49 protein-coding genes and 1 riboswitch (1 of these 50 running past the window's edge) are annotated in these 57,671 nt (G+C 59.7%); of the genes, 28 read left to right on the top strand and 21 right to left on the bottom strand.

Translation table 11 applies throughout. The features are described from left to right. The 3 genes in view from ACFQ95_RS14965 to ACFQ95_RS14955 are tightly spaced (at most 23 nt apart) and all read right to left on the bottom strand, a layout consistent with a single transcriptional unit that may run on beyond the window. A protein-coding gene (locus ACFQ95_RS14965) for a TniB family NTP-binding protein (protein WP_422832218.1) crosses the window boundary here: on the bottom strand, positions 1–254 show its 5' end (the start). 712 nt of this gene lie to the left of the window's left edge; 254 of the gene's 966 nt are visible here — the first part of the coding sequence; its start codon is at positions 252–254; the stop codon falls past the left edge of the window. A gap of 23 nt (positions 255–277) precedes the next feature. Then, a complete protein-coding gene (locus ACFQ95_RS14960) occupies positions 278–2,314 on the bottom strand; it encodes a transposase (RefSeq protein ID WP_422832216.1) in 2,037 nt (678 codons plus the stop codon). Next, positions 2,311–3,111 (bottom strand): hypothetical protein, encoded by an 801-nt coding sequence (locus tag ACFQ95_RS14955; protein ID WP_422832214.1) that lies wholly within the window; start codon positions 3,109–3,111, stop codon positions 2,311–2,313. The genes ACFQ95_RS14960 and ACFQ95_RS14955 overlap by 4 nt, the downstream gene beginning before the upstream one ends. Before the next feature lie 1,050 nt (positions 3,112–4,161). Here ACFQ95_RS14955 and ACFQ95_RS14950 point away from each other — a divergent pair. The 5 genes from ACFQ95_RS14950 to ACFQ95_RS14930 all read left to right on the top strand — a co-directional run bounded on the left by ACFQ95_RS14950 (position 4,162) and on the right by ACFQ95_RS14930 (position 15,022). Further along, on the top strand, positions 4,162–4,953 hold the full coding sequence (locus ACFQ95_RS14950) for a hypothetical protein (RefSeq protein ID WP_422832212.1): 792 nt from the start codon (positions 4,162–4,164) through the stop codon (positions 4,951–4,953). Between the two features lie 328 nt (positions 4,954–5,281). Next, positions 5,282–5,770: a hypothetical protein gene (locus tag ACFQ95_RS14945; RefSeq protein ID WP_422832210.1), complete on the top strand. Its 489-nt coding sequence runs from the start codon at positions 5,282–5,284 to the stop codon at positions 5,768–5,770. A gap of 137 nt (positions 5,771–5,907) precedes the next feature. Further along, complete coding sequence (locus tag ACFQ95_RS14940; protein ID WP_422832208.1) at positions 5,908–11,910, top strand: DUF3320 domain-containing protein; 6,003 nt, start codon at positions 5,908–5,910, stop codon at positions 11,908–11,910. 96 nt (positions 11,911–12,006) lie between these two features. Beyond that, the gene (locus tag ACFQ95_RS14935; RefSeq protein WP_422832206.1) at positions 12,007–14,637 is read left to right on the top strand and encodes an AAA family ATPase; all 2,631 of its coding nucleotides are present in this window, start codon (positions 12,007–12,009) and stop codon (positions 14,635–14,637) included. A 52-nt stretch (positions 14,638–14,689) separates the two neighbouring features. Continuing rightward, a complete protein-coding gene (locus ACFQ95_RS14930; protein WP_422832204.1) occupies positions 14,690–15,022 on the top strand; it encodes a hypothetical protein in 333 nt (110 codons plus the stop codon). A 98-nt stretch (positions 15,023–15,120) separates the two neighbouring features. On the opposite strand, the gene ACFQ95_RS14925 is transcribed toward ACFQ95_RS14930, so the two are convergent. The 4 genes from ACFQ95_RS14925 to dnaA form a co-directional block, all read right to left on the bottom strand. Next, positions 15,121–16,560, bottom strand: a complete 1,440-nt coding sequence (locus ACFQ95_RS14925) for a hypothetical protein (protein ID WP_422832202.1) — start codon at positions 16,558–16,560, stop codon at positions 15,121–15,123. A gap of 253 nt (positions 16,561–16,813) precedes the next feature. Beyond that, positions 16,814–19,429 carry a DNA topoisomerase (ATP-hydrolyzing) subunit B gene (gene gyrB / locus ACFQ95_RS14920; RefSeq protein ID WP_422832200.1) on the bottom strand — a complete coding sequence of 872 codons (2,616 nt, stop codon included), beginning with the start codon at positions 19,427–19,429 and terminating at the stop codon, positions 16,814–16,816. A 103-nt stretch (positions 19,430–19,532) separates the two neighbouring features. Continuing rightward, positions 19,533–20,639, bottom strand: a complete 1,107-nt coding sequence (dnaN, locus tag ACFQ95_RS14915; protein WP_422832198.1) for a DNA polymerase III subunit beta — start codon at positions 20,637–20,639, stop codon at positions 19,533–19,535. A gap of 121 nt (positions 20,640–20,760) precedes the next feature. Beyond that, positions 20,761–22,158 (bottom strand): chromosomal replication initiator protein DnaA, encoded by a 1,398-nt coding sequence (dnaA, locus tag ACFQ95_RS14910; RefSeq protein ID WP_422832196.1) that lies wholly within the window; start codon positions 22,156–22,158, stop codon positions 20,761–20,763. Between the two features lie 416 nt (positions 22,159–22,574). Here dnaA and rpmH point away from each other — a divergent pair, with 416 nt between their 5' ends. From rpmH to ACFQ95_RS14875, 7 genes are all read left to right on the top strand, one after another. Further along, positions 22,575–22,709: a 50S ribosomal protein L34 gene (gene rpmH, locus ACFQ95_RS14905; RefSeq protein WP_066096666.1), complete on the top strand. Its 135-nt coding sequence runs from the start codon at positions 22,575–22,577 to the stop codon at positions 22,707–22,709. A gap of 63 nt (positions 22,710–22,772) precedes the next feature. Continuing rightward, positions 22,773–23,225, top strand: a complete 453-nt coding sequence (locus ACFQ95_RS14900; protein ID WP_422832193.1) for a ribonuclease P protein component — start codon at positions 22,773–22,775, stop codon at positions 23,223–23,225. Then, positions 23,222–23,494, top strand: a complete 273-nt coding sequence (gene yidD / locus ACFQ95_RS14895; RefSeq protein WP_422832191.1) for a membrane protein insertion efficiency factor YidD — start codon at positions 23,222–23,224, stop codon at positions 23,492–23,494. Before ACFQ95_RS14900 ends, yidD begins: the two co-directional genes overlap by 4 nt. Further along, positions 23,491–25,182, top strand: a complete 1,692-nt coding sequence (yidC, locus tag ACFQ95_RS14890; protein ID WP_422832189.1) for a membrane protein insertase YidC — start codon at positions 23,491–23,493, stop codon at positions 25,180–25,182. The genes yidD and yidC overlap by 4 nt, the downstream gene beginning before the upstream one ends. Before the next feature lie 82 nt (positions 25,183–25,264). Further along, on the top strand, positions 25,265–26,638 hold the full coding sequence (gene mnmE, locus ACFQ95_RS14885) for a tRNA uridine-5-carboxymethylaminomethyl(34) synthesis GTPase MnmE (protein ID WP_422832187.1): 1,374 nt from the start codon (positions 25,265–25,267) through the stop codon (positions 26,636–26,638). Between the two features lie 197 nt (positions 26,639–26,835). Beyond that, complete coding sequence (locus ACFQ95_RS14880) at positions 26,836–27,279, top strand: cyclic nucleotide-binding domain-containing protein (RefSeq protein WP_422832185.1); 444 nt, start codon at positions 26,836–26,838, stop codon at positions 27,277–27,279. Positions 27,280–27,473: 194 nt separating this feature from the next. Beyond that, positions 27,474–28,100: a hypothetical protein gene (locus ACFQ95_RS14875; RefSeq protein WP_422832183.1), complete on the top strand. Its 627-nt coding sequence runs from the start codon at positions 27,474–27,476 to the stop codon at positions 28,098–28,100. A gap of 12 nt (positions 28,101–28,112) precedes the next feature. Here ACFQ95_RS14875 and ACFQ95_RS14870 read toward each other — a convergent pair whose 3' ends face one another. Continuing rightward, positions 28,113–28,667 (bottom strand): adenine phosphoribosyltransferase, encoded by a 555-nt coding sequence (locus ACFQ95_RS14870; protein WP_422832181.1) that lies wholly within the window; start codon positions 28,665–28,667, stop codon positions 28,113–28,115. 54 nt (positions 28,668–28,721) lie between these two features. After that, positions 28,722–30,707, bottom strand: a complete 1,986-nt coding sequence (locus ACFQ95_RS14865; protein WP_422832179.1) for a monovalent cation:proton antiporter-2 (CPA2) family protein — start codon at positions 30,705–30,707, stop codon at positions 28,722–28,724. Positions 30,708–30,790: 83 nt separating this feature from the next. Here ACFQ95_RS14865 and ACFQ95_RS14860 point away from each other — a divergent pair, with 83 nt between their 5' ends. The 4 genes from ACFQ95_RS14860 to ACFQ95_RS14845 all read left to right on the top strand — a co-directional run bounded on the left by ACFQ95_RS14860 (position 30,791) and on the right by ACFQ95_RS14845 (position 33,818). After that, on the top strand, positions 30,791–31,792 hold the full coding sequence (locus tag ACFQ95_RS14860) for a KpsF/GutQ family sugar-phosphate isomerase (RefSeq protein ID WP_422832177.1): 1,002 nt from the start codon (positions 30,791–30,793) through the stop codon (positions 31,790–31,792). Positions 31,793–31,866: 74 nt separating this feature from the next. Beyond that, entirely contained in the window at positions 31,867–32,412 is a 546-nt protein-coding gene (locus ACFQ95_RS14855) for a KdsC family phosphatase (protein WP_422832174.1), read from the top strand. Further along, positions 32,409–33,035, top strand: a complete 627-nt coding sequence (lptC, locus tag ACFQ95_RS14850; protein WP_422832172.1) for an LPS export ABC transporter periplasmic protein LptC — start codon at positions 32,409–32,411, stop codon at positions 33,033–33,035. Before ACFQ95_RS14855 ends, lptC begins: the two co-directional genes overlap by 4 nt. A gap of 6 nt (positions 33,036–33,041) precedes the next feature. Next, complete coding sequence (locus tag ACFQ95_RS14845) at positions 33,042–33,818, top strand: SDR family oxidoreductase (protein WP_422832170.1); 777 nt, start codon at positions 33,042–33,044, stop codon at positions 33,816–33,818. A 231-nt stretch (positions 33,819–34,049) separates the two neighbouring features. Here the strand turns inward: ACFQ95_RS14845 and ACFQ95_RS14840 are convergent, their stop codons facing one another. Together ACFQ95_RS14840 and ACFQ95_RS14835 are read right to left on the bottom strand one after the other, a co-directional pair. After that, a complete protein-coding gene (locus tag ACFQ95_RS14840; protein WP_422832168.1) occupies positions 34,050–34,535 on the bottom strand; it encodes an RNA recognition motif domain-containing protein in 486 nt (161 codons plus the stop codon). A 263-nt stretch (positions 34,536–34,798) separates the two neighbouring features. Continuing rightward, on the bottom strand, positions 34,799–35,170 hold the full coding sequence (locus tag ACFQ95_RS14835; RefSeq protein ID WP_422832166.1) for an RNA recognition motif domain-containing protein: 372 nt from the start codon (positions 35,168–35,170) through the stop codon (positions 34,799–34,801). Positions 35,171–35,714: 544 nt separating this feature from the next. Then, positions 35,715–35,932, top strand: a riboswitch (yybP-ykoY riboswitch). 3 nt (positions 35,933–35,935) lie between these two features. On the opposite strand from ACFQ95_RS14835, the gene ACFQ95_RS14830 reads away from it, so the two are divergent. The 3 genes from ACFQ95_RS14830 to metW all read left to right on the top strand — a co-directional run bounded on the left by ACFQ95_RS14830 (position 35,936) and on the right by metW (position 38,346). Continuing rightward, positions 35,936–36,508: a TMEM165/GDT1 family protein gene (locus ACFQ95_RS14830; RefSeq protein ID WP_422832164.1), complete on the top strand. Its 573-nt coding sequence runs from the start codon at positions 35,936–35,938 to the stop codon at positions 36,506–36,508. Between the two features lie 111 nt (positions 36,509–36,619). Further along, positions 36,620–37,765, top strand: a complete 1,146-nt coding sequence (gene metX / locus ACFQ95_RS14825; RefSeq protein ID WP_422832162.1) for a homoserine O-succinyltransferase MetX — start codon at positions 36,620–36,622, stop codon at positions 37,763–37,765. Further along, entirely contained in the window at positions 37,762–38,346 is a 585-nt protein-coding gene (gene metW / locus ACFQ95_RS14820; protein WP_422832160.1) for a methionine biosynthesis protein MetW, read from the top strand. The genes metX and metW overlap by 4 nt, the downstream gene beginning before the upstream one ends. Before the next feature lie 84 nt (positions 38,347–38,430). On the opposite strand, the gene ACFQ95_RS14815 is transcribed toward metW, so the two are convergent. From ACFQ95_RS14815 to ACFQ95_RS14785, 7 genes are all read right to left on the bottom strand, one after another. After that, entirely contained in the window at positions 38,431–39,495 is a 1,065-nt protein-coding gene (locus tag ACFQ95_RS14815; protein WP_422832158.1) for an ABC transporter ATP-binding protein, read from the bottom strand. A 78-nt stretch (positions 39,496–39,573) separates the two neighbouring features. Continuing rightward, on the bottom strand, positions 39,574–40,392 hold the full coding sequence (locus ACFQ95_RS14810) for a carbohydrate ABC transporter permease (RefSeq protein WP_422832156.1): 819 nt from the start codon (positions 40,390–40,392) through the stop codon (positions 39,574–39,576). 30 nt (positions 40,393–40,422) lie between these two features. Beyond that, a complete protein-coding gene (locus ACFQ95_RS14805; RefSeq protein ID WP_422832155.1) occupies positions 40,423–41,286 on the bottom strand; it encodes a carbohydrate ABC transporter permease in 864 nt (287 codons plus the stop codon). Positions 41,287–41,389: 103 nt separating this feature from the next. Beyond that, positions 41,390–42,709 (bottom strand): ABC transporter substrate-binding protein, encoded by a 1,320-nt coding sequence (locus ACFQ95_RS14800; protein WP_422832153.1) that lies wholly within the window; start codon positions 42,707–42,709, stop codon positions 41,390–41,392. Between the two features lie 20 nt (positions 42,710–42,729). Further along, a complete protein-coding gene (locus ACFQ95_RS14795; protein WP_422832151.1) occupies positions 42,730–43,644 on the bottom strand; it encodes a dihydrodipicolinate synthase family protein in 915 nt (304 codons plus the stop codon). Further along, entirely contained in the window at positions 43,641–44,471 is an 831-nt protein-coding gene (locus tag ACFQ95_RS14790; protein ID WP_422832150.1) for a GntR family transcriptional regulator, read from the bottom strand. The genes ACFQ95_RS14795 and ACFQ95_RS14790 overlap by 4 nt, the downstream gene beginning before the upstream one ends. Continuing rightward, positions 44,468–44,893 (bottom strand): RbsD/FucU family protein, encoded by a 426-nt coding sequence (locus ACFQ95_RS14785; protein ID WP_422832148.1) that lies wholly within the window; start codon positions 44,891–44,893, stop codon positions 44,468–44,470. The genes ACFQ95_RS14790 and ACFQ95_RS14785 overlap by 4 nt, the downstream gene beginning before the upstream one ends. 184 nt (positions 44,894–45,077) lie before the next feature. On the opposite strand from ACFQ95_RS14785, the gene ACFQ95_RS14780 reads away from it, so the two are divergent. The 3 genes from ACFQ95_RS14780 (at position 45,078) to ACFQ95_RS14770 (ending at position 48,524) form a co-directional block, all read left to right on the top strand. After that, positions 45,078–46,094 (top strand): aldo/keto reductase, encoded by a 1,017-nt coding sequence (locus ACFQ95_RS14780; protein ID WP_422832147.1) that lies wholly within the window; start codon positions 45,078–45,080, stop codon positions 46,092–46,094. An 8-nt stretch (positions 46,095–46,102) separates the two neighbouring features. Continuing rightward, a complete protein-coding gene (locus ACFQ95_RS14775) occupies positions 46,103–46,933 on the top strand; it encodes an amidohydrolase family protein (protein ID WP_422832146.1) in 831 nt (276 codons plus the stop codon). Between the two features lie 91 nt (positions 46,934–47,024). After that, on the top strand, positions 47,025–48,524 hold the full coding sequence (locus ACFQ95_RS14770) for a M20 family metallopeptidase (protein WP_422832145.1): 1,500 nt from the start codon (positions 47,025–47,027) through the stop codon (positions 48,522–48,524). Positions 48,525–48,625: 101 nt separating this feature from the next. Here the strand turns inward: ACFQ95_RS14770 and ACFQ95_RS14765 are convergent, their stop codons facing one another. Then, positions 48,626–49,111 carry a YidB family protein gene (locus ACFQ95_RS14765; protein WP_422832144.1) on the bottom strand — a complete coding sequence of 162 codons (486 nt, stop codon included), beginning with the start codon at positions 49,109–49,111 and terminating at the stop codon, positions 48,626–48,628. A 269-nt stretch (positions 49,112–49,380) separates the two neighbouring features. Here ACFQ95_RS14765 and hpaH point away from each other — a divergent pair, with 269 nt between their 5' ends. Both hpaH and ACFQ95_RS14755 read left to right on the top strand, forming a co-directional pair. Next, the gene (hpaH, locus tag ACFQ95_RS14760) at positions 49,381–50,184 is read left to right on the top strand and encodes a 2-oxo-hept-4-ene-1,7-dioate hydratase (RefSeq protein WP_422832142.1); all 804 of its coding nucleotides are present in this window, start codon (positions 49,381–49,383) and stop codon (positions 50,182–50,184) included. Between the two features lie 181 nt (positions 50,185–50,365). After that, positions 50,366–51,031, top strand: coding sequence for a PEP-CTERM sorting domain-containing protein (locus ACFQ95_RS14755; protein ID WP_422832140.1), 666 nt, complete (start codon positions 50,366–50,368; stop codon positions 51,029–51,031). A gap of 44 nt (positions 51,032–51,075) precedes the next feature. Here the strand turns inward: ACFQ95_RS14755 and ACFQ95_RS14750 are convergent, their stop codons facing one another. Continuing rightward, on the bottom strand, positions 51,076–52,014 hold the full coding sequence (locus ACFQ95_RS14750) for a LysR family transcriptional regulator (RefSeq protein WP_422832138.1): 939 nt from the start codon (positions 52,012–52,014) through the stop codon (positions 51,076–51,078). Between the two features lie 121 nt (positions 52,015–52,135). On the opposite strand from ACFQ95_RS14750, the gene ACFQ95_RS14745 reads away from it, so the two are divergent. The 4 genes from ACFQ95_RS14745 (at position 52,136) to ACFQ95_RS14730 (ending at position 56,686) form a co-directional block, all read left to right on the top strand. Continuing rightward, the gene (locus ACFQ95_RS14745; protein ID WP_422832136.1) at positions 52,136–53,611 is read left to right on the top strand and encodes an aldehyde dehydrogenase family protein; all 1,476 of its coding nucleotides are present in this window, start codon (positions 52,136–52,138) and stop codon (positions 53,609–53,611) included. Between the two features lie 25 nt (positions 53,612–53,636). Next, entirely contained in the window at positions 53,637–54,515 is an 879-nt protein-coding gene (locus ACFQ95_RS14740; RefSeq protein WP_422832134.1) for an extradiol ring-cleavage dioxygenase, read from the top strand. A gap of 159 nt (positions 54,516–54,674) precedes the next feature. Continuing rightward, positions 54,675–55,631 (top strand): fumarylacetoacetate hydrolase family protein, encoded by a 957-nt coding sequence (locus ACFQ95_RS14735; RefSeq protein WP_422832133.1) that lies wholly within the window; start codon positions 54,675–54,677, stop codon positions 55,629–55,631. A gap of 59 nt (positions 55,632–55,690) precedes the next feature. Next, positions 55,691–56,686, top strand: coding sequence for a Bug family tripartite tricarboxylate transporter substrate binding protein (locus tag ACFQ95_RS14730; protein WP_422832131.1), 996 nt, complete (start codon positions 55,691–55,693; stop codon positions 56,684–56,686). Here ACFQ95_RS14730 and ACFQ95_RS14725 read toward each other — a convergent pair. Continuing rightward, on the bottom strand, positions 56,670–57,671 hold a 1,002-nt coding region (locus tag ACFQ95_RS14725), incomplete at its 5' end, for an MFS transporter (RefSeq protein WP_422832130.1). The two genes, ACFQ95_RS14730 and ACFQ95_RS14725, sit on opposite strands and share 17 nt — an antisense overlap.

The following is a 57,671-nucleotide window of genomic DNA, read 5'->3' as shown; positions in this document are numbered from 1 at the left end:
TGTTTCTCTGTTGCCAACGACGGGACCCTGACAATCAGGACGGGGGCTTGTAAACGTCCGTTGACACGGGTCATCGGATAGGCACGCGCGAGTGTCGCAATCAAAGACGACTTGCCGACCCCACTCGGGCCAGGCACGCGGGTGACCTTCGGCTCACAACCAGCGAGAGCATCCTCGACGTATTGTTGAAGTGCCTGGGCGTGTTTCATGAACATCGGGTGAGGCAGTTCGCAGCTTTCGATGTCACGCCACAAGTTTGGGATTGGTTGGATAGGGGTCATAGCAGTTTTTCTCCCGTGGCTCGGTTGACGATGGTCATTTGTGGCGCGTCGTCGTAGACGACCGCCGGTTGAAGTTCTTGGGTGGCTGGGGACGGAAGGCTCGTGGGAGTCGGTCCAAGCGGTGCTTCAGTCGACAGCGGTCGTGCAAAGGTTCGCGACACCGCTGCGTGGTCCTTGGCGCGGCGCACCGTCGCCTGGTCCTCTTCCCGCTTTCCACGCGATTTGGCTTTTTGCTTCGGTTTGCGGGACTTGGCGGTCACGGCTTCGTCCAGGTCGTCCGTAAATCTTGTCATTTCGGCAGGCTGTTCCCAATCCTTCAGGCCTGCGTCGAATCGGGCTTTGGCCTCAGTAAAAGTCCATGCCGGCGAGTCGGCTCGGACGTGCTCGTGGGTCAGCGTGACCAGTGGCAAGTCATCAGACTCATACACGTAGACTTGACGGAAATCGTCGGGGTTGTAGACCACATGCAATTGCGCGTGGTCACCGTACTTGCTTAGCAGGTAGGAGATGGCGTCTCCTTTGTAACGAAAGCCATGCTCCACCGTGATGCCGGTTTTGGCGCTTAGCTTGCAGGGCTTGTGCTCGAAAAGCGTAGCCATCCACTCTCGGCGGGCTGGTGGCAAGGTGATGGGGTGCCCCATCTCCTCGGTCAAATGCTGCAAGCGTTCCAGTGGCGTTTTGCCTTTGACGGTGTCGACCAATAGCTCGTCCCAGCGCAAACGCGCCAGCGGCGTGTTGGCCCAGGTCTCATAGAGCCAGCGGACAATCCACTTTTCCAGCACGTCGATGTGCATCAGTTCGTCGCCCAGAGCCTCTGGGTCTCGCTGTCCGTCTTTGCCGTCAACCCGCGTACAGCCGGGCAGACGCTGTAAGGCGTCCTTGAGTGACTTGTTGAGTCGCTCGATGAAAGGCTTTCCCTGCGCTTCTTTGGCCTTGCAATGTTTGACGTCCATGCCCAATGCTTCCAAGCGCACGATGCGTCCGCCTTTGGTCTCGGGGCCGTTGTCAAAGATGACTTGCCATGGGGTGCCATAAATGTTCATTGCGTGGGCTATGCCGAGCGCCTTGAATCGGGCTTCCTTGGCCGGTGTCAAATACATTTCCAGACACTGCAGCGAATCCATTTCGCGTGGTGTCCCAAGGACCAGGCGCCACCCGACCGGATAGCCGGTGCACACATCAATGGCTAACACCACATAGACAGAGCGCGCAATGCCATGCGGCGTGCGCACTACGAAAGGCAGATGCAGCGCGTCCTGCTCGATGCGTGAAAACGGGAGTGCGGCTCGGATGCGCTTTTTGGCAAACGACTTGCCCGCGACGCGGTTGAGTGGGTCCATCCGGTCGTACTCTGCGTCGACCGTCAGGTGTTGAATCACGCTGACGACAAATTTGCGGCTGATGTTGTGGTGCGCCTCGTGCAGGCCGCGGCGGCGCGCTTCTCGATTGACGTATGCAGTCAGGTCCGTGGCCGTCCATTTCGACTCTGTGACCAGGTACTCGTCCTTGATGACGCCTTGGATGAATTCCACCAGTGTGTTCGGGTACCGTGGCGTGCTATTACCTTTGTTTTTGTCGCCCTTGAGAATTGGTAGTCCAAGTTGCTGTTTCTCGCGCGCTCGATACAGTGTGGCGCGGGATGGAAATGGGATGGCCCCGTGGTCGTCAGTCGGCTCTTTGTCGTACTCGTCTCGGGCCCTTGTCGCGGCGGCGTCAAACGATACGTCCAGCTGCGCTTGTATGGCAGCGATACGGCGTAGTGCATCGTGCAACAGTCGAGTTCGGGCGTGCAGTGCCCGGTCGTCGTATTGGGCTGAGACGCCCACGCGGGGCATGCCTTTTCGATGCAGAACCAGACTGCCGTCTGAAATCCCGGCTCGAATACGAGCGTCATCGACGTACCGGGCTTCGCGTTTGCCAGCGTCGAAAACGTGGATGGTGCCCGCGCGAACGCGGCCATCCAGCACTTCCCAGTAACTCTCGGGTTGGCTCGGTCGCGCTAACCTGTCGCCGGTGCGCAGGTCCGTCATCATGGCCGAGGCTCCTCAAGGTAGCGCTCATCAGAGATGAGTCGTTCTATCAAGCAGAGATGCTGGAGGTCACCGTAAGCGGCCGATAGTTCCAGGTTGGCGCAGATGGGCTGTTGGACCAGGTCCGCTTGCAGTACACCGGTGACCAGCAACGGGGGAATCAGCCCCGCAGGAATGTGGAGGTCGGTGCAGAGGTCGCGCTGTAGTACCGTGCCCGATGCGCAATAGTGTTCGACCCTTTGGATGAGGTCCGGGCTCAATACGGCCTGGGTGCGGCTGAGCGCGGGCTTGAGGAGCTGGGCGTTGACCAGAACGGGATGACGTTCATCTGTAGGCACCACGACTGCAAATAGGGGGTAGCAGTACGCGTCCATGATGTGCTTGGCACGTTCGACTTTGGCCCAGTACGCCGCATCGCCCTCGTATCGCTCGAGTTTGATTTCGTAGGCGCACTGCAGACCATCGGCTTGGACTGTGGCGAAATCCGGGGTGTACTCTGCGTCGCCCTTGCGCTCGCCACGCGTTTTTCGCGCCTCGGCGACTTCTTCGCGAGTGAATAGCAATCGCTGACCGACCAAGTCGACGGTAAATGGCTGTGGCGTGAAGCTTTGTACACGCGGGTCGATGCTGAGGATGTGCGCTACTAAGCGTTCCGCATCGGAGTCGACAGTGATGTGGCCGCCGGCTTTGGTCGCATAGGTGCCGATTCGGGCTTTGCCATAAGTGCGGGCCGTGTGCCGGATACCCGATTCGGACGCGTTACGGCGGCTGCGAACGCCGTAGGTTGGGGGCGTTCTCATCGCGCATCTCCTGACATCAGCGTAAGTAGCTGGCTATCGACATGGGGGGCTGAGTTATTTTTTTGCAAGCTGTCCTCATAAAAGTTGCGTTCTGAGGACGTGTAGCGCTTACCTTTGGCAATCAGCCGTATAAGCCCGAAAGGAGCGATATAAGCCTGTTGTCTAGTTGGAGTGCGCGAATGAATCCGGGGGGCTGTTGGGGGGCGGCGCCTGCCCCGCAGACTCGAGGGCAATGGTTGTGTGACGGGGCGAGCCGCCTCGCAGAGGTGTTGATTGCGGCGGAGACGCTGTCGTGCGATGGCCGCTATGAATACCGCGCGGCCATGTTTGACATCATTTAAAGCAGAGAGTCGCTGGCGCAGATAAACCGCAAGGCTGACTGCATGGTCAACGGCAAGTGGTTCCGTTCGACCTCTTTGCGCAATCGTCGGTGAGCTAAAAGGGCAGCGACGGTATCGCTCGAGTAAAAACCTACACGCGCATCGGCGCTGAACCGTGCCGCGCCGCGGATTCGTGCCAAACCAGAGCTGTTTCATCGCCTGCCCCTATTCGTACCTTCTCAAAAAAGGCGGGGTAGGCCCTGGCGGAGTGACCGCAGGCTAGTACTGACGTATCAAATAACGAACAAAAGTCGATGTTGCATCGACCCGAGTAGCCACCCTAGGCATTAACAGGTAATTTGTCAAATGGGTTGTTTGAGCAACAATTAAAAATCTTGTCAGAGTATTTTTGATTGCGCTCGTTATTTAGATTTCGACTTCCAAGATACTTGAATTGATAGATTTCTCAATTTATGCTTCTCAGTCCAGGTATCTTCGAGTAATGACTTTGGGGAAATTATAAATATTCAGTAAATAAATGAACTAAGCAAAATTTAAGTGCTCGTTGGAATTCTCGGTGACCCTTGTGTTGTATACATTGCCTTAGTGACCTGAAAATGTGAGATTGGTTCAAGAAAACGCTAAAAACCCAATCTAATATCGCCGGAGCTGGCTCAGGAAAAACGAACCGTCATCTATAAAACGATGATTGTTGGTAGTGACTCTTAAGATGTCCAATCGTCGTCTGAGTGAGCAATTCACTGGTATCGAAAAAATGAAAAATAGAACTAACCAGATGGCCGTGAATGCCGTGCCCTTTTCTGCAAAAGATGCTCTTGGTAGATACCTGCCATTGATGCACGAACTTGCGACACGGATTGACCTTGTCGCACAAGCTTGCAATGGCAATCTTGGTCTTCCTCTCCCATTCGCGCGGGAGTATGTATATCTTCAGTTTCGCCAAGTTTGTGAATTGATTGCGTTGGGCAGTCTTCAACTGCATGGCGATTTACCACAGTTTCAAACCCAAGCCGCCCTCAGAGAGTGGAATGCAGAGAAAATAATGAGGCTGCTAGAACGGCATCATCCCCACTGCTTTCCTCAGAGTGCCGAGAGAATAAAGACGTCTAACGGATGGGCCATCAACGCGAACTCGATAGAGAATGCGTTGACATTTTCCGAGTTCAAGAAACTATATGCAGAATGCGGGGAAGCTCTTCACCGTGGAACGATTAGGTCAATTCAGTCATCGAAGCAGTTGACGCAAACTGACTATCAAGGACTCATCACTTGGCAAAGCAAAATTGTCGCTCTAATGAATGAGCATCTTGTCGGGCGGGCGAGTGAGATAGGCTTCTATCTAGTTTCACTCCGAACGGACTCAGGGTTCCCCGAGGCCAGCATCTTTACCAAGGATGGGGACGCCAAAATGAACGTAGAAATTGTCAGAATGGAAATCCAGGGCACTGACTATGAAAACCATATGTTGGTCGGGAACATGAAGCTCGCCACTACAAAATGACAGAAATCTCGTCGTGCCTGACGGTCGATGCGACCTTACGTTGAACGGCGAAAGCGCGTCATCAGTCAATTCGCCAAGATTTAGGTTTTTTCGGCATTGACGATTTCTAGTCTTGTGGTCGCAGATGCGGCAAGAATTCGATGACGGTGCGCTCCACAAACTCACAGTAACTGATGGGGCGGCCAGCCGTTTCCTCTTTCTGGTTGGCTTGCCAATGGGCCCATCCACTAAATGAAGCGGCCTCGATTTTAGGAAAATAGGCCATAACTGCCTTTCGCGCGGCTGGCTCGGTATAAGCTGTGTTTCCGAATTCCTCATTCAGAATGACATGGCCGGAATCTACTCAGTTAATACCTCCGCACGTTTATTCGAAAAGCTGGCGCGTAGCCTTGACGGCTTTTGTGCCAAACCGTCAGAGGACGGGATATTTGATGTCATCTTTCCGCTGTACCACTTAAGGGAATGGATTTGCCCTGACGGGTATGAGTCATACAAGGGCAAGCCAGAGGCAGACCTCTCTGAGGAAGAGAAGCTACACGCCGGGCTGCATGAAATGCCTGAGTACAGGATTGTTCGTGAGCTCTGTAATAGCGCGAAGCACTACACATCTGACAGCCTGACTGCGCGGACTAACATTCTCCAGGGGTTTAGGGCGGGATTTGGAAGGGCCGGTGATTCGCTAGGCGTGACTCACTTCCTTGTCGATGGAAGAGAAATTCGAGATATCTTTTTCCCGGTCTACAAGGTTTACCACGCCTACTTCGATGGCCGCAAAGCTTCCGAAAGTCGAAGTACTCAACCGTCCATCGACACTTGATTTAGACGCCGCCGCAGCTTCCGGTTTTATGGTGCTTTGCGGCGAGCCTTAGAAAATTCATGTCGAGTGGTAGCCTTTTCCCCCAGAACGCCGACTGTTCCCTCAAAATCCATGTGACATAAGGGAGTTCCACGCCAATGGATTATTTGGACCGCAAGGATATTGACTTAGCCCCGCAGCAGCCAGTCGCTGAAGAGCCCAGCACTTGGGCTTCAGACATGCTCCAGTCAAGCGCTTCAGGGCTGCTCATCGAAGTCGAATCCGACCCTACCCTGGGGTATGCCTCCATCCAAAACGCCGTTCCGGTCATCAGGTCCCTTCGCTTGACCAATCAGGGGAGCGAGGCCATCGAGAACGTCGAAGTCCTAATCAATTGCAATCCGCGCTTTGCGGAGGGAACCAAACTACGTTTTGACCGGCTAAATCCAACCGAGACACGACTGCTATCTCCCGTGGACCTGCGGCCAGACCACGCCTACTTATCGGACCTGCAAGAGACGGTGCGAGCGAGTATTTCCGTTTCAGCGGTGTCAGGGTCTTCTGAGCTTTCGCACGTGTCTCAGCCAATCGAGGTCTTGGCTTACGACCAATGGGCCGGCACCCGCGCCCTGCCTGAGCTCTTGGCGGCCTTTTGCATGCCGAACAACCCCGCCGTCGATATTCTGGTCGGCAAGGCATCCAAGCTGCTGCGGTCAAGCCATAGCGAGCTCTCCATGAGCGGCTACCAGTCCAAAAGTCGAGACGTGGTCTGGAAGCAGATATCCGCCATCTACAGTACCGTGGCGGCCGAAGGCCTGCAATACGCTGAGCCACCCGCCTCGTTCGGTGCGGATGGACAGAAGATACGCACACCTGACCGAATTCTGGAAAGTCGGGTTGCCACTTGCCTCGATTTGGCAATGCTTTTTGCCTCTTGCTTCGAGCAAGCGGGCCTGCGCCCGGCCATCCTTATCAAGGACGGCCATGCCTGGGTCGGTGTCTGGTTGCATGCTGTTTGTTTCCCCGACCCACTATCGGACGACGTGCAGGCCGTTCGCAAGCGCGTAGACAGCGGCGAGTTCCTGGTTTTCGAAACCACAGGTGTCGCTCAGCACCACAGCCATCGACCCTCTCTACGTATTGCGATGGAGCAGGGGCAAGCCCACCTGCTGGAGGACGACACTTTCCGCTACGCGGTCGATATCCGACGTGCGCGCGAAGTACAAATTAAGCCGCTTCCCTCGCGCAACACGGGGATAAAGCGTGCTGAGGCGGAACATGAGGAAGAACAAGCTGAAGCCATCGAGATAACGCCGGACTTACCCCCACTTGATGCCAGTACGCTTATCCCGCTTGACCTGTCAAACGATGACACCCCCGAAGGCCGGCTCGCGAAGTGGAAGTCCAAGCTTCTGGACCTCACCCTTCGGAACAAGTTGCTCAACTTCAAGCCTACCAAGGCCACTTTGCAATTCGTGGCACCAAGTTTGGCGCAGTTGGAAGACGCTCTTTCGGAAGGAAGAGAGTTTCGAATCCGGCCACTCCCCAATTTGATGGACGGTAGTGACCCTCGCATGGCCCAGGTGCACTCCAATCGTGCTGGCCGTAGTCCGATTGACGACATGGCCACTGACGCCCTGGGGAATCGAGAGCTTCTGGCACGTGTGTCGCCAGAGGCTTTGGATGGTCACCTTTTGGCTATCAACGCGGCAGCGCGCATGGGTCTGGAGGAGGGTGGTGCCAATACCTTGTATTTGGCAATCGGGTTGCTGAGATGGACCGAGGCGGAGAAGGCAGAGGCCGCTCATCTAGCCCCACTCCTGCTGATTCCTGTCACTTTGCAGCGCCAATCGGTCCGCGCAGGCTTCAGGCTCGCGCGCCATGACGACGAAGCCATCATCAATCCCACGTTGTTGCAGTTGCTCAAGAACAATTTCGAGCTGCGAATTCCGGGCCTTGACACTCTTCCTGTGGACGAGAAGGGCGTTGACGTCGCCAAGGTGCTTCAGGCGTTCCGTCTTGCCGTGGCGGAGATTCCGAAGTGGGAGGTTTTGGAGCAAGCCCATCTAGGCATCTTCTCCTTCACCAAGTATCTAATGTGGAAGGACCTGCAAGACCGAACCGAGCAATTGAAGACCAACCGTGTCGTCAAGCATTTGATTGAAAACGCAGGCCAGGCCTTCGCGAATGAGAAGGTCGAAGGCGAGTTCGAACGCATGGACCAGACGCATCGTCCCCAGGACATTCTGGCGCCGCTGCTCTCTGACTCCTCTCAGTTGAAAGCCATCTGCGCTATCGACGCTGGTAGAGACCTTGTTCTTGAAGGGCCGCCAGGCACCGGCAAGAGCCAGACCATCACCAACCTTATTGCTCACTGCCTTGGGAAGGGTAAGACGGTACTCTTTGTGTCGGAAAAAATGGCCGCGCTGTCCGTTGTACACCGACGTCTGAACGACATTGGTTTGGGCCCTTTCTGCTTGGAGCTGCACTCTTCCAAGTCCAAAAAAACCGAGGTGCTCCAGCAACTGGGCACATCTCTGGACGTCGGCGGTCAGCGCACCGCCGACGATTGGGGGCGCGAAGCCGAGCGGTTGGCTCAACTGCGTCAAGAGTTGAATGGCTTGGTCGACTCACTGCACCGCGAGTATCCCAACGGGTTAACTGTTTTCGAAGCCACGGGGACCTGCATCGGTCACATCGGCGCCCCCGCTGCAGTCATGCCGTGGACCGACGCACTGGCGCATTCGCGGGAGGATTTGGACAAGCTCAGAGAGACGGCGCGACGCATTGAAGCCCTTGCAGGCGCCCTGACCTCCTTGGATGCTCATCCTCTGACGTTGGTTGGCAAAACCGACTGGACACCGACCTGGGCTGACGAGTTGATGGATGCCTGCCAGTCTGTGGACGCTGCCGCGACAACATTGCGAGAAAAAGCATCCACGGTCGGCAAATTGATTGAGCGTCCCGGCAATGGCCTCTGCATTGATGCCTATACAAGTCTGGACGTCCTCGCAGACATTCTGCTCGCCGCGCCGAAGGTCCCTGCGGGCCTAGCGCAGCAGGCTCACGACCCGACGGCACGCAGCCGGGTTCAAAGCCTTGCCAAACATGGACTGGCGCGCGCTAGTCACTGGGACCGCGTCGGCTCAGGATGGACGCCTCAACTCGCGAAATTGGATGGAGCGGCCTTGCTGAGGGAATGGTCGCGCGCCACAGCCGCTTGGTGGCCTAAATCGGCTTTGGCCATGCGCTCAGTGACGTCCAATTTGCAAAACTACCGCGTAGACGGCAAACGACCCTCGCCTGAGCAGGTCAAAACTGCATTGAGCGCATTGGTCGACGTCAACGAGGAAGATGTTGTTCTGAAATCCATGCAAGCCGACGCAGAAGTCTTGCTTGGGGACGCGTACGCTGGATTGGAAACAGAGTGGGTCGCCATCGGTGACCATGAGGCCTGGGCCAAGCGCTTCGCAGACGCGGTCGTTCGGCTGGCGGGTGACCCGCAACAAGCGATAACCTTGCGACAAACGCTCCAGCCGCTCGTGGCTGAGAATCGCGCCTTGCTGTCTCCGGGGGGGACGGCAGGCCGAGCCCTCTTGGAATACCGTGACGCCTGGCGGTTGTTCCGGCAAAAGCTTGAGGCGTTGGTCACACTGGCGAAGGCGAACGAGCCACTCCAAGGCGCCGACAATGCTGACGGTGCCCTGGAACGTATCCAAAGCATCGTCGAGGGTTGGAAGTCCTCAAAACGTTATCTGCAGCCCTGGTGCTTATGGCGCGGAGCACGCGATTCGGCGATTGCTCACGGGCTGCAAGGCTTGATTGCAAACCTCGAAGAGGGGGCCATTCCTCTTAGTGATGTTGCCAACCACTTCGAGTTTAGCTACCAAAGCTGGTGGCTCAAACGGACCATGGGCGACGACCCCATCCTGCGGTCGTTTTCCAGTGCAGTGCATGAGCAGAAAATCCGCGAGTTCCGGCAGGCCGACAGTAAGTTCCAGAAGCTGACAGAAAAATACATCGCGGCCATGCTTTCCGGGCGTATTCCTGCGCCCTCAGGTGCGGTGGTCGGTGCCGAGAGCGAGTTGGGACGACTGCGGCGAGAACTCCAGAAGCAGCGAGGGCATATCCCCGTTCGCCAGCTTGTTCGCACACTCCCAACGCTTTTACCAAAGCTGAAGCCCTGTCTCCTGATGTCGCCGCTGTCGGTTTCACAATACCTCGACGCCGGGTATTCGCAGTTCGACCTCGTGGTCTTTGACGAAGCGTCACAAATCTCGGTGTGGGATGCCGTAGGCGTCATCGCCCGTGGAAAGCAGTTGGCCGTGGTTGGTGACCCGAAACAGCTCCCACCGACGAATTTCTTCAACAAATCCACAGACCCTGACGAAGCCTCCACTGGCGAGGAACAGGTCGAGGACCTGGAAAGCATTCTTGACGAGTGCCTTGGCGCAGGCATGAACCGACTGAGCCTGCAATGGCACTACCGTAGCCGACACGAGAGCCTCATCACGTTTAGCAACGTCACCTATTACGACTCGGAGTTGGTGACATTCCCTTCCCCGGTCACAGACGATATTGCAGTCCGCTTCGAGAGAGTTCACGGCGTGTACGACCGCGGTGCGACCAGAACGAACCGTGCCGAAGCAGAGGCCATCGTGGCGGGTATTGAAGAACATTACCTGAACCCGCGGAAAACCCACCTGACGTTGGGTGTGGTGACCTTCAACCAGACGCAGCAAGTTCTCATCGAGACGTTGCTTGAGGAACGTCGGCGCACAAATACGGCGCTCGACCGAGCCATCGCAGGGCGAGCAAATGAGGCGTTGTTCATCAAGAATCTGGAGAACGTTCAAGGGGACGAGCGTGACGTCATCTTTTTCTCCATTACCTACGGCCCCGATTCCAGCGGAAAAATCACCATGAACTTTGGCCCCCTAAATGGTGAGGGGGGCCATCGTCGGCTGAATGTGGCCATCTCCCGAGCCCGGGAGGCTGTTGTCATCTACAGCACATTGCTGCCGGAACAAATTGACTTGGCTCGCGTTCGGGCGGCCGGCGTTCGTGACTTAAAACACTACCTTGAGTTCGCCATCCGAGGGGCACGTGCACTCGCAGCCCAGAGCACAGTAACGGGGCTTGACCCGGACAGTCCATTCGAAACGGCAGTCATCAAGTTGCTCCGTAACGCAGGTTGGGTTGTGCACCCCCAGGTTGGGTGCTCAGGCTATCGTATTGACTTGGCTGTCGTAGACCCACGTGCACCAGGGCGCTATCTGGTCGGAATAGAGTGTGATGGACGCGCGTACCACTCCGGTGCAACGGCGCGCGACCGTGACCGCCTTCGACAACACGTACTCGAGAGTTTGGGTTGGCGGATACACCGAATTTGGTCGACCGACTGGTGGCTCGACCCAGAGCGAGAGCTCCATAAAGTCACACAGATATTGCAGTCCTTGTTGGAGGCTTCGGAAGAGGAGCGGGACGAACCATTGGCAGCCGCCGACCAGGAGTCGCCTGTGGACGAAAAGGCTACCCCAATAGACTTCCATGAGCCGCCAATGACCGAAGCGCCGATTGCAGCGGCTGCCACTGTCGAATTGTTCTCGCCCCCTGTGTATGCCCAAGCGAGCATTTCCGCCGGGGACCCAATCAAGTTTTACGAGCACTCTGCGTCAGCAGAATTGGCCCATCACTTGCAACTTATTGTGGACACTGAAGGCCCTATCGCAGAAGCCTTACTGTTCAAAAAGGTCGCTCGTGCTTGGGGATTGGAGCGCACTGGCTCAAGAATCACAGAACGCCTGAAACGACTTATCTCTGGCTCGCTGGTTCGCACGACAGAAGACGGGACGGTTTTTTATTGGCCGGCAGGCTCTGAACCTGATGCTTGGTCGATTTTCCGGATAGCGGGAAGCACTGATGAGTCCCGTCGCCACGTAAACGACATTTGCCTCCAAGAAATTGGGGCGCTAGTCAAACACGTCCTCCAACAGGCAGGCGGCTCGCCGCGACAGGATGTGGCGCGTTCAGTTTGCCGCTTGGTCGGTATGACACGAACTACTGCTGACGCAGAAGCGCGGGTTGGCCTAGCTGTAGATGCCTTAGTTGAAGCCGAAGCTGTACTGGAATCCGACCAGGCAATACGTATTCCACAGTGAAAGCGATGTGAGCGTAATGAACGGCTTCGTGTTCCTTGTTTTCGAATTGCGTTTGCACTTATATGCTCCGGTGTAAAGCAACATGGAGGAGTCCGGATGTCTTTGGTCAAGGAGATTGCGGAGTGGGCCGACGCGCAATACGGGTGGATGTCACACGCTGTTCGACTTATCGTGGAGAAGGGGACGCTCTCGGAAGCCGACCACCTTGAGATTGCTGAGCTAATGAAGGTTTACGCCGGCTTGGGCGGCGAACTCGAAAAGCGACCAATCCGAATAAAGCTAGACGACCTGCCCGTAGCCGCGGCTCCCGGGGTGAATGTGAGTTTGACTGGCTTGCGTCAGCCGCGCAACATTAACGCCATCGGGTTTGATGACGGCATCACCTTTGCGTCTGAAGGCCTGACGGTGGTTTACGGGTACAACGGGTCCGGCAAGTCTGGGTATGCGCGAGCGCTTAAGAAGGCCTGCCGTGCCAGATACACCGAATCTATCCTGCCGAATGTGTTTAAGGAGGCGCAGGCAACTGGGCCGGTTGAAGCGACCTTTGAATGGCTGTCATCCGGAAAACCTGGGAACCAAAAGTGGGTCGATGGCTCCGCGTCACCGGCTGACCTCTCGCGGGTCGCAATTTTCGACGCTCACTGCGCTCGAGTCTTTGTGGACGAGCAAGCAGACGTTTCCTTTGTGCCCTACGGCATGGACATCCTTCGTGAACTCTCACACTGCATGGAGTGGGCTCAGCGTCATCTTGAGAAGGAGCGTCAAAGTCATGCGTTCGACCGTTCATTGCTCGGGCCTTTCGTTGGCAGCAACACAGATGTTGGTCGCTTCGTTACATCCATCTCTTCCCGCACTGACCCGAAGACGGTCGACGCACTTGCCTCTTTGACAGTGGAGGAACAGCAAGAGATTCAAGACCTAGTCAAGCTACTAGCCGATGGCGACAGGCAAAAGACTGTGCAGGAACTTCGTAGACTGGCTCAGCGCTGCAGGGGCTTGGAGCAGGAGCTTGAAAAGTTGACTGAGCCGCTTCAGGATGACCGAGTGACGGACCTACAACGGCTGTTCGACGAGCTCAAAGGGTTGGCCAAAGCCGTGGAAATGGCCTCCGCGGCCATGAAGGACGGAGCGCTGCCAGGTACAGGAACTGAACCCTGGGTCATCCTTATGCGCAGTGCTGTGGAATTTGCATCCCAAGCCTATCCGCAGTCGGAGTTTCCGGGCCCTCACGACGCAAATTGTGTCTTGTGCCAACAGCCGCTCGGCGGCCCCGCTCGCGAGCGCTTAAACCGATTCTGGGAGTTCTTGCAATCGGATGCTCAGCGTCGTCTCGACGGGGCGAGGCTTGCCTACAAGGAGCTCTATTCGCCAATGAAAAAAGCGCCGGTCGACGCGTTCCCCACTGACCCTACTATCCTCGACGAAATCAAGGAGCGCTCGGAGCCCTTAAATGCGGGAATTGCTGAGCGAGTTGCGACCTTGAAGGCGCGGCACGCAGGGTTGCTCCAAATCGCCGTAACCCAAGTTCTCCCAGAGTTCGAGCCACTTCAGAAGGGCCCCGAAGAATCTTTGAGAGCTTTCATCAATGGACTGCTGGAGCAGGCCGCCAAGATTGAGGCTGGGCTCACACCTGAGGTGCGCCAAGCGAAGCAAAAGCGACTGGCAGAGCTTCAGGACCGCACCAAGCTTGCCGACCATAGAGACGTCGTTCTGGCATGCATCAAGGCTGCTCAGGTGGACGCCTTGTATGTGGACGCGCTCAAATGCTGTCGCACCAACGCGCTGACCCAGAAAAGCGGGGAACTCTACCAAAAAGCAATTACGAAGGAGCTTCAAGAAGCGCTTTCTCGGGAGCTGAAGGCCTTGAATGTCGTCGGCATTGATGTTTCCCTTGACCTGACCGGTCAGAAGGGCGCGCGTCGCCAGCAATTGAAGCTTGCAGGTGCGCTCTTAGGACCCAAAGTGAAGCTTTCTGGTGTCCTAAGTGAAGGCGAGCAACGGGCTATCGCAATCGCATCCTTCTTGGCTGAAGTAAGTCTTGAGCCCGCCAAGTCTGGCATCGTTTTCGATGACCCCGTGAACTCTCTTGACCAAATGCGACGAGAGCGCATTGCCAAGCGGTTGGCCGAAGAGGCCAAACACCGTCAGGTCATCGTCTTTACCCACGACTTGGCATTTGCTTGGGAGCTGAAGGAAAGCGCAAAGGCTTCCGGGCATTCGGCGACCATGCGGCACGTCTTTTCAGCCGGAAAAAGTAAAGGCCACTGCAAGGAAGAGCTTCCTTTCGAGGGGCAAAACGTGAGGAAGCGGGTGAATCTTTTGAAGGAGCTCCACGGCAAAGCCAAAGCCGCTATCGAGGAAGCACAGGACATTGACGCCTACAACCTGCTTATACGCGACGGCTATCGGCGCCTGCGGGACTCGTGGGAGCTGCTGGTTGAGGAGCAGATGTTTAATGGGACGGTGCGGAGATTCCACCGACCCATCAGCACCCTAAAGTTGCGGTCAGTTAGCGTTGAGGACGACCATGTGAAGTCCGTCTACGACAACGTCACCAGAACGTCTTATTTCGCCCATGAGGGGGGAGCCGAAGCGCCTCCACCATTGCCTGAGCATCATGAATTTCTAGCAGATGTTGTGAAGCTCGAAGTTGCTCTCACAGCCATCTCAAATTCCAATAAGGCTGCCGAAGCGCGGAGACAAGCGATGGGGGTGTCGTTGAACTGATGCCCGACCATTCCGCGCACAGCTACATCGCCCGATACAACCCGGAGAAAAAATGACCGACGACTTTTTTAATAGCCTTCAAGGCAAAGCCGAAATCAAGGACCCGAAGGGGTCGATTCGGCGCAAATATCAGACGCGCCTACGCAATTTGGCTGAGACGTTGGACGATTTCATCGCGCATGCTGAGCAACGCTTGGACGCAGCGCAGGCCGGGAAAATCCACAAGCGAGCCGAAACGCAGAGTCTGCTTGAACACTGCAGGGCACTCCGTACTACCATCCCGGTCGTGAGTTCGGTTGACGAGGAGCTTTCGCCCGAGGCCTACCGTAATCTGTGTGACATCTTTGGCCTGGACCCCGACCTCCCAGAGGAACCGCCAAAGTAACTCGCTCGGCGGTAAAAGCCTCGTTGGGATGCGCCGTTTTTCTGCCAACCCTACCACCTAAGCTGGTTAATCCGGCTAACAGCAAAAAGGGCCCTTCTCTAGGACTTACGCTTGGCCGCTGCCCGTACGGCTTCCCACTCAGAGCGGTCATACCACTGCTCACGCCTCAACAGATGAGAGCCTAAACGAAGGCCGCGAGGCACATCAAGGTCAAGAACGACGAACGCCAGACGTTCCGCGAGCCGAGCGAAGTGCCAGTGGGCTACGGCAATCGCGTGCATGCTGTATTCCTGCCGGAGGCCATGTGCAATCGAATCTCGTATCTGCTTTAGCCCAGGTAGTTTCGCCGTGCCCCGCAGCGGCCACAGGTCGGACATATAGCCGGCCAGCTTTGGATGGGCGGCTTGGAACTTTTCAAATCGGACGTTGAAGCTCGGGCCGCTTCCTTCCACTGATTTTGCAAATCCCTCAATTCGGGCTGCCACGCTCACCGCATTTGGACTCGAAGTCGCCTCCACGCGGCTCTTCAAATCAAGTAGTCCGGCAATCACCTCTGCATCTGACTCACGAAGCCTCTTCCGCTCTTCCTTTGTTAGCCTATCAAGTGCGATGACCTGCTCCAAGGCGCTGAACAAAGCGGAGAAATTACCAGCAGTTGACCTTTTGACATGCGGTGCCAACGCGACGGATATCAACGTAATGGCTTCCTGCGTTTCTGGTAGTGCCCGGAGAAACTTATCGACGAGGGCCTGCGCATGTGCATCAAATTCCCTTGGGAAGCAGACGTCCTCAACTGGCTCTTCCGCCATGTCTGGGGCGAGGTTGGGGTCCAGCGGAACAAACCACATAGCCTCAACGCCTTCCCGTTTCTCCCACAGCCAACCATGCAGCGTTATGGCTTGCCTCGTCAGTAATGAAAGGGGAATCAGCACTGATTTCATCTTCTCGACCAATTGCTCAACGGGAGTCTCAGTCAACTCGTCGCACGAAACTTCAGCGGCAAAGCTGGCGCGAATTTCCGCAGCGACCCCTTTGTGGTCAACGTGATGAACAGACCAATACTTGATGAAGCGAATCTCGCCAAGCTCCACAGTTTGCAGCTTAAAAAGCTCCACCGTCATGTTCGGTGTCGCGGCGTAGTTGACCATCGCTGCGCTGCTGTGCTTCTTGAAGAATCGCACCGGCGAGAGCAGAAATCGGAGCCGAGCCCGTTCGCTTCGCCAGTGACTCTGACTTACCCAGAGATGTCCCGCATGATTGATGTCGAACGTCCCCCGTGCGTGCTTTCTGCTTGTTCCGCCAACGGGAATTGAGCGGTACCAAAGCTCCTTAATTTCAATCTCGAAGCCACTGCCCGTGCCGCGAAGCGCGCAGGGGTTCTGCAGCGCCCCTTGCTCCTTGTCCCTCAGCGGAATCTCGATTGAAATCGACGCCGGCAAACCACTGGCAGCGGGCTCTGATACACGACAGTCGACTTCGAGGGTCAGTCCGTTTTTGTCGGTGATGACGGCATCAAACGATGTGTCTTCTAGGTACATGTTGTTCCTATTCTTGGACCAAGAGTACGACCATTACCAACTAGGCTTTCTAGCTGAAAGCCGGCACTTGGCCGATTGCCGAAGTCTAGCCAATGCCCTGAACCGCAGTTATTTAGGCGGAGTGGCTGCCTGCGTCGCAGGTAAATGACTGAAGAAATACAGTTTTGCTTCTGGCTATCCAAAGCAAAAGAGCCATAAGTTTCTCAACTTATGGCTCTCAAATTCTCAGCTTATGCGTCTAGCTACAACAAAATCAAACGTCGATATTGTCCGCGCGCAAGGCGTTGGTTTCGATGAAGTCTCTGCGTGGCTCTACGTCATCACCCATGAGCATGGTGAACACACGGTCGGCTTCGATGGCGTCGTCGATCTGTACGCGCAGCAGGCGGCGCACGGTGGGGTCCATGGTGGTTTCCCAGAGTTGGGCCGGGTTCATTTCGCCCAAACCTTTGTAGCGCTGGCGGCTGGTGGACTGCTCGGCTTGGGTGATGAGCCAGCGCATGGCCTGGCGGAAATCGCTGACGCGTTCTTCTTTCTGGCGTTCACCTTCACCACGCGTGACGCGTGCACCCTCGCCCAGCAAATCGCGGAAAGTGGTGGCGGCCTCGCTCAAGGATGCGTAATCGGCACCGTGCACGAAATCTTGCGTGAGCACACTGCTCTTGATGTTGCCGTGGTGGCGGCGGCTGATGCGCAGAATAGGCTTGTCGGTACGCGCATCGAATTCGCCGCTGACTTCGGCGCCGCTGCCCAAGGCGCGCAGGCTGGCCTGCAAGGCCACGGCGGAGGCTTCGGCATCGGGCACGGTATCCAGGTTCAGGCTCACGCCATCGGCGATGGAGCGCAGTGCTTCAGCGTCGAGGAAGTTGCTCAGGCGGGCGATCACGGCTTCAGCCACTTGGTGCTTGCGTGCCAGCTCGGCCAATGTGTCGCCGGTGAGGGCGGTGTTGCTGCTGCCGCCGGTGTGCACGGTGGCGTTGATCAGGGCAATGCGTAGCAGGAAGCCGTCGAGCGCGCTGGCATCCTTCAAGTACAGCTCTTCTTTGCCGGCCTTCACTTTGTAGAGTGGTGGCTGGGCGATGTAGATGTGGCCACGTTCCACCAGCTCGGGCATTTGGCGGTAGAAGAAGGTCAGCAGCAGCGTGCGGATGTGGGCGCCGTCAACGTCCGCATCGGTCATGATGATGATGCGGTGGTAGCGCAGCTTGGCGACGTTGAAGTCGTCGGCGCCGTTCTTCGCATCACCACCGCTGGCGTTGCCGATGCCGGTGCCCAGAGCGGTGATCAGCGTCAAGATTTCGTTGCTGGTGAGCAGCTTTTCGTAGCGCGCTTTCTCCACGTTCAAGATCTTGCCGCGCAGCGGCAGGATGGCCTGGAACTTACGGTCGCGACCCTGCTTGGCAGAGCCGCCGGCGGAGTCACCCTCGACGATGTAGATCTCGCACATGGCGGGGTCTTTTTCCTGGCAGTCGGCCAGTTTGCCGGGCAGGCCCATGCCGTCCAGCACACCCTTGCGGCGTGTCATGTCGCGGGCCTTGCGTGCGGCTTCGCGGGCGCGCGCGGCTTCAATGATTTTGCCAACGATGATCTTGGCGTCGTTCGGGCGTTCCTGCAGGTAGTCGAACAGCAGCTTGCTGACGATGTCTTCCACCGGGCCGCGCACTTCGGAGCTGACCAGTTTGTCTTTGGTCTGGCTGCTGAACTTGGGCTCGGGCACCTTCACGCTGAGCACACAGGTCAGGCCTTCGCGCATGTCGTCGCCGGTGACTTCGACCTTGGCTTTCTTGGCGACTTCGCTGTCGTCTATGTACTTGTTGATCACACGCGTCATGGCGGCGCGCAGGCCGGTCAGGTGGGTGCCGCCGTCGCGCTGCGGAATGTTGTTGGTGAAGCACAGCACTTGCTCGTTGTAGCCGCTGTTCCACTGCATGGCCACTTCCACGCCGATGTTCGTGCCCTGGTCGCTTTGGCGGTCGCCCATGGCGTGGAACACGTTGGGGTGCAGAACGGTTTTGCCTTTGTTGATGAAGTTCACAAAGCCCTGCACACCACCGGCGCCGGCGAAGTCGTCTTCCTTGCCGCTGCGTTCGTCTTTCAGGCGGATGCGCACGCCGTTGTTCAGAAAGGACAGTTCGCGCAGGCGCTTGCTCAGAATCTCGTAGTGGAAGTCGCTGTTCTGCTGGAAGATCTCGGTGTCGGGCAGAAAGTGCACTTCGGTGCCGCGCTTTTCGGTGTCGCCCATGATCTTCATGGGCGAGACTTCCACGCCGTTCACCACTTCGGTAATGCGGTTCTGCACAAAGCCTTTGCTGAACTCCATGACGTGCACCTTGCCGTCACGCCGGATGGTCAGGCGCAGCATTTTGGAGAGCGCGTTCACGCAGCTCACACCCACGCCGTGCAGGCCGCCCGAAACCTTGTAGCTGTTCTGGTTGAACTTGCCGCCGGCGTGTAATTCGGTCAGAGCGATTTCTGCCGCGCTGCGCTTGGGTTCGTGTTTGTCGTCCATCTTGACGCCGGTGGGAATGCCCCGCCCGTTGTCGACCACGCTGACCGAATTGTCAGAGTGGATGGTGACCAGGATGTCGTCGCAGTGGCCGGCAAGTGCCTCGTCGATGGAGTTGTCCACCACTTCAAACACCAGGTGGTGCAAGCCGGTGCCGTCGGACGTGTCGCCGATGTACATGCCGGGTCGTTTGCGCACGGCTTCCAGCCCTTCCAGAATCTGGATAGCGCCTTCGCCATAGGCCTCGGATGCACCGGCTTGATTGGTGTCGATCTTGGGCTGGTAGTTGGAGCTGTCCGCATTGTCGGCACCGGTGGAAGTGCTTTCAGCGTTGGGATCAATGGGCTGGTTTTCTGCGGTCATAACGGTCGGATCTCAATCTCTTGATGGACCAAACCCGCATTGAACGGTGTGTTCATTGCGGGCTGGGTAGGTAGGGCTCTGGGCGACGGGATGGTCGAGAGGCCTAGATGCGCATGGGCATCACAACGTATTTGAAGTTCTGGTTTTCTGGAATGGTCACCAGAGCGGAGCTGTTACCGTCGCTGAGTTCAATCGACACCATGTCCTGGCTCATGTTGGCCAACGCGTCGATCAGGTAGGTCACGTTGAAGCCAATTTCGATGCTGTCACCACCGTAGTCGATGTCGAGTTCGTCCATCGCCTCTTCTTGCTCGGCATTGCTGGAGGCAATGCGCAGCGTGCCGGGGTCGAGGTTCAGGCGCACGCCCTTGAATTTGTCGCTGGTCAAGATGGCGGTGCGCTGCAGGCTGGACAACAAGGCCTGGCGGCCCAGCGTGATGCTGTTCTTGTGGTTCTTGGGGATCACGCGGTTGTAGTCGGGGAACTTGCCCTCGACCAGCTTGGTCACGAACTCCATGCCGCCAAAGGTGAACTTGGCCTGGTTGTTGGCAAACTGCATTTCGATGGCGCCTTCGGCGTCGCTCAGCAGGCGCTGCATTTCCAGCACGGTTTTGCGCGGCAAGATCACCTCTTGCTTGGGCACTTCCACGTCCAGCGTGGCAGAGGCAAAGGCCAGGCGATGGCCGTCGGTCGACACCAGGCTCAAGGTGTTGCCTTCGGCGACAAACAAAATGCCGTTGAGGTAGTAGCGAATGTCGTGTACTGCCATGGCAAACGAAACCTGGCTCAGCAGGTCTTTCAGCGTTTTTTGCGGCACGCTGAACACGGGGCCAAAGCTGGCGGCTTCTTGTACCAGCGGAAAGTCTTCGGCCGGCAGGCTTTGCAGCGTGAACTTGCTCTTGCCGCCCTTGAGCACCAGCTTGCTTTGGCTGGATTCGAGCGTGACGGTTTGGTCGGACGGCATGGCGCGCAAGATGTCGATCAGCTTGCGGGCGCCCACGGTGGTGGTGAAGTTGCCGGTGTCGCCATCCAGTTCGGCGGTGGTGCGGATCTGGATTTCAAGGTCGCTGGTGGTCAATTGCACCGATGAACCCGTCTTGCGCAACATGACGTTGGCCAGAATGGGCAGCGTGTGCCGACGCTCCACAATGCCCGAGACGGACTGCAGTATCGCGAGCAATTTGCTTTGCGTTGCCTTCAGGACGATCATGTCAACCTCTTTGTGTAATGTAGTAAATCTTGCAATCCGTGGCTGTCGCGCAGCGCTTCCACCCAGCCTCGGATTCTCCCCTGTTTTTGCCCTGCCGAACGCTCTGCATGTGCGGCACCGATCAGCCTTTGAGTGTCTGTTCCAGCACGTGTAATTGCTGGTTCAGTTCAGTGAGTTGCTGGCGTTCGCCGCCAATCTTGCGCACGGCGTGCAAAACGGTGGTGTGGTCGCGGCCGCCGAACAGCTCGCCAATCTCCGGCAGGCTCTTTTGTGTCAGCTCTTTGGCCAGGTACATGGCGATCTGCCGTGGCCGGGCGATCGAGGCCGGGCGCTTCTTGGAATACATGTCGGCGACCTTGATTTTGTAGTAGTCGGCCACCGTTTTTTGGATGTTTTCCACCGAGATCTGCCGGTTTTGAATCGACAGCAGGTCGCGCAGCGCCTCACGGGCGAGCTGGATAGAGATCTCTTTTTGGTTGAAACGCGAATAGGCCAGGCACTTGCGCAACGCGCCTTCGAGCTCGCGCACGTTGGAGCGCACGTTTTTCGCGACGAAGAAAGCCACTTCCTCGGGCATTTCGGTGCCTTCGGCGCGTGACTTGTTGATCAAGATCGCGACGCGCATTTCCAGCTCGGGCGGCTCTATGGCCACGGTCAACCCTGAGTCGAAGCGCGACACCAGGCGCTCGTGGATGTCGGCCAAGCCCTTGGGATAGGTGTCGCTGGTCATCACGATGTGCGACTTCTTGGTCAGCAAAGCCTCGAACGCATTGAAGAACTCTTCTTGCGTGCGGTCTTTGTTGGCGAAGAACTGCACGTCGTCGATCAGCAGCAGATCGAGCGAGTGGTAACGCTCTTTGAATTCGTCAAACGTCTTGCGTTGGTAGGCCTTCACCACGTCCGACACAAACTGTTCGGCATGGATATAAAGAACTTTGGCGTCCGGCCGGTCAGCCAGAAGACGGTTGCCCACAGCGTGCATCAAGTGGGTTTTCCCCAGCCCAACACCACCATAAATGAAAAGCGGGTTGTAGAGATGGCCGGGCGTGCCGGCGACATGCATTGCTGCCGCACGGGCCATGCGGTTGGCCGTGCCTTCGATCAGTGTGTCGAAGGTCAGCGCGGAGTTGAGGCGGTTCTTGAAGACAGCGGGGTTGCTGTCTTCGCTCATGTTCACGGATTCGGCTGCAGCCACCAGTGTCGGGGCTTGCAGGGCGGGGGCATAAGAGCGCGCGGGCGCTTCACGCGGGGTGAGCGCTAACTCTACGGAAATCGGTTGCCCGTAGGTCTTTTCCAGCAATACAACGATGCGGCCAGCATACTGCGCGCGCACCCAATCCAGCTTGAATCGATTGGCGACAAACACCGTCATTTTGGTGAAGTCTTCGTTGACCTGCGCCACCAATGGTTTGATCCAGGTGTTGAACTGCTGCTCTGGCAGTTCTTGCGCCAGCTGTTCCAGGCAAGCCAGCCACAAGCTGTCTCCGGCGCCCGTGCTGGCATAGGTTCCCTCGGTCATTATTTCGTTCTACTTCTGTGGATAAATTGTATTAAGGGCACCCGTCAGTATAATTTATCAAGAATTTATCCACAATTCGCCCGGGGTCGCGGACGAGATATCTTGTTCAGCCAAGTTTGCGCATGGACTTGTCACTGTCGTGCAAATTTGCCATAATCGCGGGTTTCCCTGGAACGCGGTTTCTGGGTTGGCTTTTTGCGTGCCCTTGCTATCTATAGAAATCTATACGATGTTACGGGCCGTACAAGCCGGCTGCAGTAGTTGATTTGGTCGTACTCTCTTATGGGTTGTACAAGGCCACCAAGAAGTCAAAGAGCCATGTTTTGGGGTCCCCGAGGGGTTTCCGCCCTCTATTCTTTAGGCGACGTGTTCCGTGTTCAGGAACCCGCTGAACTGAACCCTTCAAGGATTTCATCATGAAACGCACTTATCAACCTTCCAAAATCAAACGCGCCCGTACCCACGGTTTCCTGGTGCGCATGAAGACCCGCGGCGGCCGTGCCGTGATCAATGCACGCCGCGCCAAGGGCCGCAAGCGTCTGGCGGTCTAATCCTGTCGCACGTTTTGGTACGGGTGTCGGCCAGTTTCTGGGCCGCATAAGCCAGAGCTTGTCGTGCAACGCTTAAAGACGCGAGCTCAGTTTCAGGCGGTTTTGTCCGGTCAAATTGTGTCGCGTACGGCGCACTTTGCACTTCATCGCCTGGATCTTTCCGTGCCAACCGAACTTCTCAGTTCCCCCACAACAGGGCCCGTGTCCGAGCGACCGCAGGCCCTGTTTGGCGTTGGTGGTGTCTGGATGGGCGCCATGGTGCCAAAGCGTTGGGCCAAACGGGCCGTGACGCGCAACACCATCAAACGCCAGGTCTACACCTTGAGCACGGGCAACCCATGGAACTGGTCGCAAACCGCGCATGTGGTGCGTTTGCGTGCTGGTTTTGACCGCAAACAGTTCATCAGCGCCACCTCAGAGCAACTCAAACAGGCGGTGCGCGAAGAATTGACCCAGTTGATGAGCCGTGTGCGCCCCATCGCGGCTAGGGTGGCGAAACTGGAGCCAGCCAAATGATCAAGGCGGGCTTGATTGGTGTGGTCAAAGCTTATCGCCTGTTGCTCAGCCCTTGGCTGGGATCGGCTTGCCGGTTCGAGCCCTCTTGTTCGCTGTATTCGATTGCTGCGCTGGAAAAACATGGCGCAGCCGCTGGCACTTATTTGACGGTGTGCCGCTTGGCGCGCTGCCAACCCTGGTGCCAAGGTGGCGTAGATCCTGTGCCACAGCACGCGCCCCGATTTTTTTCCCAATTGCTTTCCCCGTCTTCCGAGAAGAAGTCTTCATGAACGATATTCGCCGAACCATCCTGTGGGTGATTTTTGGTTTTTCCATGGTGTTGCTGTGGGATAAGTGGCAGGTCCATACCGGAAACAACGCCACTTTCTTCCCTGCCCCGCCAGCCAAGGTTGAACCTGCGGCAACCGCGGCAAGCGCAGGTGCTTCCAGTGTGCCCGCGCCAGTGGCTGCCGCTGGCACCCCAGGTCAAGTGCCGGGCACCACGGTGGCATCGGCGACCCCGCGCGAAAAGATTGTGATTTCCTCTGACGTGCTGAAGCTGACCTTCGACACCGAAGGCGGCTCCATCGTCGGCTCGGAAATGCTCCAGTACTCGGACATGGCCGACAAGAGCAAGAACTTCGTGCTGCTGGATGAAAGTGCATCGCGGGTCTATCTGGCGCAAACCGGTCTGATCTCCGGCACGGCAGGCGGTGAAGCGCCTAGCCACAAGACGGCGATGAAGCTGGTGTCGACCGAGCGCAATCTGCAAGACGGCGCCAACGAATTGGTGGTCAAGTTTGAGTCGCCCGAAGTTGGCGGGGTAAAGCTGATCAAGACCTACACGCTGACCCGCGGCTCTTACGCGATTGGTGTGCGTCACGAAGTGGTGAACACCGGTGCCGTGGCAACCGCGCCGCAGCTTTACCTGCAACTGGTGCGTGATGGCACCAAGCCACCAGGTGAGTCGTCGTTCTACTCCACCTTCACCGGACCAGCGGTTTACACCGAAGCCAAGAAGTACCAAAAGGTCGAGTTCAAGAAGATCGAAGAAGGCTCGGTTGACATCGAGAAAAAGGCCAGCAACGGTTACGTCGCCATGGTGCAGCATTACTTTGCCTCGGCCTGGCTGCTGGGTGACGGCATCGAGCGCAACCTGTTCATGCGTAAGGTTGACACCAACCTGTACTCGGTCGGCATGATCACGCCGCTGGACACCATTGCGCCTGGCGCCACCAAGGCCGTGGATGCACGTATCTTTGTCGGCCCGCAGCTGGAAAAGACGCTGGAGTCGTTGGCCCCTGGCCTGGAACTGGTGAAGGACTACGGCTGGTTGACCATCCTGGCCAAGCCGCTGTACTGGCTGCTCGACAAGCTGCACAGCGTGATCCAGAACTGGGGCTGGTCCATCATGGCCCTGGTGCTGCTGCTGAAGATTGCTTTCTACTGGCTCAACGCCAAGGCCTATGCCAGCATGGCTAAGATGAAGGCCATCAACCCACGCATTGCCGAAATGCGCGAGCGCCTGAAAGACAAGCCGCAAGAAATGCAGCAGGCCATGATGAAGATCTACCGCGAGGAAAAGATCAACCCATTGGGTGGCTGCTTCCCCATCATGATCCAGATCCCGGTGTTCATCGCCTTGTACTGGGTGCTGCTGTCCAGCGTGGAAATGCGTAATGCGCCCTGGGCGCTGTGGATCCACGACTTGTCGTCGCCAGATCCATTCTTCATCCTGCCTTTTGTGATGACGCTGACCAGCTTGCTGCAAACTGCGCTCAACCCCGCGCCACCAGATCCGATGCAGGCCAAGCTGATGTGGTTCATGCCACTGGTGTTCTCGGTGATGTTCTTCTTCTTCCCGGCCGGTCTGGTGTTGTACTGGATCACCAACAACACGCTGTCGATTGCCCAGCAATGGCTGATCAACACCCGCATGGGCGTGCCACCGCAGTTCAACCTGCCTAAGTTCCGCTAATTGCGCAGCACCGGCTCTGCCGGTTTGCCAAGGCCGCACAACCATCTGGGTTGGGCGGCCTTTTTCGTTGGAGAATCTCCCCATGCTTGCACGCCAGTCCGATCCCATCGCCGCCATTGCCACTGCTCCCGGACGCGGGGCCGTGGGCATCGTGCGCCTCAGTGGCAAAAATCTGCAGCCCTTGGTGACCTCGTTGCTTGGGCGTGAGCTGCGGCCGCGCGAGGCCAGCTACCTGCCATTTCGCGACCAAAACGGCCAGAGCATCGACCAAGGATTGGCGATCTTCTTCCCCGCGCCGCACTCCTATACCGGCGAAGACGTGCTGGAGCTACAAGCGCACGGCGGCCCTGTGGTGTTGCAGTTGCTGCTGGCGCGCTGCCTCGAAGTCGGCGCCGAGCGCGGTGTGCGCCTGGCGCAACCGGGTGAATTCACCGAGCGCGCCTTCCTCAACGACAAAATGGATTTGGCGCAAGCCGAGGCCGTGGCCGATCTGATCGACGCCAGCACCGAAGCCGCCGCACGCAGTGCCAGCCGCTCGCTTTCAGGCGCGTTCTCGGATGAGATCCATCAACTGCGCGATGCACTCATTCACCTGCGTATGCTGGTGGAGGCCACGCTCGATTTTCCTGATGAAGAAATCGACTTCCTGCGCAAAGCAGATGCGCATGGGCAGCTATCCAATTTGCAAACCAACCTGGCGGCCGTGATGCGCCGCACCGCGCAGGGGGCTTTGCTGCGAGACGGCATCAAGGTGGTGATTGCCGGCCAACCGAATGCCGGCAAGTCGTCGCTGTTGAACGCCTTGGCCGGAGCCGAGTTGGCCATCGTCACACCGATTGCCGGCACCACGCGCGACAAGGTCACGCAAACCATACAGATCGACGGTGTGCCGCTGCACGTGATCGACACCGCCGGTCTGCGCCATAGCGACGACGTGGTGGAGCGCATTGGCATAGAGCGCGCCTGGGCCGAGATCGAAGCCGCCGATGCGGTGCTGTTTTTGCATGATCTGAGCCGCAGCCACGAAGCCGAATACCAGGCGGCGGATGTGGCCATCGCCGTCGAACTGCAGCAAAAGCTGCCTGTGCGTGTGCCGGTGATCGATTTGTGGAACAAGGCCGATGTGTCGAATGCCGCGGCAGAGAACGGCTTGCACCTGTCCGCCAAAACCGGTCTGGGGCTGGAGCCATTGCGGCGCAAGCTGCTGGAAGTCGCCGGCTGGCAGTCGGCACAGGAGAGCATTTACACCGCGCGGGAACGTCATGTACAAGCGCTGCGCGGTGTGGAAGAGCATTTGATACACGCGAGCAGCCACCTGACAGCCGAGTCGTATCAACTCGACCTGTTGGCCGAAGAGCTGCGGCTGGCGCAAAACGAGCTGAGTGCGGTGACCGGCGAATTCACCACCGAAGACTTGCTGGGGACGATTTTTTCCAGTTTTTGTATAGGCAAATAAGGGCGCTCGGAACCCGTCTGGCACCCGCTTAATTACCTAAAATCGGATAAATTCAGTTCGTGAAATGATGGCCAATGAATTGGCCGCGGTCGCTTTGTTGGCAAGGCAGGGCACAGTTTTTCATTCGCAGAGGCGGGCCACACATGATGACGCATGGTTTAGCGCACCCTAAGGGTCGGCTGGAAGCGCAAGGGCTGGTGGATGCGATTGCCCAGAACACCGGCATTGACGCGCTCATGCTCAAGCTGAGTTCCAGCCAGTGGGAAACGCTGACCAGTTACATGCAGAAAATCAGCTTGCCAGCCGGCCAGTTGCTGTTCAAACAGGGGGCAATTGATCGCACGCTTTACCTGGTTGAAAGTGGTGCGTTGAGTGTGCATTTTGAGGACCGCCAGGGGCAGATTCGCTTGGCAATTGTGGGCGCGGGTTCGGCCGTGGGAGAAGGCGGTTTCTTCACGCACATGCCACGCAGCGCAACTGTGCAGGCGACCAGTCTTTGCTGCCTGTGGAGTCTTTCCCCGCAGCGGTTTGCCGAACTATCCCACCGGCGCTCAGAAATCGCGCTTGAAGTGGCATTGGCAGCAGGGGCTGTGGTATCCAAACGACTGGCCCACCGCAAGCAACGCGCGGCAGTGACATAAGACGCAAGGCAGTAAGCTCAATATCTGAGCGCAGCGTATCCTGTAGGAACGCACTCTAAGGAATGATGGGTATGGCTTTGTGGAGTTGGTTGACTGGAAAGAAGTCTCGGCCAGACGCTGGGGTGTCGGCCCGAGGGCGTGCCGTGCCGGGTGCAAATCGAGCAGAACCGGCGACACGCCAAGAGCAGGCCAAAGTGCTCAAGCATGAGCGTATGGAGCGGCGCGAGTGGCTTTATAGCGTGGTGCGCGAAGCCATGCTGCATGCGGGAGTGCTCACGGCCAGCTACAAATTCAAGGTGTTGGCGCTGGATGAACGCGGACGGCAATTTCTTGTCATGGTGGATCTGGCTCCACAGCTGGGCGGTGATACCGGCCACTTATCCAAGATCGAGGCGCAGATCGTGCAGACCGCCAAGTCGCGCTACGACTTGGTGATCACCTCGGTTTACTGGCGCACCAATGAACATGTGGCCGTCGGCCTGGCGCCACGCCCAGGCGCGGCGCCGGTACTGGCCGGCGAGGGGCTTGGCCCGTCGGCCGCCTCGCGACGCGAAAGTTTGACCTCTGCTCCCGCGCCGTTGGGCCAGGGCGGTCGCTTCGAGCCCATTCAAGAAGACGAGGTGGCCGCTTTTAAGCAAGCACTGGCTGCATCAGCACAGAAGCCCAAGGCGGCTGACGAGGTGCGTGCTGCAGCGGTTAGGGCAGCCGCAGCAGGTGCGCCAGACAGCGGCGATAGCAGCGGTTACGAAGACACCGAAATGCAAAATCCGCGCAGCCGCAGCAGCGCGCTCAGTGCAACGCAGTACGGCGAGCTGATCTGATCCCGGTGGACCTCAATGGCCGGCAAAGTCGACCAGGGTGAACAGCGGTAGACCTTCGGTGCGCAAGCGCGCCGAACCGCCGAGTTCGGGCAAGTCGACAATCGCGGCGCCTTCCATCACCGTGGCGCCGAGCTTCTCCAGCAGTTTCTTGCCGGCCATCATGGTGCCGCCAGTGGCGATCAGGTCGTCGATCAGCAATACGCGGTCGCCGGGTTTCACCGCATCAGTGTGCAGTTCCACCGTGGCGCTGCCGTATTCCAGTTCATAGGTTTCTTCCACCGTGGTGAAGGGCAGGCGGCCCTTTTTGCGAATCGGCACGAAGCCGACATTCAACTGGTAAGCCACCACGGCACCGAGGATGAAGCCGCGGGCATCCAGCCCGGCCACCACATCCGGTCGCATGTCCGGGTCCATGTAGCGGTGCACAAAAGCGTCAATCATCACGCGGAAGACCTTGGGGTTTTGCAGCAGTGGCGTGATGTCGCGGAACTGCACGCCGGGAGCTGGCCAGTCCGGCACCGTGCGCATGTGTTTTTTGAGGTAGCTTTCGACGGTGTCGTTGTGCATGGGAATCTCTCTGCCTGATAAATCGCCATTTTGCCGCGTCACCACCTGGCGTGTTCAGGGTGCTAGAAACTTCTGCTCTGCCAGCGCCAGGGCCTCGGCTTTGCCCGACAGCACCACGGTATCACCTTCAAGCAGCATCAGTTTGTCGCTGGGCTGTTCCACCTTGCCGCTCTGGCGCCTCAGGCTGACCACGCGTACGCCCATGGCATGTAGCGCCAGGTGGCCCAGAGGCAGGCCCACCGATCTGGCCGCGAGCGGCAGCGTGACGGTGACCAGCCGCTCCAGGTGCAAGTCGTCCACACCGTCGTCGTCGGCTCCATGAAAAAAGCCGCGCAACAGGTTGTAGCGCGCATCGCGCTGGTCCTGCACCACCCGTATCACCCGCCGCATGGGAACACCCACCAGCGCCAGGGCGTGGCTGGCCAACATCAGCGAGCCTTCAATCGCTTCGGGCACCACCTCGGTGGCACCGGCTTCGCGCAGACGCTCCAGATCACGGTCATCCTGGGTGCGCACAATCACCGGCACCTGTGGTGCGTGGCCATGGATATGGTTCAGCACCTTGATCGCACCGGGCACATCCAGATAGGTCACCACCACGGCACTGGCACGCGCCAAACCAGCGGCGATCAGCGCCTGCATCCTGGCGGCGTCGCCAAACACCACGGAATCGCCGGCGGCGGCCGCTTTGCGCACGCGATCTGGGTCCAGGTCCAGGGCAATGTAGGGAATGCCTTCGCCATCGAGCATGCGCGCCAGATTCTGGCCACAACGGCCGTAGCCGCAGATGATCACGTGTTTGTTGGCGTTGATGGAGCGGCGCGCAATGGTGGTCATCTGCAGCGATTGCTGCAGCCATTCACTGCTGACCAGCTTCATCACGATGCGGTTGGTGTACATGATGATGAAGGGCGTGGCCAACATCGACAACACCATGCTCGCCAAAATCGGGTTAAGCAATCTGGGCGGCAGCAGGTTGCTGTTTTGCGCCAGCGCCAACAAGACAAAACCGAACTCGCCGGCTTGCGCCAGGTACAGGCCGGTGCGTAACGAGACCCCCGTGGTGCCGCCGAAGGCGCGCGCCAGAACAGTGACCAACAGCGCTTTGAACACCACCGGCACCAGGAACAGCAGCAGCACCAGGAGCCAGTTGGCCAGCACCAGCCGCCAATCGAGCAACATGCCGATCGAGATGAAGAACAGCCCCAGGAGCACATCGTGAAAGGGCCGGATGTCGGTCTCCACCTGGTGTTTGTATTCGGTCTCGGAGATCAACATGCCGGCGATAAAGGCCCCGAGCGCCAGGCTCAGCCCGGCGGCTTCGGTCAGCCAGGCCAGGCCCAGCGTGATGAGCAGCAGGTTGAGCACAAACAATTCATCACTCTTGCGCCGCGCCACAATCGTCAACCACCAGCGCATGGCGCGTTGGCCGCCGACCAGAAGCACGGTGATCAACACGCTGGCTTTCACGGTGGCCACCGCCAAAGACATCAGCAGTTTCTCGGGCGATGAACCCAGAGCGGGGATCAGCACCAGCAGGGGCACCACAGCCAAATCCTGAAACAACAACACACCCATGACACGTTTGCCGTGTTCGGACTCAATCTCCAGCCGGTCCGCCATCAGCTTGACGACGATGGCTGTGCTACTCATGGCCAGGGCTCCAGAGAGCGCCAGCGCGGTTTGCCAGGGCATGCGCCAAGCCTCGGGCAGCACCAGGCTCAGCAGCAGTGAGCCGCCCGTGGCCAGCAGCATGGTCAGCGTGACCTGAAACAGGCCCAGTCCAAAGACATGCCTGCGCATGGCACGTAGTTTGGGTAGATTGAATTCCAGTCCGATGACGAACATCAGAAACACCACGCCAAACTCGCCCAGATGCTGAATGCCTGTGGAGTCGTCCGCCAGCGCCATGGCATTCGGGCCAATCAACACACCCACCACCAGATAACCCAGCATAGGGGGCAGTTTCAGAGTTCGGAAGGTGACCACTCCCAGGACAGCCGCCAGTAAATAAAGCAAAGTGATTTCGAGCGAACTCATGCTGGCATCGTAGCAAGCCGGGGCCGGTTTTTCAGGGAGGGTTTGCCGTGACGCAGCTTGGAGGGGCTCGATAGAATCGGTGCATGAGCAACACCCCTGCGCTGGAAGCGCCTTTTGATGCGGATCAGGCCCTGCGCCGCGCCCGCGAAACCTTGGAAATTGAAGCCGCTGCCGTCCTGGGGCTCAAGTCTCGTCTGGACGACCGCTTTGTGCAGGCCGTGCAACTGGCGCTGAACCTGCAGGGGCGTGTGGTGGTCATGGGCATGGGCAAGAGTGGCCACGTGGGCCGTAAGATCGCCGCCACCTTGGCTTCCACCGGAACCCCTGCGCTGTTTGTGCACCCCGCCGAGGCCAGCCATGGCGACCTGGGCATGATCAAAGAAATTGACCTTGTCCTGGCGATTTCCAACAGCGGTGAAAGCGCTGAGTTGACCGCCATCTTGCCGGTGTTGAAGCGCCAGGGTGTGCCCCTGGTGGCCATCACCGGCGGCACGAAGTCCACCTTGGCGCAACACGCCACCCTGGTGCTGGATAGCGGTGTGGAAAAAGAAGCCTGCCCGTTGAACCTGGCTCCGACAGCCAGCACTACCGCGCAGTTGGCCATGGGCGACGCGCTGGCGGTAGCGCTATTGGATGCGCGTGGATTCAAGGCCGAAGACTTTGCGCGTTCCCACCCCGGCGGCTCGCTGGGCCGCAAGCTGTTGACGCATGTGGCCGATGTCATGCGCACTGGTGACGACGTACCCAGCGTGTCACCAGAGGCCCCGTTCAGCGAATTGATGCGTGAGATGAGCCGCAAGGGGCTGGGTGCCTCAGCGGTGGTGGATGCGGACCGCCGCATTCTCGGCATCTTTACCGATGGCGACCTGCGCCGCTTGATAGAGCGTGGCGTCGACTTGCGCGACGTGCGTGCGCGCGACGTGATGCATGCCAACCCGCACACCATCTCCAGCGACGCCCTGGCTGCCGAAGCTGCGCAGCGCATGGAGCAGAAGCGCATCACCAGCGTGCTGGTGGTTGACGCTGAGGGGCAGCTTTGCGGAGCGATCAATACCAATGATCTGCTGCGTGCCAAGGTCATTTAGTATTTCATCGGCCCCGCCCCAGGTCTTTAAACCTTCCAACCGCTTGCGACTCTTTTAGAACGGTCCGTTTATCCATGCATCCCGCCCTCGTTGTGTCCCCCGAAGTTCTTCTTAAAGCCCAAGGGGTACGGGTGGCTTTTTTTGATGTCGACGGTGTGTTGACCGATGGTGGCCTGTACTTTTCAGAGTCCGGGGAGGCGCTGAAACGCTTTCACACCCTCGATGGTTATGGTTTGAAACAGCTGCAGCGTGTGGGCATCACACCGGCCGTCATCACCGGACGAGACTCTCCGGCGTTGCGTGCCCGCTTAAAGGCGCTGGGTATTGAGCATGCGGTTTTTGGTACGGAAGAAAAACGCCCCGCCGCGGAGAAAATTCTGCAAACCCTGGGCCTGGAATGGTCGCAAGCTTCAGCCATTGGTGACGATTGGCCCGACTTGCCGGTATTGGTGCGGTGTGCGTTTGCCTGTGCCCCTGCTCAGGCGCACGTAGAGGTGTTTGCGCGGGCCGACTACGTGACCCAGCGTCTTGGTGGGCACGGTGCGGCGCGCGAATTTTGCGATGTATTGCTTGCCGCTTCTGGCCGTTATGCCGAGTTGTTGCAGGAGCGCTTGGCGTGAAAACTCTCGTACGTGCGGCTTTAGACCGCGTCTCCATCTACCTGCCCATCATTCTGATGGCCATGATGGCGCTGGGCACCTATTGGCTGGTGCGCAACACCCCGTCGCAGCAACAAGACAACCCGGAGGCACAACTGGTGCATGAGCCCGATTACTTCATGCGCAAGTTTTCGGTGAAGACCTATGACGTAACGGGACGCCTCAAGAGCGAGTTGCGCGGTATCGAGGCACGTCACTACCCCGACACTGACACCATCGAAATTGACCAGGCGCACATACGCTCTATTTCCCCCGAAGGCTTGGTCACGATCTCCACAGCCAACCGGGCTTTGAGCAATGCAGATGCTTCGGAAGTGCAACTGTTTGGCAATGCCATCGTGGTGCGCGAGGCCGGTAAAACGCCCTCGGGCGGCGTGTCGCCGCGGCTGGAATTCCGTGGCGAGTTTTTGCACGCGTTTATCAATACCGAGCAAGTACGCTCCCACAAACCCGTTACCTTGATCCGGGGCAGCGACCAATTCACGGGTGACGCCATGGATTACGACAACCTGGACCACTTGCTGAAGCTCGACGGGCGGGTCAGAGGTGTTTTGAACCCTCGCCCGACGGCGCAAGCGAAGTAGCCCAGCATGGAAAAACTGGTTTTCATCACGGGTGCTTCTAGTGGTATTGGCCAGGCATTGGCGTTGCGTTACCACCGTGCCGGGTTTCGCCTGGCGCTGGTAGCGCGCCGAACAGAAATCATCCAATCGTGGCTTGAGGCTGAAAATATTAGCGGAGATAGCTGCAAAATCTATAACGCGGATGTCGGTCAGCCTGAGAGCATTCAGGCCGCAGCAATCCAATGCCTGAACCAGCAAGGTGTGCCTGACGTGGTGATTGCCAACGCGGGCATCAGCATAGGCATGGACACAGCCATTGCGTCCGATATCCAGGTGATGGCCCAAACCTTTGCGGTCAACAACATTGGCATGGCCGCCACCTTTCAAGCTTTTATTCGCCCGATGGAACAGCGCGGCAGTGGTGCCTTGGTGGGTATAGCCAGTGTTGCTGGAATCCGCGGTTTGCCGGGGCATGGCGCTTACTGCGCCAGCAAGGCTGGGGTCATTGGCTACTGCGAAAGCCTGCGTGGTGAACTGCGCGCAGCGGGTATCAATGTCGTGACGATTTGTCCGGGCTACATCGATACACCCCTGACCCAGAGGAACCGTTATGGCATGCCGTTTTTGATGCAAGCCGAAGCATTTGCCGACAAGGCGTTCAATGCCATTCAGTCGGGTGCCAGTTATAAGGTAATACCCTGGCAAATGGGGTTCGTGGCAAAAGCAATGCGCCTACTGCCAAATGGAATATATGACAAATTGTTACAAGGGCGTCCACGTAAGCATCGAGTATCTGAAGAATGAATAGTTCTTCAAGAGAAAACGTTAATCCCGCACGTAGTGTCGTTTGTTAAATCTTGATACATCAATGAATATCAAAACACTTTAAACCGTAGTCCACATCCAGGGTTCAAAAGTTTGAAAAAACCAAAACCTGTTATATCTGACAGGTGACATTTCTTCAAAACCCATAAATGGTGAAACAAATGAAAAAGGCTCCGTGAGGAGCCTTTTGACTATGAGTGGTCGACTAAATCAGTAGCCACCACGACCGCCGCCACCGCCACCGCCACGTGGGCCGGAGCCGTAGGGGCTGCGGAAACCGCCATCGCCACCACCACCGCCGCTACGGCCACCGCCGCCGCCACCACCGTAACCGCCGCCGCCGCTACGACCACCACCGCCGCCGTAACCGCCGCCGCCACCACCGCCATAACCACCGCCGCCGCCGCCGCCACCGTAGCCGCCGCCACCACTGCGTGGTGGACGTGGTTCCATGGGGCGAGCTTCATTGACGACACAGCTACGACCGCCCAATGATTGACCATTCATGCCGTTGATGGCTGCTTGTGCTTCCGCATCGCTGCCCATTTCAACGAAACCGAAACCCTTGGAGCGGCCAGTGTCACGTTCCATCATGACCTTGGCACTAACAACGCTGCCAAACGCACTGAAAGATTGTTCCAGATCGCTATCGCGCACCGAATAAGGCAGGTTGCCGACGTACAGTTTATTGCCCATCAAGGGACTCCTAAAAAACACTGAAATAAAGCGATGGAGTCCCGCAAAGCAATGTCTAACCATAGGACGCGAAACCAACTATCACCGCAAATTTGCACAGTTGTAACGCTGTACATTTGCATTATGCGGCCATATTAGAAGAATTCAAACAAAAAATGAGTGATGTGAATTGACCACAATTTGGACGTAAAAAAGGGCCCATTGGGCCCTTTTTTATCTGCGGGTCAGAGCGATTCGAAGAATCGCTCCGTGACCTAAAGAATTTAGTAGCTGTTACGACCGCCGCCGTAGCCGCCATTGCCACCACCGTAGCCGCCACCACCGTTGCCGCCGCCGTAGCCGCCGCCATTGCCACCACCGTAGCCACCGCTACGTGGAGCACGTGGCTCCATTGGACGGGCTTCGTTGACCACGAGGTCACGGCCGCCAACGGATTGACCATTCATGCCCTTGATGGCAGCTTGTGCTTCGGCATCGCTACCCATTTCCACAAAGCCGAAACCCTTGGAGCGGCCGGTGTCACGTTCCATCATGACCTTGGCGCTTTGGATCGAACCAAATTGGCTGAAAGCCTGGTGCATATCGTCGTCGCGGAAAGAATATGGCAGATTGCCAACGTACAGTTTGTTGCCCATGAATAGGCTCCTAAAAAAAAACGCACAACGCGATGGAGCCCGATAACCGCAATCGACAAACCATTGAAGACTTCACAGACGCGAAACTGACTAATCACCGCAAACTAGCATCACCGCTGAGCGGTAACACCAGAGCATTATGCGCGATGTCGGGGGTTTTGCAAAAAAGTTCCCCGTATTGCCTCATTTTGTTGCCGATTTACAAAAGCTCAGCTTGGATCAGACGAGGCCTGGGTTTGGGCCTTCTGTGCGGGTGTGAATGCCGTTTGGCGCGATGCCATGCTGCGCATTGCCTATGAAACTCTGGGCAGGCTGCGCAAGCCCAAAAGCGCCCGCTGCCGCAGACCTGCGCGACGAAGTGAACATAGAGGCTTGGCCGTGCGGAAGAAGCGTCCCAGTGTGGCGGGCATGCGCCGGGTGCAGGTTTCCAGAGTGAGAAACAACCGCCGCTCATCTAGGTCCTGCTCAGATGTCCACGTGGCAGCATGAGGGTCCAAGATGAAAAAAACCTGAGGCCTGAAGGCCCTGGCCCAGTTGTTTATAATCAGTGGGTTCATTGGGGAGTAGCCACCCGCCGTTTCTTGAGCGGGGCTTGCATCAACAGACTTGTAGGGTCGCCATCTCGAAAGAGAAGAGCGAATCAGACATGGTGCAAGCGTTCTTCGGTTTGTACCGGGATTCAGCGAGACCTTTGACCATGCAGCCTCCGTTTTTGGCCGGGGATGCCGCGTGGTCATTGGTTTTTGTTTCCGGCCGGAAATCGATATGAGTGCTTTCCTCGTCTCCACAGGTATTGTTGCGTTGGCAGAAATGGGTGACAAAACCCAGCTGCTGGCCTTGGTTTTGGCTGCGCGTTTTCGCAGGCCCTGGCCCATTGTCTTGGGCATCTTCGCCGCCACCATCATCAACCACGCACTGGCCGGTGCCGTAGGCGCCTGGGTGACCACGCAGTTGGGCCCCGACGTTTTACGCTGGGTGCTGGGCCTGTCATTCATCGCCATGGCCGTGTGGATGTTGATCCCCGACAAACTGGATGACGAAGAGGCGGATAGCAACCCGCGTTATGGCGTCTTCGGCACCACCGTTGTGTTGTTCTTCCTGGCCGAGATGGGCGACAAAACCCAAATTGCCACCGTGATGCTGGCCGCCAAATACAACGCCTATCTATGGGTGGTGGCCGGGACGACACTGGGCATGATGCTGGCGAATGCGCCTGTGGTGTGGCTGGGCGAGCGCATGACGCGGCTGGTCCCGATCAAGGTGGTGCACGTGGTGTCCGCGCTGTTCTTCCTGGTGCTGGGTGTCTTGGCCATATGGCATGGTGTGGATATGGGCTAAACTCCCGCTGCGCCGATTTGTTTCAAGCTTGCGGGCGCTTTAGAAATTCAGCTAAAAACGACACCCGAAAAGCCCGGCCTCGTTTTTAGCGATGCCGGGTTTTTTGTTGCCATGTCCTTTATTGCTACACCTCAATCCATGCCGTTTGCCGAGCCCCTGGCTTTGCAAAGCGGCGCGTCGATTCACTCGTATGCGCTGAGCTACGAGACCTACGGCACGCTCAACGCCGACCGCTCCAACGCCGTGCTGGTGTGCCATGCGCTCAACGCCTCGCACCATGTAGCGGGTATCTACGAAGGCCAGCCCAAAAGTGAGGGCTGGTGGGACAACATGATCGGCCCCGGCAAGGCGGTGGACACCAACCGCTTCTTCGTCATTGGCGTTAACAATCTGGGTTCTTGTTTCGGCTCTACCGGGCCCATGCACACCCACCCCGACACCGGCCAGATTTACGGCGCCGACTTCCCGGTGGTCACGGTGGAGGACTGGGTCAACGCCCAGGCCCGGCTGCTTGACGCGCTGGGCATCGAAACCCTGGCCGCCGTGATGGGCGGCAGCCTGGGCGGCATGCAGGCGCTGAGTTGGACGCTGCAATACCCCGAGCGTGTGCGCCACGCCGTGGTGATTGCCAGCGCGCCCAACCTCACGGCCGAGAACATTGCCTTCAACGAAGTCGCGCGCCGCGCCATCGTCACCGATCCTGATTTCCACGGCGGCCACTTCTATCAGCACAGCGTGGTGCCCAAACGCGGCCTGCGCATCGCGCGCATGGTGGGCCACATCACCTACCTCAGCGACGACGTGATGAACGAGAAGTTTGGCCGCGACCTGCGCGAAGCCGTCACGGGCAGCGTGACCGGCTACCGTTACTCCACACAAGATGTGGAGTTCCAGATTGAAAGCTACCTGCGCTACCAAGGCGACAAGTTCAGCGACTACTTCGACGCCAACACCTACTTGCTGATCACCCGCGCACTCGACTACTTCGACCCCGCGCGCAGCTACGGCGGCAACCTTACCGCTGCCCTGGAGCGCGCGACCTGCAAGTTCCTGTTGGTGAGCTTCACCACAGACTGGCGCTTTGCACCGGCCCGCAGCCGCGAAATTGTGCGTGCCTTGCTGCCGCACAAACGTGAGGTGAGTTATGCCGAGATTGATGCGCCGCACGGGCACGACGCTTTCCTGCTCGACGATCCGCGTTACCTCCATCTGGTGGGCGCGTATTTCAACCGTATTGGCGAGGAAGTAAAAGCATGAGCGAGGTCACGACGATTCAATCGATTGCGGCCCTGGTGCCGCAAGGTGCACGCGTGCTCGACCTGGGCTGTGGTGATGGCGCGCTGCTGGCGCATCTACAGCGCGAGCGCGGCTGCACCGGCTACGGTGTCGAAATCGACGACGCCAACCTGCTGGCCTGCGCGCGCCGTGGCGTTAACGTGCTGCAGCTCAACCTCGACGAAGGCTTGGCCATGTTCGACGACAACTCGTTCGACGTGGTGCTGCAGATCGACACCCTGCAACATTTGCGCAATGCCGAGACCATGCTGCGCGAAACCGCGCGTGTCGGCCGCACCGGCGTGGTGGCCTTCCCCAACTTCGCACACTGGCCCAACCGCGTGAGCATTCTGCGTGGCCGCATGCCGGTGACGCGCCGCCTGCCCTACCAGTGGTACGACACGCCCAACATCCGTGTGGGCACCTACAAAGACTTTGAGGTGCTGGCCGCGAAGAACCAACTGCGGGTGTTGGACGCGTTTGGCCTGCAAGATGGCCGCGAAGTGCGCACCTTGCCGAACTTGCGTGCGGGCACGGCGGTGTTCCGTTTCGAACACGCCTGAGCACAAGCCACTGTTAATAAATAAGTGAGCACTCTGCGCTTATCTATCTAGCGCAAAGTGCTCATTTGGCTTGAGAGGCCGAGCTTACAGACGCTGCTGCGTGGCCTCGTCGAACACGTGCACCAAACGTGGCTCGATGTCCAGCGTGACCTTGTCGCCAGCCTTGACCAGCAAGCGGTCGTGCACCAGCGCTTGCACCGTATGGCCTTGTGCATCGCAGGTGACCAGCGTGTCGGCGCCGCTGAATTCAACCACCTTCACCTCGCACGGAATGCCATTGGCATACCCCGCCTCGCGCACGCGCAGGTGCTCCGGGCGCAGGCCCAGCACAACGCGTTGTTCGGCCAGGTTGGTGTGCGATGCGTCCAGCGCAATGCTGCCGCCAGCGTCGGGCGTGGCGCTACCGTTCGCAGCGCGGCCGGGCACCAGGTTCATCGATGGCGAGCCTATGAAGGTAGCCACAAAGGTGTTGCACGGGAAGTCGTACAGATGTGCGGGCGCGCCGATCTGTTCGACCTGGCCGTCGCGCAGCACGATGATGCGGTCGGCCATGGTCATGGCCTCGATCTGGTCGTGTGTCACGTAGATCGAGGTGGTCTTGAGCCGTTGGTGCAGTGCGCGGATTTCGGTGCGCATCTGCACGCGCAGCTTGGCGTCGAGGTTGGACAGCGGCTCGTCAAACAAAAACACCTTGGGGTCGCGCACCATGGCACGGCCCATGGCCACACGTTGGCGCTGGCCACCCGAGAGCTGGCGCGGCAGGCGGTCCAGCAGCTTGTCCAGGCCCAGCACCTTGGCGGCGGCCGCCACCTTGCTGCCTATGGTTTCTTTTTCGGTGCCGGCGATCATCAGGCCAAAGCCCATGTTGTCGCGCACCGTCATGTGCGGATAGAGCGCGTAAGTCTGGAACACCATGGACACGCCGCGCTCCTTGGGCGGCAGGCCGTTGACGGTTTGGTCACCGATGCGGATTTGGCCGACGGAGGGGTCGTCCAGCCCCGCGATCATGCGCAGCAGTGTGGACTTGCCGCAGCCGCTGGGGCCGACGAAGACGGCGAACTCGCCGTCGCCGATGGCGATGTCCACGCCCTTGATGACGCGCGTGTCGCCGAAGTGTTTTTCAATGCCGGTGAGATTGACGGAAGCCATGATGAGAGATTTCTACGGTTCGATTTCGGATAAGACGTGTGAGCTTGAGGCGATGGGTGATGGCGTGCTGCGGCGTTTTTAGCCACCCTTGACGCCGCCAGCCGTCAGGCCACCAACGATTTCCTTCTGGATCACCAGCGTGAGCAGCAGCACGGGCAGCGTGACCAGCAGCGCGGCGGCGGCCAGCGGGCCCCAGGCGATCTGTTCAAACGTCAGCACGTTGTAGATGGCCACGGGCAGCGTGCGCGTTTCGCGCCCGGCCAGCACCGCGCCGAAGATGAAGTTGTTCCACGAGAAGATGAACGCCAGAATGGCGGCCACGGTGATGCCGGGACGGGCCAGCGGCAGCGCGATGTGCTTGAAGCGCTGCCAGGGCGAGCAACCGTCCACCACGGCGGCCTCTTCCAGCTCGTGCGGCAAGGTCTCGAAGTAGCCCGAGACAATGTAGACCGTAATCGGCACCGTGATCACCAAGTGGGTGATCACCACCGGCGCCAGCGTGCCGGTCAGGCCCAGAGCCTGGAACAGCGTGAACAGCGGAATCAAAAAGCTGATGGCCGGCGTCATGCGCGCAATCATGATCACCATCAGCAGCTTGCGTGCCTTCAGCCGTGCAATGCCGTAGCCCGCAGGCACACCAATCAGCAGCGCAATGCCCGTGGCCAGGCCCGAGACGATGATGCTGTTGAGCAGGTATTGGAAGAACGGGCCGCTTTCGAACACCTTGACGAAGTTCTGGAACGTGGGTGCGTTGGGAATGAAAACCGGCGGATAAGCCAGGTTGTCCACCTCGTTTTTGAAGGCTAGCGACAGCATCCACAAGAAGAAGCTGATGGCGGGCGAGACCAGCAGCACCACGCAGATGCCGAGAACGAGTTTGTCGAGTGCTTTTTTCATGTCAGGAATTTCTTGCTCAGGCTGCGTGGATCACTCGTAGTACTTAGAACGTTCGCGCAGCCAGAACAGCAGCAACGACAGGCCGACCACCAAGGCAAAGAACACCACCACCACGGCCGAAGATTTGCCGATCTGGTAGAACGAGAACGCTTGCAGGTAGAGGTAGATGTTGATGGTTTCAGACGACGTGCCCGGGCCGCCCTGGGTGATCACGTAAATGGTGTCGAAGGTCTTGAGCGCGTCTATCATGCGCACCACTCCGGCCACCAGAATGAACGGCAGCAGCATGGGCAGCGTGACATAGCGGAAGGTCTGCCAGCGCGAGGCGCCTTCCATCAGCGCGGCCTCGAACGGATCGGCCGGCAGCGAAGCCAGACCACCGAGCACGATCAGCATCACCAGCGGCGTCCATTGCCAGATGTCCACCAGCACCAGGCAAGCAATCGACAGGCGCGGCGAATACACCCATTCGCTGGGCGGAATGCCCAGCAACGACAACAGGTAGTTGAGCACGCCTTGCTGGGGGTGAAACATCATCACCCACACCAGAGCGATGGCCACCGGCGTGGCCATCATGGGCAGCACAAACGCGCCGCGCAGAAAGCCCTGGCCCGGAAACTTCTGGTTGAACACCAAGGCGGCCAGCGTGCCCAGCACCAGCGGGGCGGCCACGGCCATGGCGGTAAAAATCAAGGTGTGCGCGATCGATTCAAGAAAGCGCGTGTTGTGGGCCAGGTCCACGTAGTTGGACAAACCGGCGAAGGTGGCCTTGGAGCCGATCTTCCAGTCGAACAGGCTCATCCATAACGTGAACAGCCATGGAAAGACGATGACCGCGATGACCACGATCACGGCCGGCACGATGAACCAAACAAAGGGCGAAATCTTACGCATGCAGAACCATCCAAGCCGCTGGTCCAAAGAGGCCCAGCGGCTTTATGAAGTCAAACCAAAATCAAAAACGCAGACTGCAGGTATTGGCCCGCAGCCAGCACGATCAGGTGTCGGCCTTGGCCGCCACGGGGGCGAACTCGGCTGTGGCCTTTTTCAGTTCTGCTGCCGGATCAGCGCCCGTCAGCATGTTGTTCAGCGCGATGCCGTAGACGTCACGGAACTCGGTGACCGGCTCGATGATGGGCAAACCGGGGCGCGCGATCTTCAGCGACTCGGCCACGGCCGATAGCCACTCTGGCGGCACCGTCAAGGCGGCAATGGCTTCGGCGTTGGAGTAGGCCGACAGGCGGGCCGGCGCACCTGAGCCGGTGGCCAGCATGCGTGCCTGCATTGCCTTGCTGGTGGCCCACATGATGTAGTACCAGGCCGGGCCCTTCTTGGTGGAGAAGGCAGACACCCCGATACCATCACCAAAGGTCTGCGAGACCTGGGTCTTGGGGCCGGGTGGCATTACGCCGTAGCCGGTTTTGCCCTTGACCTTGGACTTGGTGGCGTCTTCCAGCGGTGGTGCAAAGCCCGAGCCGTCGATCCACATCGCGGCCTTGCCCTGCAAGAACAGGCTCTGCGCTTCGTTCCAGTTGTAGCCAGCCACGCCTGCGGGGCCGGTGTTTTTCATCAGGTCGCGGTACATCGCGGCCGAGGCCACGGCTTCAGGCGTTTCGGTGGCGAGCTTGCCACCAGCGTCGAAGAACTGACCGCCGTAGCCCAGGAAGAAGCCGGTCCACAGCGGCACGTTGGCGTTCTTCAGGCCTCGGCCGACAAAGCCCACCACACCGTTGGCCGGGTCGTGCAGCTTCTTGGCTGCGGCCAAAATTTCCGGGAAGTTCTTCGGATAGGCCACACCCTTGGCGGCGAACAGTTCCTTGTTCCAGTAGACGATCCACGGGTCTAGGTTCAGCGGCAGGCTGTCGATGCGGCCATCGCTTTGCGTGGCGTAGAACATGGCGCCGGACGAGTAGTCTTTCACGTCGAAGTCAGGCGGCGCGCCGGTGGCCATCAGGCTGCGCAGATCTTCCATCCACTTGCCTTTGGCGAACTGGCGCTTTTGCACGTGGTAGCTCATGTGCACCACGTCGAAGCTGGTCTTGCCAGAGTTGAACTCGATCACCGTTTTCTGGCGCGACTGCTGCTCGGGCACCTGCTCGGCGCCGACCTTGATGCCGGTCAGGTCTTCAAACTCCTTCTGGTACTTTTGCAACAGCTCGCCGCGCGGGCTCTTGATCAAGTGCACTTCAATCGTTTGGCCGGCGTAGCGCTTCCAGTCAAAACCCGACTGGGCGAACGCGGTGGGCACGGTGCTGAGCGCCGTCGCGGTAGCGCCGGCTTGCAGCACGGCGCGGCGGTTGATCTGGGTCTTCTTCATGGCTTGTCTCCTGTCTTTGTTTAAATGGTGTCGAAGCTCTGACCAGTCGCGCGGTACACCTCACGCACGGCTTTTTCTTCATGGGTTTCCAGCTTGGTCAACGGCGCGCGCACGTTGAGCCAGACATCGTCGCCCATCTGTTCGGCCAGGCCCACTTTGTAGGCGCTGACAAAAGGCATGCCCGGCAACACGGTCATCAGGCGCAGCAGGTCGAGCACCAGTTGCTCGTCGGCCTTGGACACGTTTTGCGGGTTGGAGATGATGCGGCGCAGCAGGTGCGGCGCCACGTTGGACATGCCGTTGACCGAACCCGAACCACCGGCGCGCATCACCGGGGCGATATGCGGCTCGGAGCCGACGAAGATCGACAGTTGTGGGAAAGCCTTCACCAGGCCCAGCGAATGCTCCAGGTCGCCCGAGCTGTCTTTCACGCCAATCACCTGCTTGGGGTGGCGGCGCACCAGCTCGGTGATGGTGGCGTGCGAGTAGCCCACGTTGGCCAAACCGGGGAAGTGGTACAGCAGCATTTGCAGGCTGTCGGCACCAATGCCTTTGATGACTTGCGTCACACACTCGGTCACACCCGCGTCGCGCGGATGGTTGAAGAAAAACGGGGGCATGTAGAGCTGGCGCACCACACCCTTGGCAATGGCGTGGCGGCCCAGGTCTATGGCTTCTTCCAACGCGCAGGCGGTGGTGGTCACAATGACCTGGTCGGGGCGCACGCCACTGGCGAGCAAGGCTTCCAGCACCATCTTGCGCTCGGCCACGCTGAAGGCCAGGCCCTCACCGGTGGTGCCGAACAGTGTGACGCCGTCGCTGCCGGCAGCCAGCATGCGCTTGGCGTGTGCCAGGGTGCGTGGCAGGTCGAGCTGGCCGTCTTCTGCAAACGGCATCAGCAATGCGGGCCAGAGCCCGGTGATGGCATGGGTCAAGTGTGTCTCCTGGTTGTTTTGGCGGAAATGGATTTGATGGGCCTAACGGCGGATGCCTCATGGCGTTCAGCACGTACGGTTTCTGGGCTCAGCACGCGGTGGCGCGCGCTGTCCATGTGTTGGTCGAGTGCGGCGATGGCACCGGCCTCGTCGCGCGCTTGCAATGCGGCGATGAAGTGCAAGTGCTCTTCCATCGCCGGAATCAAACGCGCTGGTGTGATCACACTCTGCTCCAGCGTGATCAGCCGCACACGCAGGCTGTTGACGCGGTAGATCTCGGAGATGATTTCGTTGCCCATGGCGTCGACCATGCGGTCGTGCAGACCCCAGTCGACGGATTGCGCGTCGTCGAGCAAGGTGGAGTCTGGCTTGTCGGCGCGGGCGCGCTCCAGGATGTCGTGGTGCGCGGCTTCAATCGCGTCCAGCTCGGCGGCACTGACGCTGCGGGTGAACAGGCGCACGGCTTCGCGCTCTATCATGGCGCGCAGTTGAAACGCGTTGCGGATCAGCTTCAGGTCCACATGGGCGATCTGCAGGCCACGCTGCGGCACGGTCTTGATCAGGCCACCGGCCTCCAGCCGCGGAATCATCTCGCGCACCGCGCCCAAGGGCATGTCGAGCAGGGTCATCAGCTCGCGTTGCGAGACAAACTGGCCGGGGCGAATGCTGCCGCTCAAGATTTGCTGCGTAAAGCCCTGGTAGGCGCGTGCGCGCTGGCTGGTGGGCTCCATGCCGGTTGGGGTGGCCGACAAGGTGCGCTTCAGCGCCGCCTTGGTGACGGGCTTGCGCAGCACCTCGGTGGCTGCAGAACTTGCGCGGGTGCTCACAGCTTGGCCACGCCTTTTTTCAGCAGGATGTTGCCGTAGGTGCGCGTCTCGCCGGTGGCCACAATCGCAAACGCCTGGGCTGCACGTTCGTAAAACGCAAAGCGCTCCAGCGATGTCGGCGAGGCTTCGCCGTGGCTTTGCAAGGTGGCGCTGAAATCGGCCACGGCCGGCGGTACGGTGGTGGCGTCGCCGACCACTTGCATGGTGAACGCGGCGTGTGGCACAAAGTCGTCGAGTGGCAATACCGAGAGCACGGCGTCGAGCACACGGTTGGCATCTACACCCGGAATGCGCACCAGGCGACGGGCATGTGTGGCGGCTGGAAAGTGGGCATCGGCCAGCACGATTTCATCGCCGTGGCCCATCGATGCCAGGACGTGCAGCAGGTCGGGAGACAGCAGCGGAGAGAGACCTTTGAGCACGGGTGTACCAAAAAAATATGAAGGTGGACGAAGCGCCGAACCTATGGATTTCAGAGCGGAATCGGTAGGTGTTCTACTGTTGACGCACTGACATGTTAGTTCTACTATAAGTGACAGAAATCGAACCAAAATCCGTGAAAACCCGAACCGATACGCTGCCCGGTCGTGGCAACGTGCCGCACACATGAACATCCAAAATCCACGCTTCTGCCGCACCTTGAGTGGGCTGCCGTTGGGCCTGGGCGGCGCGCCGCTGGGCAATCTTTTCACCGCCATTTCGGACGCCGCCGCGCAGACCCTGGTGGGCGCTGCATTGCGCGATGGCTGCGCCACTTTTGATACCGCACCACACTACGGCAACGGCCTGAGCGAACACCGCATGGGCCGCGCCTTGCGCGCCGTGCCACGCGACACCTTTGTGTTGTCCACCAAGGTCGGCCGCATCCTGGTGGCCGATGAAAACGCGCCGCGCGAGCAAAACAGCTACGTCGATGTATTGCCCTTTGTGCAGCGCTGGGACTTCTCGGCCACCGGCATGCGCCGCAGCGTCGAGGACAGCTTGCAGCGCCTGGGCCTGGCGCGGCTCGACGTGGTCTACATCCACGACTGCGACCGCGTGACACACGGCGACGCCTATGCTCAGGTGCTGGCGCAAGTGGTGGCCGAGGCCTTGCCCGAGTTGCGCCGCATGCAGACCGAGGGCCTGGTGCGCCAGATTGGCCTGGGTGTGAACGACGTGTCGGTGTGTCTGGACGTGTTGGCCCAGGCCGACCTGGATGTGCTGATGCTGGCGGGACGCTACAGCCTGCTGGACCACAGCGGGCTGCACAAGTTGTTGCCGCTGTGCGCCCAGCGTGATGTGCGCGTCGCGCTGGCCGGGGCCTACAACTCGGGCATCCTGGCCACGGGGGTGTTGGGCGGACAGGCCGCACGTTTCAACTACGCCCCTGCGGCGCAAGAGTGGGTTACGCGCACGGCTGCCATCGAGAAAGTGTGTGCCGAGTTTGCCGTGCCCTTGCGTGCTGCGGCGCTGCAGTTTCCGCTAGCGCACCCCGCCGTCGAGATCGTCATCGCCGGGCCGCAAACCGTGGCGCATTGGGACGATGCGGTGGCGATGATGGGGCACAGCATTCCGGCCGCGTTCTGGCAGGCGCTGCGCCAACAGCATTTGATTCCCGACCACGCGCCCACGCCTGTATAAACATCAACATGATCGACGCCCACTTCCACCTCTGGCAGCTCGACCGTGGCGACTACGGCTGGCTCACGCCCGCGCTGGCGCCCATCTACCGCGACGTGCACATCGACCACTGGCGCACCGAAAGCCGTCCCTGCGGCATCACCGGCGGTGTGCTGGTGCAGGCCGCGCCGACCGAGGCCGAAACCCTTTTCTTGCTTGACCAGGCGCACAACGCCGCCGATGTATTGGGTGTGGTCGGCTGGCTGGACCTGCTGGCGCCCACCGCCTCCGCGCGTATTGCCGCGTTATCACTCTCGGCCCCCAAGCTCAAGGGCCTGCGGCCCATGCTGCAGGACATCACCGACCCCGACTGGATTCTGCAGCCGGCCTTGGCGCCCGCGCTGGAGACCATGGCTGCCTGCGGGCTAGTGTTCGATGGGTTGGTGAAGCCAGTGCATCTGCCACGTATCGTCGAGCTTGCGCGCCGCCACCCGAACCTGCGCATCGTCATAGACCACGGTGCCAAACCCGACATTGCCCACGGCCAGTGGCAAGCCTGGGCCGACGGCCTGGCGCAGATCGCCCGAGAAACCAAGGCGGTGTGCAAACTCTCCGGCCTGTGGACCGAAGCCGCGTCAGCGGACGCCCATGGCGACGGCGCCGTGCTGAAGCGCTACGGCGAGTGGGTGCTAGACACCTTCGGCCACCAGCGTTGCCTATGGGGCAGCGACTGGCCGGTGCTGGAACTTGCGGGCGACTATGCGCGCTGGTTGGCGCTGGCGCGCTCCTGGGTGCCAGCAGAACAGCAGGCGCGTGTATTTGGCGGCACGGCGGTCGAGGTCTACCGGCTGCAGCGCTAAGGCTGGTGTGAATAGCCCCCGGCATTGGTTTTGTGGGGGGCTTGGTCTAGACTGGTGGGATTCGCCCCAGCAGCCCTAGAGGAGCCCCCACATGAATGCCCGCGTACCCAACTTTCCCGCCTCCGTCCTGAACGCCGAACAGGCGCTGAGCCAGGTCGCCCGCCAATGGGACGAGGTGCTTGTTCCCGAACTCACGCGCTACATCGAGGTGCCGTCCAAATCCCCCATGTTCGACAAGGACTGGGCGGCCAACGGCTACCTGGAAACCGTGCTGCGCAACGCCGCCACCTGGGTCGAGGCGCAAAAGGTCGAGGGCCTGAAGCTGGAGATCGTGCGTATCGAAGGCCGTACGCCGGTGTTGTTCTTTGAAGTGGACGCACACCAAAGCCAAACCAGCGAAACCGTGTTGATGTACGGCCACCTCGACAAACAACCCGAATTCACTGGCTGGCGCAACGACCTGGGCCCGTGGACGCCGAAATACGAAGACGGCAAACTGTTTGGCCGTGGCGGCGCCGACGATGGTTATGCGGTCTACGCGTCCATCACCGCCATCCAGGCGCTGAAGGCGCAGAACGTGCCACACCCACGCATTGTTGGCCTGATCGAAACCTGCGAAGAAAGCGGCTCCTACGATCTGCTGCCCTATGTGGACGCACTGCGCACACGCCTGGGCGAGGTGGCCTTGGTGATCTGCCTAGACTCGGGTGCCGGCAACTACGACCAGCTGTGGCTCACCAGCAGCCTGCGCGGCATGGCCAGCGGGGTGTTGAAGGTCGAAATCTTGACCGAAGGTGTGCACTCGGGCGACGCCAGCGGCCTGGTGCCGTCTAGCTTTCGCATCATGCGCCAGGTGCTCGATCGCCTGGAAGACAGCGCCACCGGCCGCCTGCTGCCGGCCAGCTTCCACTGCGAAGTGCCGGCCGACCGCCTGGCGCAAGCCAAGGCCACGGCGGCCATCCTGGGCGACGAAATCTACAAACGTTTTCCCTGGGCGCACTACGACTGCGGTGGTAGCACCGTGTTTGCGCTGCCCACCACCACCGAGCCGGTGCAAGCCCTGCTCAACCGCACCTGGTCGCCCACGCTGAGTGTGACCGGCGCCGATGGTTTCTCGGAAATCAAGAACGCTGGCAACGTGTTGCGTCCCTACACCGCCTTCAAGCTGAGCCTGCGCCTGCCCCCGCTGGTTGAGGCCGATGCCGCCGTGCAGCAACTCAAAACCCTGCTCGAAGACAACGCGCCCTACCAAGCCAAGGTGACCTTTGAAGCCCAGGGCGCAGCCACCGGTTGGAACGCGCCCAGCACTGCGCCGTGGTTCGAGCAGGCGCTGCAAGAGGCCTCGCAAGCGCACTTTGGCGCGGGCTGTGGCTACATCGGCCAGGGCGGCACCATTCCGCTGATGAATATGTTGTCCAAGGGCTTCCCCAAGGCGCAGATGATGGTGTGTGGTGTGTTGGGCCCCAAGAGCAACGCCCACGGCCCGAACGAGTTCCTGCATGTGCCTTACGCCAAGAAGCTCACCGCGGCGGTGGCCCACGTCATGGGCAAGATGGCGCAGGGCACGGTGCCCGCTGAAGCCGCCGCCTGAGTTTCAACGCCCAAGCAAAAAGCCGGTTTGCGCAATGCAAACCGGCTTTTGTGTTTTCAAGCCAAATTGCCGTCTCGCGCAATCTGCATCAGCGTAAAGAGCTATTTTTGTTGTAGCAAACCGCCGAGCATGCCAAACAAGTCCTGCTCACCACCCAGGCCCTGCGCGGGGGCCTGGCCCTGGGGCGTGAGTTGGTCGATCAAGCCTGGCAGCACTTGCGACAACTGGCCTGCGGCTTCACCGGGTTGCAGGCCCAACTGAGCAGCAATGCTGGACAGTGTGTCTGGCCCCAGCACCTGGCTGAGTTGCTCGCCCGAGATGGCGTGGTTTTGGCCACTTCCCACCCACGAGCCAATCACGTCGCCCATGCCGGCCTGCTGGAACTTGTCCATCAAACCGCCCAGACCGCCCTGGCTGCCATTGTTGGCCAGCATGCCGGTGATCACCTGGATCAACTGCGGGTTGCTGGCGAGCACGCCAAGCAAACCGCCCAAGCCGCCCAGGCCTGCGGCCGCGCCAGCTTGGCCTTGATTAGGCGATTGCCCGTTGTTCATGACAGCGCCGAGTATGGAATCGAGTAGACCCATGATGTTGCTTCCTAAAAATAAGAAAAGGCCGGCGCAGTGCCAGCGAAACAAGGCACCGTGGGCCCAGGACAGGCTACGGCGGGCTGCAAATTATGGGTTGACATGAGGCGCTGGGGCGGCCCATTTTGTAACCCTGTGCATACGGGCCCATGATCGTGAATTGCGGCCGCATTGTGAAGAGCCGCTAAGCAGTTCACCAATATCTATCGCTTGTGGTGGCCGGCGGTGGATTGCAAACTCGGCCGCAAACCTAAAACCAGGAGACCGGCATGCTGACCCCCGACCAACACCAGGCGCTGGCGCGCGAATTGCACCAGGCCGAACAAACGCGTGTGCAGGTGGAACACTTCTCCAAACGCTTTCCGGCGATGGAGATGGCCGACAGCTACGCCATCCAGCGCGCCTGGGTGCAAATCAAGCTCAGTGAGGGCCGCAGAATCCTCGGCCACAAAATCGGCCTGACCTCGCGCGCGATGCAAATTTCGTCACAAATCACCGAGCCCGACTATGGCGCGCTGACCGACGACATGTTGTTCCCCGAAGGTGCGGACATCCCGCTGCAGCGCTTCATCCTGCCGCGTGTCGAGGTGGAGTTGGCCTTCATCCTCGGCAAAGCTTTGCGCGGCCCGGGTGTGAGCATTTTCGACGTGCTCGCCGCCACCGACTATGTGGTGCCGGCGATAGAGATCATCGACGCACGCATCGAACAACTCGACCACGTGACCAAGGCGCCGCGCAAAGTGCTGGACACGATTGCCGACAACGCGGCCAACGCCGGCATCGTGCTCGGCGGCCGCCCAGTCAAGCCCGATGCGGTTGACCTGCGCTGGTGTGGCGCGCTGCTTTACAAGAATGGCGTCATAGAGGAAAGCGGCTTGACGGCGGCGGTGCTGAACCACCCGGCCAACGGTGTGGCCTGGCTGGCCAACAAGCTTGCGCCGCACGGCGAAGGTTTGGCGGCGGGCGAGGTCGTGTTGGCCGGCTCGTTCACGCGGCCCGTGGCGGCGGCGGCGGGCGATACCTTTCACGCCGACTACGGACCCTTGGGCGCGATTGCGTTTCGGTTTATGTGAGCCTTGGTGGCGGGCTGAGCCGGGTTGAGGTGAGGTGTTGGCGAGATCGGGGATCTGTCGCCGTTCTTTACACCTGCATCCATAAGTGTACGTAAGTGTTTGATTTTGTTATGTGGCATAACCGTTGCATTAAGTAACGAGTTAGTTGTTTCCACAAACCAAACCTAATTTCAGACACTTCATGCAAGTCATCAAACATCTCGCCGTCGCTTTTTCTGTTGCCGCATGCGCCATGACGGCCCAGGCCACGGTGGTCACCAGCGGCACCTGGAGTGGCAGCACGATTGGGCCCTTCGCCGAAACCGATACTGCCACTTACGGGCAAACCTTCACGGCTGCGGGCAACTACCTGAATTCGTACACCATGTACCTGAGCTCGGGTTCGGGGACGACCAGCTTCAAGAGCTATATCTACGCTTGGGACGGCTTGAAAATTGTGGGTTCCGCGCTTTACAGCAGCGCGGTGCAAGAGTTTTCCGGCGCGGCTTCTTCGCCGTATGCCTTCACCTTCGACACGGGCGCACTCTCCCTGACCAGCGGCACGCAGTACGTGGCCTTCTTCTCCACGTCGGACGTCGATGGTGGCGATGATGGCCGCGCGTCGATGCCGACCACCGCTGGCGGCAATTCATATGACGGCGGCCGCTTTGTTTTCTTCAACAACGGCAATGACTTCTCTCGGTTGGCCAGTTCGACATGGGAGACGTGGGCCGGTGACTTCGACGTCTTGTTTTCCGCCACGTTCTCCGACACGGCGAGCAACAACGCCATCCCCGAGCCAGGCTCTTTGGCGCTGTTGGGCCTAGGCCTGGCGGGACTCGCTGCCGTGCGCAAGCGCAAGGCCTGACAGGCGCTTTTGAGCGTCTTTGAAAACCCGCTTCGGCGGGTTTTTTACTTTGTGGCGCGGCGTTTACCCGCGGCGCGGGGCGAAGCTGCGGTGAAGCGTTGCGCCAGAAACTCTGCAAACCCTTCCGCCGCCGGCGAGCTGGCACGGCGCAGCGGTTGGTACAGGCACATCTGGCGCATCACCTCGGGGTTGGTGATGCTGCGTTGCACCAGGCCCAGCGGTTTGGCCAGCGCCTGCACATAGGCGGGTGACAAGGTCGCGGCCAGGTCGGCAGCCGCCATGCCCAAGGCGGTGGAGATGTTGTCCACCACGTCTATCGGTGTGATGCGCTCGTTGCCCGGCAGCGCCTCGTGCATTTGCGCCACGCTGCGTTCGTGGTCGCGGCCCGCAGCCACCAGCGGGTGTGCACGCAGCTCGGCCCAGGTCACGCTGCGCCTCCGTGCCAAGGGGTGGCTAGGGGCGCACCACATCACCCATGGGCTGTTGAACAGTGCAATGCGTTCCACGTCGTCGCCCACGGCGCGGTCCGGGCCCATGGCCAGGTCGGCGTCGCCGCTGGCCACGGCGTCCACCAGCCGGTCCACCGGCACGTCGCGGATGTGCACCCGCACCTTGGGCCGGGTGCTGCCATAGGCCTTGATCACCGGCGGCAGGATCACGCTGGCCACCACCAAGGGTGCTGCAATGCGCACAATGCCGGCGGCCCGGTTGCGCACGTCTTCGGCGGCCGACTGCGCCAGCCGCAGGTGTTTCAACACCGAGTCGGCCGAGGCCAAAAACTCGCGCCCGGCGCTGGAGATTTCCACGCGCCGTGTGCTGCGGTCAAACAGCTTGAAGTCGAGTGTGGATTCGAGCTCGTTGATCAACTGGCTGACTGCCGAGGGGCTGAGCGCCAGACGGTCGGCGGCGTCGGTGAAGCTGCGCATTTCGGCCACGGCCTCGAAGGCTTCGAGCTGGCGCGAGGTGAATCGGGGGAGTGGCATGGGTGAAACAGCTGTTCTGGCGTATTGATAAGCAAGTCTTCACAGTACACCAAAATTTATCGTTTGTTGCGCCGCGCGGGGCCGCGCACACTGCGCTGGAGAAATGATTGGAGACATCTCTTTGAGCACAGAGCAAATTCACGTGGCGGGCTTTGCCGTCTCGCCGCACCACTACATCCACGGTGAACGTGTCGCCTCCGAGGTGCTGTTCGACCTGTACTGCCCCATAGACCAAAGCCTGCTGGGCCGCATCAGCGAAGGCACGGCGGCGCATGTGGACGCCGCCATACGTGCGGCACTGGCCGCCTTCCCGGCCTGGGCGGCGCTGACGGCGGCCGAACGCAAACCCTATCTCGACCGCTTAGCCGCCGAGATTGGCAAACGCGCTGAAGCCTTTTGTCAGGTCGAATCCAATGACGCCGGCATTTTGTTGTCGCGCATGAAACACGGCGTGGTGCCACGCGCCATGCTCAACCTCAGCTGGTTTGCCGAACACGCGTTGACGCTGCAAGACCGCCCCATGGAAACCGAGCAGGCGACACACCTGGTGCGGCACGATCCGGCGGGTGTGGTGGCCATCATCACACCATGGAATTCGCCGTTGATGCTGGCCACCTGGAAGCTTGGCCCGGCACTCGCGGCCGGTAATACCGTCATCGTCAAGCCGCCCGAGTGGGCGCCGCTCACCAGCAGCCTGCTGGCCGATTGCGCACACGCCGCCGGCCTGCCGCCGGGCGTGTTCAACATCGTGCAGGGCAGTGGTGCGGGCACGGGTGCCAAGCTGGTCAGCGACCCGCGCCTGGCGCGTATCTCGTTTACCGGCTCGGTGCCCACGGCCAAGTGGATTGCCCGGGCAGCGGGCGCCAACCTCGTACCCTGCAGCCTGGAGCTGGGTGGCAAGTCGCCGTTCATCGTGCTCGAAGATGCCGACCTCGACAACGCCGCCGCCACCGGCGCGCTGATGTACCGCAACGCCGGCCAGGTGTGTTTGGCGGGCACACGTTTCCTGGTGCACCACAAGGTGCATGATGCCTTTGTGGCGGCCATGCGTGGCTATGTGGCACAGCTCAAGGTGGGGGATCCGCGTGATGAGGCCACCGAGGTCGGCCCCATCATCCACCCACGCCAGGTCGAACGTGTGCAGGGCTTTGTGCAACGCGCCGTGGACGCCGGCGCTGAGGTGTTGTGGGGCGGCGCGCCACACCCGTTTGGCGCGCAGTACTACGCGCCCACCATGCTCACCCACATGCAGCAGAGCAGCGAGATCGTGCAGAACGAGGTTTTCGGCCCGGTGCTCACGCTGCAAACCTTTGCCGACGATGCCGAGGCCATCGCCCTGGCCAACGGCACCGACTACGGCTTGGGGGGAGTGGTCTACGGCGACACCGCGCACGCCACCGCCGTGGCCGAGCAGGTGCGCACCGGCTTCATCTGGGTCAACAGCTTTGGCATCCGCGATCTGGCGGCACCGTTTGGCGGCATCAAACGCTCGGGTGTGGGGCGCGAAGGTGGTGATTGGAGCTTTGAATTCTTCTGTGATGTGAAGGACGTGGTGGTGCCGAAAAAACCTTTCCGTGCGAGCTTCAGCCATCGGTAAGCATTCACAAGAATAAGGAGACAACATGAGCCCCAACGCAGGAAAAATTGTCGGCGGTGCCCTGGTCTCGCACCACCCCGGCCTGATGCAATGTGAAGAGTTCCGCCGCCTCATGGGCGCGGGTGAAGACTCGGATCTGATTCCCGGCTACGCGCGACTGCGCGCCAAGATCACGGCCGCTAAGCCCGACGTGGTCATCATCTTCGACAGCCATTGGTTCACCACCGGCTACCACCTGGTGGACGGTGCCGCGCGTTACGAGGGCACCTACATCTCCGAAGAAATGCCCTGGTACTTGCACGGTGTGCCCTACGCCTACCGTGGCCACCCGGCGTTGGCGCTGGCGATTGAAGAAGCCTCGCGTGCCCGTGGCGGCTACAACCGCGTCATTCAGAACCCGGCACTGGGCAAACAGTACGCCACCATCAACCTGGTGAAGCAGTTGCGGCTGGAGCTGGCCGATGTGCCGGTGGTCACCGTCAGCTCGTGCCAGAACTGTGACTGGCCGCATTTTCTGAAGTCGGGCGAGGCGATTGCCGAGGCCGTGCGCAGCAGTGGCCTGCGTGTGGTGTTGCTCGCCTCGGGCGCGCTGAGCCACAAGTTCAATGCCATCGACTGGAAGCCGAACCATCCGCGCATCTTTCACGAGAGCAATGTGTCGCGCCCGGAAAACATCGCCAGCGACAAAGCCGCGATTGAACTCTTCAAACAGGGCCGGCACGACACGGTGTTGGAACGCTGGGACGAGGACTACCGCAAGAAGCCGTGGGAGGCTTTTGGCGCGCACTACCTGCAGATGCTGGGCGCCATGGGCGGCAAGGAATGCCGCGCCAAAGGCGAAGCGCTATCGGCCTACGAAAACGCCCGTGGCACCGGCAACATCCACATGTGGTTTGAACCGTGAGGAATACCCCCAGTCTTCGCGCACTGCGTGTCGCTACGCCAACCCCCTTGCAGGGGGCAACACCAGCCGCCCGGCAAAGCCGGTTCGGCGGTGTTCGCCTGCGATACGGCTCGCTGCGCTTGCCGTTGTTTGTGCCCGTTTGCGTCTAGGAGCATTGTTGTGAACTTTGAATTTCCGATCCAGGAACTGCCCGCCGTGATGCGTGGCCCACGTTTGGAGCGCCGCCGCGTGCTGGTGGGCGGCAGTGTTGCCTGGGGCACCCTCATCGAGGACGGCCCGCAGCAAGGCCAATTGCGGCTCGATGATGCGCGTGTGGTGAGCCCGGCCGATGTGCAGCATTTGCCACCTGTCACCCCCAGCAAGATCATCGCTGTGCACATCTCCTACAGCTCGCGCAGCTTCGAGACACGCAACGCGCCCAAGCCCAGCGAAACACCGACTTACTTCACCAAACCACCGACCTCGCTCAACGGCCACGGCTGCGAAATTTTGAAACCGGCCGACAGCCTGTACCTGAACTACGAGGGTGAATACGCCGTGGTCATAGGCAAGACCTGCCGCAACGTGTTGCCCGATGAGGCCTGGGACTACATAGAAGGTTTTTGCCCGGCGCTAGACATGGGCCTGCAAAACTACCGCGACACCGACCAGGGCAGCATGCTGCGCGTCAAGGGGGCCGACACCCTGCTGCCCATAGGCCCAGGCATTGTGCGTGGTATCAATCTTTTCGAGCAGACGCTGCGCACCTACCGCAATGGCCTGGTGGTGCAAGAGGCGCACATTGGCGACGAAACCATCTGGGGCCCGCACTATGTAATCGCCGACATCGCGCGTCACATCACGCTAGTGCCGGGCGATATGATCCTGATGGGCACACCGTGCCACTCGCGCTCGGTGGATCCCGGCGATGTGGTCGAGTGCGAGATCACCGGCCTGGGGCGTTTAACCGGCACGGTGGTCGCCATTCCGGCGCCGCGTGCGTCGGCCCTGGGCGTCGGCCATCAGCCCAACGACAGCCCCGAAGTGCGGCGCGTGGCCTTTGGTTTTGACGAGCGGGTTCCCGAGCACTTCAAAGCCAACTACAGGGCGGCGGCTGGGGGCAAAATAAGCCCCTAAACGTTTTTATATATAACGTTTTGCTTTCGCCATTGACCCAAAATACAGGAGACAAAACCATGGCCCTTGACCGTTGTATCAACCGCCGTACCTTGCTGCAGGCCGCTGCCGCAACTGCCGCCACCAGCCTGCCACTGATGGGCCAGGCACAAAGCATAGACAACGCCAAAATCCTCACCGGATTTGCCGCTGGTGGCACGGTGGACACGCTGGCGCGCCGCGTCGCCACGCAACTGGCTGGCAGCTATGCCAAGTCGGCGGTGGTCGACACACGCACCGGCGCCGGCGGCCAGATCGCCATCTCTTTACTCAAGACATCGGCACCCGACGGGGCGACGCTGCTGGTCACGCCCATGTCCATGCTGGGCATCTACCCGCACACCTACAAAAAGCTGCCTTACGACCCGGTGGCCGATGTCACGCCCGTGTCCACGGGTGTGGTGTTCGACATGGGGTTTGCCGTGGGCCCGCAGGTGCCGGCCTCGGTGAAAACTGTGCCCGAGTTTTTGGAGTGGTGCAAAGCCAACCCGACCAACGCCAACTTCGGCTCCCCCGCCCCCGGCTCGGTGCCGCACTTTGTGGGTGAGCTGATTGGCCGCTCCGGCAAGGTGGAGTTGCGCCACATCGGTTTCCGTGGGTCGCAACCGGCGATTCTGGACATGCTGGGCGGGCAGATCGCCTCGGTTTCGGCGCCGGTAGGCGAGTTCTTGCCGCATCTGAGCGGCGGCAAGGCGCGGCTGTTGGCCACGTCGGGGGCCACACGCAGCAAGTTCTCGCCGGGCACCAGCACCCTGGTCGAGCAAGGGCTGAGCGGCCTGGTCTACAACGAATGGTTTGGTTTCTTCTTGCCCGGCAAAGCCAGCCCCGACGTGGTGCAACGCGCCAACGCCGCCGTGCGCAAAGCGCTGACGGACAAAGACACAATTGACGGCTTGGCCGCCATGGGCCTGGAGGTGAAATCGTCCACGCCAGAAGAACTGGCCGCCACACTGAAGGCCGACACCGAGCGTTGGGGCCCGATCGTCAAGGCGATTGGTTTTACCGCTGAGTCTTGAGTTGACGTTGCTGCAGCGCCAGCCACGCCAGGCTGGCGCCTGCCAGCAACACCGGCACCAGCGAGCTGAGATTGAGCCAGTGCCAGCCTTGGGTGGTCACCAACACGCCTGAGGCCAGGGAGCTGAGGGCCAGCGTGGCAAACACCAGGAAGTTGAGCAGGCCCTGCGCCTTGTCGCGCTCCTCAGGCCGGTAGGCCTGCATAGACAAGGTGGTGCTGCCGGTGAACAGAAAATTCCAGCCCAGCCCCAGCAGGAACAGCGCCAGGCCAAACTGCTGCAACTCCTGCCCGCTGAGGGCGATGCTGATGCAGCCCAGGTACAGCAGCACGCCCACCGCCATGACCGGCAAGACTCCAAAGCGGCGGATCAGGTGGCCGGTGAAGAAGCCGGGTGCAAACATGCCTATCACATGCCATTCAAGCACCAGTGCGGCGTCGCGAAACGGCATGCCGCAGACCTGCATGGCAATCGGCGTGGAGGCCATCAGCAGGTTCATCACACCGTAGCCCAAGGCGCCAGTGAGCGCCGCAACAATGAACACCGGCTGGCGTGCAATCCGGCCCAGGGAACGTGCTCCCTGGGCCGTGGATTTTGCGGCCGGGGGCGGAAACTCGATCGCGCTGAGCACCGCCATGGACAACAGCCCGGCCAGCGCCAGCGCCAGATAAGCGGCCGCAAAAGGCTGGGGCAACCAGTCGCGTGTGAGATGTGCCAGGTTAGGCCCGGCGACCGCGCCCAGCAGCCCTCCAGCCATCACCAGCGACACCGCTTTTTCACGCCATGCGGGTGTACAGAGTTCGCCCGCGGCAAAACGGTAAAGCCCCGCATTGGCGTTGTAGTAACCGGCCACCAGGGTGGCTGTGCACAGCAACCAGAAACTGCCTATGTGTACCGCCAGCAGGCACAACAGCGCGGATGCCACCGCGACGACCAGCCCCAGCTGAAACGAAGCCTTGCGGCCCCAGCGCGCCTGTGTGTGCGCCAC

Origin of the sequence: Variovorax sp. HJSM1_2, assembly GCF_049316285.1 — a bacterium.
Classification (GTDB): Bacteria; Pseudomonadota; Gammaproteobacteria; order Burkholderiales; family Burkholderiaceae_C; genus Rhodoferax_B.
This window is presented reverse-complemented; position numbering and strand designations above follow the sequence as displayed.

Bases quoted from the DNA above. Each gene is read 5' to 3' on its own strand.
- ACFQ95_RS14960 (WP_422832216.1), bottom strand. From the start codon at position 2,314: ATGATGACGGACCTGCGCACCGGCGACAGGTTAGCGCGACCGAGCCAA.
- ACFQ95_RS14955 (WP_422832214.1), bottom strand. From the start codon at position 3,111: ATGAGAACGCCCCCAACCTACGGCGTTCGCAGCCGCCGTAACGCGTCC.
- ACFQ95_RS14950 (WP_422832212.1), top strand. From the start codon at position 4,162: ATGTCCAATCGTCGTCTGAGTGAGCAATTCACTGGTATCGAAAAAATG.
- ACFQ95_RS14945 (WP_422832210.1), top strand. From the start codon at position 5,282: ATGGCCGGAATCTACTCAGTTAATACCTCCGCACGTTTATTCGAAAAG.
- ACFQ95_RS14940 (WP_422832208.1), top strand. From the start codon at position 5,908: ATGGATTATTTGGACCGCAAGGATATTGACTTAGCCCCGCAGCAGCCA.
- ACFQ95_RS14935 (WP_422832206.1), top strand. From the start codon at position 12,007: ATGTCTTTGGTCAAGGAGATTGCGGAGTGGGCCGACGCGCAATACGGG.
- ACFQ95_RS14930 (WP_422832204.1), top strand. From the start codon at position 14,690: ATGACCGACGACTTTTTTAATAGCCTTCAAGGCAAAGCCGAAATCAAG.
- ACFQ95_RS14925 (WP_422832202.1), bottom strand. From the start codon at position 16,560: ATGTACCTAGAAGACACATCGTTTGATGCCGTCATCACCGACAAAAAC.
- gyrB (WP_422832200.1), bottom strand. From the start codon at position 19,429: ATGACCGCAGAAAACCAGCCCATTGATCCCAACGCTGAAAGCACTTCC.
- dnaN (WP_422832198.1), bottom strand. From the start codon at position 20,639: ATGATCGTCCTGAAGGCAACGCAAAGCAAATTGCTCGCGATACTGCAG.
- dnaA (WP_422832196.1), bottom strand. From the start codon at position 22,158: ATGACCGAGGGAACCTATGCCAGCACGGGCGCCGGAGACAGCTTGTGG.
- rpmH (WP_066096666.1), top strand. From the start codon at position 22,575: ATGAAACGCACTTATCAACCTTCCAAAATCAAACGCGCCCGTACCCAC.
- yidD (WP_422832191.1), top strand. From the start codon at position 23,222: ATGATCAAGGCGGGCTTGATTGGTGTGGTCAAAGCTTATCGCCTGTTG.
- yidC (WP_422832189.1), top strand. From the start codon at position 23,491: ATGAACGATATTCGCCGAACCATCCTGTGGGTGATTTTTGGTTTTTCC.
- mnmE (WP_422832187.1), top strand. From the start codon at position 25,265: ATGCTTGCACGCCAGTCCGATCCCATCGCCGCCATTGCCACTGCTCCC.
- ACFQ95_RS14870 (WP_422832181.1), bottom strand. From the start codon at position 28,667: ATGCACAACGACACCGTCGAAAGCTACCTCAAAAAACACATGCGCACG.
- ACFQ95_RS14865 (WP_422832179.1), bottom strand. From the start codon at position 30,707: ATGAGTTCGCTCGAAATCACTTTGCTTTATTTACTGGCGGCTGTCCTG.
- ACFQ95_RS14860 (WP_422832177.1), top strand. From the start codon at position 30,791: ATGAGCAACACCCCTGCGCTGGAAGCGCCTTTTGATGCGGATCAGGCC.
- ACFQ95_RS14855 (WP_422832174.1), top strand. From the start codon at position 31,867: ATGCATCCCGCCCTCGTTGTGTCCCCCGAAGTTCTTCTTAAAGCCCAA.
- ACFQ95_RS14845 (WP_422832170.1), top strand. From the start codon at position 33,042: ATGGAAAAACTGGTTTTCATCACGGGTGCTTCTAGTGGTATTGGCCAG.
- ACFQ95_RS14840 (WP_422832168.1), bottom strand. From the start codon at position 34,535: ATGGGCAATAAACTGTACGTCGGCAACCTGCCTTATTCGGTGCGCGAT.
- ACFQ95_RS14835 (WP_422832166.1), bottom strand. From the start codon at position 35,170: ATGGGCAACAAACTGTACGTTGGCAATCTGCCATATTCTTTCCGCGAC.
- ACFQ95_RS14830 (WP_422832164.1), top strand. From the start codon at position 35,936: ATGAGTGCTTTCCTCGTCTCCACAGGTATTGTTGCGTTGGCAGAAATG.
- metX (WP_422832162.1), top strand. From the start codon at position 36,620: ATGTCCTTTATTGCTACACCTCAATCCATGCCGTTTGCCGAGCCCCTG.
- metW (WP_422832160.1), top strand. From the start codon at position 37,762: ATGAGCGAGGTCACGACGATTCAATCGATTGCGGCCCTGGTGCCGCAA.
- ACFQ95_RS14815 (WP_422832158.1), bottom strand. From the start codon at position 39,495: ATGGCTTCCGTCAATCTCACCGGCATTGAAAAACACTTCGGCGACACG.
- ACFQ95_RS14810 (WP_422832156.1), bottom strand. From the start codon at position 40,392: ATGAAAAAAGCACTCGACAAACTCGTTCTCGGCATCTGCGTGGTGCTG.
- ACFQ95_RS14805 (WP_422832155.1), bottom strand. From the start codon at position 41,286: ATGCGTAAGATTTCGCCCTTTGTTTGGTTCATCGTGCCGGCCGTGATC.
- ACFQ95_RS14800 (WP_422832153.1), bottom strand. From the start codon at position 42,709: ATGAAGAAGACCCAGATCAACCGCCGCGCCGTGCTGCAAGCCGGCGCT.
- ACFQ95_RS14780 (WP_422832147.1), top strand. From the start codon at position 45,078: ATGAACATCCAAAATCCACGCTTCTGCCGCACCTTGAGTGGGCTGCCG.
- ACFQ95_RS14775 (WP_422832146.1), top strand. From the start codon at position 46,103: ATGATCGACGCCCACTTCCACCTCTGGCAGCTCGACCGTGGCGACTAC.
- ACFQ95_RS14770 (WP_422832145.1), top strand. From the start codon at position 47,025: ATGAATGCCCGCGTACCCAACTTTCCCGCCTCCGTCCTGAACGCCGAA.
- ACFQ95_RS14765 (WP_422832144.1), bottom strand. From the start codon at position 49,111: ATGGGTCTACTCGATTCCATACTCGGCGCTGTCATGAACAACGGGCAA.
- hpaH (WP_422832142.1), top strand. From the start codon at position 49,381: ATGCTGACCCCCGACCAACACCAGGCGCTGGCGCGCGAATTGCACCAG.
- ACFQ95_RS14755 (WP_422832140.1), top strand. From the start codon at position 50,366: ATGCAAGTCATCAAACATCTCGCCGTCGCTTTTTCTGTTGCCGCATGC.
- ACFQ95_RS14750 (WP_422832138.1), bottom strand. From the start codon at position 52,014: ATGCCACTCCCCCGATTCACCTCGCGCCAGCTCGAAGCCTTCGAGGCC.
- ACFQ95_RS14740 (WP_422832134.1), top strand. From the start codon at position 53,637: ATGAGCCCCAACGCAGGAAAAATTGTCGGCGGTGCCCTGGTCTCGCAC.
- ACFQ95_RS14730 (WP_422832131.1), top strand. From the start codon at position 55,691: ATGGCCCTTGACCGTTGTATCAACCGCCGTACCTTGCTGCAGGCCGCT.